Source organism: Rathayibacter iranicus NCPPB 2253 = VKM Ac-1602, from assembly GCF_003149025.1.
In the GTDB taxonomy this organism is placed as follows: domain Bacteria; phylum Actinomycetota; class Actinomycetes; order Actinomycetales; family Microbacteriaceae; genus Rathayibacter; species Rathayibacter iranicus.
Window position 1 is genome coordinate 225922 of sequence record NZ_QGDV01000002.1, and the last position, 57377, is coordinate 283298.

Genomic DNA, 57377 nt, shown 5'->3' on the forward strand with positions numbered 1-57377 from the left:
ACGTCGCCCCGCGCAAGGAGTTCATTGTGCGCGGTTCGGAGTCGCTCTCGCGGGATCGCATCGACGTCTGAGGTCGGTGGTGCGGGCGCTCACCGCGATTCACGTAGTCAGAGCGGGCGCACGTACTCACAGTGGCTCAAGGGCTCGCAGCGGTTCGAGGGCTCAGAACAGTTCAGATGCTGCTCCAATTGTCGCGATCGGTGCGGCGAGCGCGACGCCGGATCCATCGCGCTTCATCCCCGACTCGGGGAGCGACGCGACCGAGCCGTCGGCCTCGAGAGCGTGAGCCGGGCCGGGACCGACCCACGCGACTCCGAGGGCCGTCTCACCCCGGAGGAAACGCTGCGCGCGGACCCCGCCGGTCGCCCGCCCCTTGCTCGGGAACTCGGAGAAGGGCGTCACCTTCGCGCTGCCGGTGTCGGTGCCTGTCAGGGCCCAGCTGTCGACGGCAACGGTCGCAACGACGGCGTTTTCGCGGTCTTTCGCCGAGACCACTCCGAAGTGCACGACCCCGTCGGTCTCGCCGAGCTTCACTCCGGCCATGCCCGCCGCCGTGCGACCCTGCGGCCGGACGGCGGCGGCGCTGAATCGGAGGAGCTGCGCCTCACCGGTGACGAATACGAGTTCGTCATCGTCGGTCGACCCGGCCGCGCCGACCACGACATCCTTCGGCTTCAGTGCGATCAGCTCGATGTCGGGCCGGTTGGGGAGTTCGCCGGGAGCGACGCGTTTGACGACGCCCTGCAGGGTCCCGAGAGCGATGGGCCGAGGGTCATCGAGGGCGACGAGCGACAGCACGCGCTCGTCCTTCATCAGATGCGGGAGGTACTCGGTCATTCGCACTCCCGCCGCCAGCTGCACCGAGGAGGAGGGCACAGCCGGAACGTCGACGGGGGAAAATCGCAGGAGGCGCCCGGCAGTCGTCACCGCACCGATCTCCGTGCGCGTCGTCGTATCGAGCACGCTGAGTATGGCGTCGTGCTTCGAGCGGCGTGTGGCGCGCTCAGGGTGGGGAGCGGCCTCCGGGTCGCGGTCGACGCGCACCATCCGACCGGTGGTGCTGAGCAGGAGGCGGCAGGGGACGTCGGCGATCTCGAGCACGGCGGCGGCTTTGCGCCCCGTTGTGGCGATCGAGGGGCGCGCCTCTGTCAGCAGCGTGCGACGAGGAGTGCCGAGGCGCTGAGCGACCTCGTCGAGCTCGTCTGACACGAGTTCGTCAATCCGCGCGCGGTTGGCGAGGAGCGCCTCCAGCTCGGCGATCTCGGCCAGCAGGGTGTCGCGTTCAGCCTCGAGCTCGATGCGCGAGAACTTCGTCAGGCGGCGCAATTGCAGCTCGAGGATGTAGTCGGCCTGCAGCGTGCTGAGTTCGAAGACCTCGATGAGCCGGGCACGCGCGGCGGACGTGTCGTCGCTGGCGCGAATGAGTTGGATGACCTCGTCGATGTCGAGGATCGCGATGAGTAGGCCCTCGACGAGGTGCAGGCGCTCCTGACGCTTGCGCAGTCGGTAGCGGGAGCGGCGGGTGACGACCTGCACCCGGTGGCCGATGTAGACCTGCAGGAGTTCCTTCAGACCGAGCGTGCGGGGACCACCGTCGACCAGCGCGACGTTGTTGATCGCGAAGGCGTCTTCGAGCGGCGTGTACCGGTAAAGCTGCTCCAGCACCGCCTCCGGGCTGAAACCGGTCTTGATGCCGATGACCAGCCGGAGGCCGTTGTCGCGATCCGTGAGGTCGGTAACGTCCGAGATCCCGCTGAGCTTCTTGTTCTGCACACCGTCCTTGATCTTGTCGATCACCTTTTCGGCGCCGACGAGGTAGGGCAGCTCTGTCACGACGAGGCCCGATTTGCGGGCCGTCATGCTCTCCACGGAGACACGCGCACGGGTCTTGAAGCTGCCCCGGCCGGTCGCGTAAGCATCGCGAACCCCGGCGAGGCCGACGATCGTGCCGCCGCTGGGGAAGTCAGGGCCGGGCACGAACGACATCAGGTCATCGAGGGAGGCGTCGGGATGCGCGATGAGATGCCGCGCTGCTCCGATGACCTCTACCAGATTGTGCGGCGCCATATTGGTCGCCATGCCCACGGCGATGCCGCTCGCGCCGTTGACGAGAAGGTTGGGGAAGGCCGACGGCAGCACCTCGGGCTGGTCGTGGGAATTGTCGTAGTTCGGCACGAAGTCGACGACGTCTTCGCCGAGGTGCTCAGTCATCGCCGTCGCGGCCGGAGCGAGGCGCGCCTCCGTGTAACGGGCCGCGGCGGGGCCGTCGTCGAGGGAGCCGAAGTTGCCGTGCCCATCGACGAGCGCCACCCGCATCGTGAACGGCTGCGCCAGGCGCACGAGGGAGTCGTAGATCGAGGCGTCGCCGTGCGGGTGCAGCTTGCCCATCACCTCGCCGACCACTCTTGCCGACTTCACATGGCCGTGATCGGGGCGGAGGCCCATCTCGCTCATCATGTAGAGGATGCGGCGCTGAACCGGCTTCAGGCCGTCGCGGGCATCGGGCAGCGCTCGGGAGTAGATCACCGAGTACGCGTACTCGAGGAACGAACCCTCCATCTCGGCCGAGACGTCGACGTCCTCGATCCGCTCGGTCAGCGAAGATCCGGAGGAAGGGGCTGCTGCGTTCATGACTCACTTCGGTGGCGGACGCGGGACGGCGGGGTGAGCGCCTCCTGAACGGATGACTCCCGACAGGGAGCCACGGGTGAGAGCGGGACGAGGCACCGGCGGAGGCGGCGTCGCGCCGGTCCAGGCGCGTAGTCCTGCCCGTCGGTTCCGCAGCGTCGGCCCGGCGGGGACGGCGGCGCTGTGCGAAACTGGGCGCAATGACCCTCATGATACCGGTCGCCCCCGCCGGGCGGCGGTGCCTCGCCGATGTCCTGCCGGGAGCCCTCGACGCGATCCTCGGTCGCCCCGGACTCCTGGGTTCCCGGCACGTCGAGCGGATTCTGCTGGTCCTTGTCGACGGCCTCGGGGCAGCGAACCTTCGACAGCGCTCCGGGCACTCGCGGGTACTCGCGCCCGCGCTGAATCGCGCCACCACGCTGGTCTCCGGATTCCCGACCACCACGGCATCCGCCCTCGCCAGCCTCACCACCGGGCTGCGGCCGGGGGAGCATGGGATGGTGGGCTACCGCGTGCTCGACCGCGCCTCAGACCGCCTGGTCAACCAGCTCTCGGGCTGGGACGAGCGCATGGTTCCGGAGCAGTGGCAGCCACACCCGACTGTGTTTGAGCGAGCCGTCGCCGAGGGCATCCGCACCGGCGTCATCGGCCACCCGCGCTACGCCCACTCGGGTCTCACCCGGGCCATCCTCCGCGGAGCCGAGTACCACTCCGCCGGCACCGTCACCGAACGCTTCGCCGCGGCGCGAACGCTGCTCGATCGGGGTGGCCGGCAACTCGTCTACCTCTACGTCCCCGAACTCGACCAGGTCGCGCACGCACGCGGCTGGGAATCACCGGAGTGGACCGCGGCGCTCGAGCAGCTCGACGGCGAGCTCGCCACCGCCACCCGCCTTCTCGGCAGCCGGGAGGGGCTCGTGGTCACGGCCGACCATGGGGTGATCGACGTGCCTGCCTCTTCGCACGTCCTTCTCGAGCGTCCCCTCCTCGATGGCGTCCGCCATCTCGGCGGGGAGCCGCGCTGCCTCCAGCTGCACCTCGAGCCGGGCGTCGATGCCGACGAGGTTGCGGGACGCTGGGCCGAGGCCGAGGGCGAGCGGGCCTGGATCGGCACGCGGTCAGATATGGCGGCGAGCGGCTGGTTTGGCGAGGTCGGACCAGCGGCGGCCGCGCGGATGGGCGATGTGTTCGTCGCCGCTCGCAAGGCGATCGCCTACTACTCGGCGAGCGACTCCTCCGGTCGTTCGATGATCGGCCAGCACGGCTCGCTCACCCCCGAGGAGACCCACGTCCCACTGCTCGGCTTTGGGGCGCTCGCGACGAGCTGAGCGGCGGCCGTCCCGCGAACGACGACCACCTCAGTCGTCGCTCCGCGCTCCGAAGACGATCTCGTCCCAGCTCGGCATCGACACTCGACCTCGTCGGACACTCCCTCGCGCCGCCGACGGCTGCTCGGGCACCGGTGGGGTCGCACGCGGCAGCTCCGGCGCCTTCTCGGCAACGGACGCCTCGGCGCCGTGCTCAGGCTCCTCGCGGACACGCAGCGAGGAGGCGTGATCGCGCTCACCACGGCGGCGGCGCAGGGCATCGAGCAGATCGGCGGTGTCGTTCAGGTTCCGTTCGCGTTGCTCCGTGGTGCTCGTGACGGGGCGGGGGAGCGTCGAGATCGGGCGAGGGGTCTCGGCCAGAGCCGGCTGCGGCTCAGTGTCCGAGGGGCGGACCGCGGCGGGGCGCGCATGCGGCATCGCGGCCGGGCGACCCGCAGTGGGGTGGTCGGCCCGCGTCGAACGCGCCCGTGACTGCGGGGCGCTGGAGTCGGGATCGAAGCGGGTAGCCAATTCGTCGACCGCGGCGGGGACGACAGCGCGCAGGCGCGGGATCAGCGTCGGCCGGATCTCGCCCTGCTGCGAGAGAGTGACCGCCTCGGCGGTCAGTGGCGAGAGGAGTGCCTTGCGCGGGTCGAACCGCCAGCGGGCGTCATGGTCGATCTCGTCCGAGCGGAAAAGGAGCTTCACGATCCACCCCTCCTCCTCCTTCCAGCTCGACCACTGCTCGCCCTCGGCGCCGAGGGCGACGAGACGTTCGCGAATGACGTCCCCGAAAGGGGTCCCCTCTTCGAGGGGGTCGGGATCGGCGCTCGTATACACGCGCACCGCAAGCGCGGAAGCGACGACGTGCTCGCGTTCGGCGGTTACCGGACCTTCGAAACGAAGGACATAGTCGAGATCGGCGCCCGTGAGGTCGGCGACCTCGACTGCCGAGAGCCCCGAGCGAATGTGGGCCTGGATCTCGCGCGGCGACACGCGCTTCTCCCGCGGCGGGAGAGAGTGGACGCGCGGCCGCAGCTGGCTTTGCAGCGTCTCGTCGATGCGAACGGAGAATCGGTCGCCGCCCTCCGACACGAGGACGAGAGATCCGCCCTCGACGCCGATCACCTTCAGTTCCATCATCGTGGGAGACCTCCTTTTGGACGCGGACGGGCCAAGGATGCCACGCGCCGCGGCGATCGGCCGGGAATACCGCGGGCGGGTCGAAAGTTGGTGGGGAGGAAGAGCGGTGGACGGTGTCAAGAGCCGCGCGACGTGGTTTGCGAATCGATCCATCGTGATGCACACTGACCCCGCCGATGTGTTGAACAGCTAAATAAGAAGTGGATGGGAATGGCTACGGACTACGACGCCCCCCGCAAGACCGATGACGACTCCGAGTCGATCGAGGCCCTAAAGGAGCGAGTCCCCGACAAGATGTCCGGAGTCGTGGACGTCGATGACGCCGACAACCCGGGCGGATTCGAATTGCCCGGCGCCGATCTGTCCGACCTCGATCTGGACGTCGTGGTCCTTCCGCCCCAGGCGGACGAATTCACGTGCGTGAGCTGCTTCCTCGTGAAGCACCGCTCGCAGATCGACCACGAGGAGAAGCTCGGACCGATTTGCCTGGAGTGCGCCGCCTAGGCGCCTGGCAGACCTGAAGGACGACCGCTCCGTCGCCGTGATCCCTGGATCGCGGCGACGATGTCGTTGGGGCGCCGACTCGAGAGCAGCCAGTACGGCGTCGGGTCTTCCGGGTCCTCGATCGGCACCCGCACCACGTCCTTTATCCAGCCGCGGATGACCAGGTAGGCCCGCGCGTCGAGCCGGGGGCCGCGCTCGGCGAACGCCTGCTGGCCGGCGTGAGCGCTGGGCTCGCCCACCAGGTCGAGCGGGATGTGAGCGCGACCGGCGCGCAGCTCTCCCTCCGCCACCTCGATCGTGGGCGAGAGCGCGAGCAGCGCGAGCACACAGCCGGAGTAGAGCACGGCTGCCACGATCACCCCGACCGTGAAGTCGATCGGCGCGAAAACCAGGATGCTGGCGGGAATGACGAGGGCGGTGGCAACGAACAGCCACGGCGCGGGCCACAGCCTCTCTCGGTAGGACGGCATGACCCTATTGCACCAGACGATTGGTCTACCCTCGTCACGTGCTTGCAACCGTCGATGTCCCGATCCGCGCGGATCGGCTGCCCACCTATGCTCGACCGGCCGATGCCGGAGCCGACCTGCACTCGACGGAAGACGTCGAACTCGCGCCGGGTGAACGGGCGAGCGTCGGCACCGGTGTCGCGATCGCACTACCCGAGGGGCACGCCGGCCTCGTGGTCCCGCGCAGTGGGCTGGCCTTCATGCATGGCGTCACCATCGTCAACTCCCCGGGAACGATCGACGCGGGCTATCGCGGCGAGATCCGGGTCGCGCTGCTGAACACCGACAGTCGCGAGAGCTACCGGGTCTCGGTGGGTGACAGGATCGCGCAGCTCGTGATCGTCCCCGTCGTCCAGGCGCGCTTCACAGCCGTCGACGAGCTTCCCGAATCGGTCCGCGGCACGGGCGGCTTCGGATCCACCGGGTACGCCGCCGGCGCCCGGGGTCCCAGAACCCACGAGGAGAGCGCATGAGCGACATCCAGCCCACAGCCGACGAGGCACTCGAGCCGGTCCAGCAGGACTTCGAGAAGTCGGCTCCGCACGACCGCGCCGAGGCGGGCCCCCTCGACGAGCGCGAGGCGAACCCGGTTCGCCCCTACATCGACCTCGGCGGGGTGAAGGTGCTCCCTCGCGAGGGGATGCACATCCGTCTCGAGGTCGAGGAGGGCACGAAACGCGTCATCGCCGTTGGCCTGGACTACGCAGGCTCGACGCTGCAGGTGCAGCCCTTCTCGGCGCCGCGATCATCCGGGCTCTGGCACGAGATCCGCGCGCAGATCGGAGAGCAGATCGGTCGCCAGGGCGGTGCAATTGCGGAACGCGACGGCGTGTTCGGCCCCGAGCTGGTGGCCGAGCTGCCCGTCGCCGGCGGTCAGACGCGGGTCGCGCGCTTCGTCGGTGTCGACGGTCCCCGCTGGTTCCTCCGCGGAGTAATCGCGGGGGCGGGCGCCACCGACGAGCAGGCCGCCGCCGCTGTCGAGGAACTCTTCCGCAGCATCGTCGTGGTGCGAGGAAGCGGCCCGATGCCTCCGCGCGACCTCATCCCACTCAAGGTGCCCACCGGCGGCCAGACCCAGCAAAGCGCGAGCTGACCCGCATGGAGGCGGGACGATCCGAGCGCGAGGAGCCCAGTGAGCCGGCGCGCCCCGAGGTGAGCGAGGCGATCGCCGACGCGGCCCGCCGCTCCGGACTCGGGGTTGTTGCGACGGGCGAGCCCTTCGACGGCCGCGCGCTGTTGCGCACGATGGGCGGGGTGCGTGGGATCCTCGAGGCCGTCGTTCCGGGCATCGCCTTCGTTCTCCTGTACACGATCACGTCGAATCTCGTGCTCTCGCTCGCCGCATCGGTCGGGCTCGCACTGGCGTTCACCGTCGCACGCGTGCTCGGCCGCACCCCGGTCATCCAGGCTGTCGGCGGTCTACTCGGAGTGGTGGTCTCAGCGGCGCTCGCGCTGTTCACCGGACGCGCTGTCGACAACTTCGTGCCTGGCCTGATCACGAACCTCGCCTACGGACTGGTGTTCCTGATCTCGGCCCTCGTGCGTTGGCCGCTGATCGGCATCGCCGCTGGTTACCTGATGGGAGACGGGACCGTCTGGCGCGACGACCGACGCAAGCGCCGCCTCTTTGCCGCACTGACCTTCGCCTGGGCGGGACTGTTCCTCCTGCGCTTGGCAGTGCAATACCCGCTGTTCCTTGCCGAGGACACGACGGCGCTCGGTACCTGGAAGCTCGTCCTCGGTCTTCCTCTGTACGCACCGCTGTTGGTGCTCACCGTTCTCGCGGTACGGGCGGAGTACCGGGGAGCCGCAGAGCGCAAGGATGCGGGTAACCCCTCCGAACAGGCGTAGAATTGTCTCGACGTCGAGATAAATAGCACTCGCCTCCCCGCACCGTTGCGGAGGGGATGACCGGGAGCGACGACGTTGTCGAGTTAGGTCCTCCTTGGTGGCAGGTCGCTGTGCGCGGTCGTCAAGATGAGGGCGGAGAGCGGCGCCGCCCGACGGCGGATGCTGCAGTCAGCGAAGGAGAGGGCGACGTGTCCGCGGTAGACAGCTTTGGATCCAAAGACACCCTGACGGTCGGCTCGACCGACTACGAGGTGTTCCGCATCGACCGGGTTCCTGGTCACGAGAAGCTTCCGTTCAGCCTCAAGGTGCTGCTCGAAAACCTTCTCCGCACGGAGGACGGCGCCAACATCACGGCCGACCACATCCGCGCGCTTGGCGAATGGGTCCCGGAGTCGGAGCCAGACACCGAAATCCAGTTCACCCCAGCCCGCGTCGTGATGCAGGACTTCACCGGCGTGCCCTGCATCGTCGATCTCGCGACCATGCGCGAGGCCGTGGCGGCCTTGGGCGGCGACGCGAACCGGATCAATCCGCTCGCCCCTGCCGAAATGGTCATCGACCACTCCGTCATCGCCGACATCTTCGGCACCGAGGACGCCCTCGAGCGCAACGTCGAGCTCGAGTACGAGCGCAACGGCGAGCGCTACCAGTTCCTCCGCTGGGGCCAGACCGCCTTCGATGACTTCAAGGTCGTCCCGCCAGGAACCGGCATCGTCCACCAGGTCAATATCGAGTACCTGGCCCGCGTCACGATGACCCGCGAGGTCGGCGGAGTGTTGCGCGCCTATCCCGATACCTGCGTCGGCACCGACTCGCACACCACCATGGTCAACGGTCTCGGAGTGCTGGGCTGGGGTGTCGGCGGCATCGAGGCCGAGGCAGCGATGCTCGGCCAGCCCGTCTCGATGCTCATTCCCAAGGTCGTCGGTTTCAAGCTGACCGGCTCGATCCCGACCGGCGTGACCGCAACCGACGTCGTCCTCACCATCACCCAGATGCTGCGCAAGCACGGCGTCGTCGGCAAGTTCGTCGAGTTCTACGGAGCCGGCGTCGCCGAGGTCCCGCTGGCGAACCGCGCGACCATCGGCAATATGAGTCCCGAGTTCGGCTCGACCGCCGCGATGTTCCCGATTGACGACGTCACCCTCGACTACCTGCGTCTCACCGGCCGTCGCGACGAGCAGATCGCCCTCGTCGAGCAGTACTCCAAGTTGCAGAAGCTCTGGCACGACCCCGTGGTCGAGCCCGTGTTCAGCGAGTACCTCGAGCTCGATCTCAGCACTGTCGTCCCCTCGATCGCGGGTCCGAAGCGCCCGCAGGACCGGATCGAGTTATCGTCGGCCAAGACTCAGTTCGAGGCCGACCTCACGAACTACGCGGACGTCTCCCACGACATCGTCGACCTCACCCTGACGGAGTCGTTCCCGGCCTCCGATCCGGGAGAACTCCAGCCGCAGGACGAGCACAGCAGTCACGAGCACATCCACCGCTCGCACGCACCCGCCAGCGCCTCCAAGCCGACCGTTGTCGAGCTGGGCGAGAAGGGCGAACGCTTCACGATCGACCACGGCGCCGTCGCCATCGCCGCGATCACCTCCTGCACCAACACGTCGAACCCCTCGGTCATGCTCGCGGCCGGCCTGCTGGCCCGCAACGCGGCGCAGAAGGGGCTCAAGGCCAAGCCGTGGGTCAAGACCACGTTGGCTCCCGGCTCGAAGGTCGTCACCGACTACTACGAAAAGGCTGGCCTCACGAAGTCGCTCGAGGCCCTCGGTTTCTACACCGTCGGCTACGGCTGCACCACCTGCATCGGGAACTCCGGCCCGCTGCTCGAGGAGATCTCGGCCGCGGTGCAGGACAATGACCTCGCCGTGACCGCGGTGCTCTCGGGCAACCGCAATTTCGAGGGCCGCATCAACCCCGACGTGAAGATGAACTACCTGGCGAGCCCGCCGCTCGTGATCGCCTACGCGCTCGCCGGCTCGATGAACTTCGACTTCGAGGTCGACGCGCTCGGCACCGACTCCGACGGCAACGACGTGTTCCTCAAGGACATCTGGCCCGACGCGGCCGAGGTGCAGGCGACGATCGACTCCTCGATCGACAAGTCGATGTTCGACACCCAGTACGCGGGCGTGTTCGACGGTGACGAGCGCTGGCGCGCGCTACAGACCCCCGAGGGTTCGATCTTCGAGTGGGACGAGTCGTCGACCTACGTGCGCAAGCCTCCGTACTTCGACGGCATGACGATGGAGACGACCCCGGTCACCGATATCGCCGGCGCGCGCGTCCTCGCCAAGCTGGGCGACTCCGTCACCACCGACCACATCAGCCCCGCCGGCTCGATCAAGGCCGATAGCCCCGCCGGCCGCTACCTCGACGCGCACGGCATCGACCGCAAGGACTACAACTCCTACGGCTCGCGCCGCGGCAACCACGAAGTGATGATCCGCGGCACCTTCGCGAACATCCGCTTGCGCAACCAACTGCTCGACGGGGTGGAGGGCGGCTACACCCGCGACTTCACCAAGTCCGACGCGCCGCAGTCGTTCATCTACGACGCCTCCGAGAACTATCAGGCCGACGGCACCCCGCTCGTCATCCTGGGCGGCAAGGAGTACGGCTCCGGCTCGTCGCGCGACTGGGCCGCTAAGGGGACGAGTCTTCTGGGTGTCAAGGCGGTCATCGTCGAGAGCTTCGAGCGGATCCACCGCTCCAACCTCATCGGCATGGGCGTCGTCCCGCTGCAATTCCCGGCGGGGGAGACCTGGCAGTCACTCGGACTCGACGGCACCGAGTCGATCAGCATCTCGGGTATCGAGAAGTTGAACGCGGGCGTCACCCCCAAGACCGTGCATGTCGTCGCCGAGCCGACCGAGCACTCCGCAGCGGGTAAGCACACCGTCGAGTTCGACGCGGTCGTCCGTATCGACACCCCCGGCGAGGCGGACTACTACCGCAACGGCGGCATTCTGCAGTACGTCCTGCGCTCGCTCGTCTAATCAGCCGCAGAACGTGTGCGCCTCCCCTTCAGGGGGAGGCGCACACGCATTCCCGGCGGGCCCGTGCGTAGACTCGGGAGACGTCCTCACCCTCGACTCCTCTCCCGGAAGGCGGCGCGCATGGCTGTTCTCGAGACCATCGGCGGTCCTCGCGATCTTGATCGCCTGACCCGTTCCGAGCTCGAGACCTTGGCGCAGGAGATCCGCGACTTCCTCGTGCTCGAGGTGTCCAAGACAGGCGGTCACCTCGGTCCAAACCTCGGCGTGGTCGAGATGACCATCGCGATCCACCGGGTCTTCGACTCGCCACACGACGCGATCATCTTCGATACCGGGCACCAGTCGTACGTGCACAAGCTTCTGACGGGGCGGCAAGACTTCTCGCGCTTGCGTCAGCGCGGCGGCCTCGCGGGCTACCCGCAGCGGTCGGAGTCGCCGCACGACATCGTCGAGAGTTCGCACGCCTCGAGTTCGCTCTCGTGGGCCGACGGCATCTCCCGCGCGTTCACGATGACCGGTCAAAAGGACCGCCACGTCGTGGCCGTCGTTGGCGACGGAGCGCTCACCGGGGGAATGACCTGGGAGGCGTTGAATAACATCAGCGACGACAACTCCCGGGGGCTCGTCATCGTGGTCAACGACAATGGTCGCTCCTACGCCCCGACCATCGGCGGCATGGCGCGGTTCCTCAACGGAGTGCGGACCCGGCCCGGCTATCGCACGATGCACCGGGGCTCCCGCGCTGTCTCGGAGCGGCTCGGCGGACCGGCCGCCGCTGTCTACCGGGGTGTGCGCGGCGGGCTGCACGGCTTCCTCAGCCGCTTCATCAACAACGAGGCGCTGTACTCCAACCTCGACATCAAGTACCTCGGGCCGATCGACGGCCACGACCTCACGGCGATGGAGGAGGCGCTCCAGCAGGCCAAGGACTACGGCCAGCCGGTCATCGTGCATGCAATCACGCAGAAGGGCAAGGGTTTTGGTCCTGCCGTGGACGACCTCGCCGACCAGTTCCACGCCGTCGGGCAGATCGACCACGAGACCGGCGAGCCGCTCGCGGCTCCCGGCGCCCGCTCCTGGACGTCGGTCTTCGCGGAGGAGATCGTCACGCTCGCCGACGAAGACCCGAGCATCGTCGGCATCACTGCGGCGATGCTCCGCCCGGTCGGCCTCGATCGCCTCGCGGAGAAGTATCCCGAGCGGGTCTTCGACGTCGGCATCGCCGAACAGCACGCCGTGACCTCGGCCGCGGGTTTGGCTTTTGGTGGGCTCCACCCCGTGGTGGCGCTCTATGCGACCTTTGTGAACCGTGCCTTCGACCAGGTTCTGATGGATGTCGCGCTCCACCGCGCGGGAGTCACCTTCGTGCTGGACCGCGCGGGAGTGACGGGACCGGACGGACCGAGCCACCATGGCATGTGGGACCTCGCGATCCTCCAGGTCGTACCCAACATCCGCCTAGCCGCCCCCCGTGACTCTCTTCGGCTGCGCGAAGAGCTGCGCGAGGCCGTGGGCGTGACCGACGCGCCGACGGTGCTTCGCTTCTCGAAGGGCGACGTCGGTGACGAGATCGAAGCCATCGAACGTCTGAGCGACGGGGTCGACGTTCTTGCTCGCGGCGAGCGGCAGGACGTGCTGCTCGTCACCGTGGGACCGATGGCGGCAACGGGGCTCGACGTCGCGCGGCGCTTGAGCGCGCAGGGCATCGGAGCCACGGTCGTCGATCCGCGCTGGGTCGTTCCGGTACCGACGAGCATCATCGAACTCGCTCGCGAGCACCGCATCGTCGTCTCGATCGAGGACGGCGTGCGTGTCGGTGGGATCGGCACTCGGATCCGTCAGGATCTGCGCGAGGCCGGCGTGGACACAGCGGTGACCGAACTCGGCCTCCCTGACCAGTTCCTCGACCACGCGAAGCGCGATGAAATCCTTGAGGACGTGGGGCTCACTCCGCAGCACATCGCCCGCGACGTGGTGGCGCAGGTGCTCGGCAGCAAAATCCCCGTTGCCCGCCCGCTGCCGGACGAGGTTGCGGCGCGGGACGACGCCCGCAGCGACTGACTCCGGCCGGACGCTCGGCACGCCGAGGTTCGATGTGCAGGGGACGGTGCGATCTGCAGGACTTTTTTCCGAAATCCGGGTGCTGCCGCGAGGTTGGACCGAGGACGGAAGAATCCCCTGCAGATCGCACGTGCCCCTGCACATCGCACGGCGCGGGGGCGCGCCGGTGGATCTCCGACGCCCCGCCGGTCAGTCGACGCCGCGAATCGCGGGGTGGTGGAAGGTATCGCTGAAGGCGCGCTCACTCGCGCCGACACGGTCGAGGTAGGGAGTCAGCCCGCCCATCTGGAACGGGTAGCCCGCGCCCAGGATGAGACAGAGGTCGATGTCCTCGGCGGCGTGCACGACGTCGTCGTCCAGCATCCGCTTCACCTCATCGGCGAGACCGGTCTCGACGCGCAGCCGCAGCTGCTCCGCTGTCATCGGCTCGGTACCGCCCGCGACGATCGCGACCGCGCGCTTGTCGACACCCTTCACGCGGCCTTTCGCGTCTCGCTCAAACACGTGGCCGAGTTCGGCGAGGCGGTGCAGGTTGGGACTCTTGAAGAAGCGGTCCGGGAACGCGGCGTGGTGCGTGTCGAGCACGTGCGCACCGACCTTGAGGCCGACCAGCTCGAGCAGTTCGAACGGGGTCATCGGCAGACCGAACGGGGCGAGCGAACGCTCGACCACCTCGAAAGGCGTGCCCGTGTCGACGGCGTGCATCGCCTCTCCAAGCACTTTCGCGAGAACACGGTTGACGACGAAGCCGGGAGTATCGCGCGTAATTACCGCGTTTTTCTTGAGTGACGCGGCGGTCACCATCGCAGTCGAGAGAGTCTCGTCGTCGGTATGTGGTGTCCGAACGACCTCGATCAGCGGCATCACCGCGACCGGGTTGAAGAAGTGGAAGCCAACCAGGCGCTCTGGGTGCTGCAACCGCTCGCCGATCCGCTCGACCGAGAGGGACGAGGTGTTGGTGGCGAGTACCGCGGTCGGCGAGACGTAACGCTCGATGTCGGCAAAGACGTCCTGTTTGACGGACAGCTCCTCAAAGACCGCCTCAATGACCCAGTCGGCATCGGCGAAGTCGGAGCGGTCGGTCGTGCCGGTGATGAGTGCGCGGAGGCGGTTGGCGTCATCGGGAGACACGCGACCCTTCGCTAGAAGCGTGTCAATCTCGCTCCGGATGCCCGCCACGCCCTTGTCGACCCGTTCCTGATCGAGGTCGGTGATGACCACCGGGACCTGAAGGCGGCGCAGGAAAAGCAGAGCGAACTGCGAAGCCATCAACCCCGCTCCGATCACGCCGACCTTGGTGACCGGCTTCGCGAGCGCCTTGTCGGGCGCGCCCGCTGGACGCTTGGCCCGCTTCTGCACCAGGTCGAAGGCGTAGATGCTCGCGCGGAACTGGTCTCCCGAGATGAGGTCAGCCAACGCCTCGTCCTCGGCGGCGAACCCCTCCTCGCGGGTCGTGTTCTTCGCCGCTTTGAGCAGGTCCAGCGCGCGATACGGCGAGGCCGCAACGGTGCCGATCCGCGACTCCAGCTGCTTGCGGGCGATCGAGATCGCGGCGTCCCACTTGACCAGGCGCTCCAGCTTGCCAGGCACATGTGACCGCTCCACCGTGACAGTGCCGCCGAGCACGCCGTCGGCCCAGCGGAGCGAGTCCTCAAGGAAGTTCGCAGGCGCGAAGATCGCGTCGGCGATACCGAGGTCGAACACCTCCTGGCCCTTGAGCGTGCGGTTGTTCTTCAGTGGGTTCTCGACGACGACCTTGAGCGCGTTTTCGATCCCGATCAGATTCGGCAGGAGCCACGCGCCGCCCCAGCCGGGGATGATCCCGAGGAACACCTCGGGCAGCCCGAGCGCGGGAATGGACGAATCGACGGTGCGGTAATCGGCATTCAGGCCGATCTCGGTACCACCGCCGAGCGCGAGTCCATTGATGAAGGCGAAGGACGGGACGCCCAGTTCGGCGAGCATCCCGAGTGTGCGGTGGCCCAGACGCGCCAGTTGACGGCCGAGCTCACGGCTCGGGATGTGTCCGACCTTGCTGAGGTCGGCGCCCGCAGCCAGGATGAACGGCTTGCCGGTGACACCGACCGCATGAATGGCACCGCGCGAGGCCCGCTCCTTCTGCGCGATCAACATGTCGGCCAGCTCGAAGAGCGAGGCCGGACCGAACGTGTTGGGCCGCGTGTGGTCGCGGTCGTTGTCGAGCGTGATCAGGGCGAGCGTGCGACCGCTGGGCAGTGGCACGTCTCGGAGGTAGGAGTGGGTGACGACCTCGCCCTCGGCGAGGTCCACGAAGTTCTCGAATCCGTCGAGCATGGGTTAGCGTCCCTTCCGTCGTCCGCGCTTGCCGTCGAAGTGCGGGTTCTCCCAGATCACTGTGCCGCCCTGGCCGAGCCCGACGCAGAGCGCGGTCAGGCCGTACTGCACATCGGGGTGCGCCTCGAACTGACGGGCGAGCTGGATCATCAGCCGCACTCCGGAGGATGCGAGCGGGTGGCCGATCGCAATCGCTCCGCCGTACTCATTGACCCGGGGGTCGTCGTCGTCCAGGCCGAAGTGGTCGAGGAAGGAGAGCACCTGCACGGCGAACGCCTCGTTCAGTTCGAAGAGCCCGATGTCCTTGATGCCCAGGCCCGCCTTGCGCAGCGCTTTCTCGGTGGAAGGGACGGGTCCGATTCCCATGATCTCGGGCTCCACCCCGGCGTACGCAAAGCTCACCATCCGCATCTTCGTACTTAGTCCGAGCTCCTTCGCCGCCTCGGCGCTGGCGAGGAGCGAGACGGTTGCCCCGTCGTTGAGTCCGGAGGAGTTGCCCGCGGTGACGCGGCCGTGGGGTCGGAACGGAGTGCGCAATCCCGCGAGGCCCGCAAGCGTCGTCTCGGGGCGCGGCGCCTCGTCCGTGGTCGCGAGGCCCCAGCCGGAGGCACTTCGTGTGGCGACCGGCACGAGGTCGGGCTGGATGTCGCCCGCGGCGTATGCGGCGGCGAGCTTCTGCTGGCTGCGCAGGGCGTAACGGTCGGAGCGCTCCTTGGTCAGGTGCGGAAAGCGGTCGTGGATCCGCTCGGCAGTGCGGCCCATGTTGAGAGCGTCTTCGCCGACCAGGCGCTCTGAGAGAAAGCGCGGGTTGGGGTCAGCGCCGAAGCCCATCGGATGGCGGCCCATGTGCTCGACTCCGCCCGCGAGGACGACGTCGTACGCGCCGAACGCGATGCCACCGGCCGTGGTGGTGACCGAGGTCATCGCTCCGGCGCACATCCGATCGATGGCAAAGCCCGGCACCGATTTCGGCAGACCGGCGAGGATCGCGGCGGTTCGTCCAAGGGTGAGGCCCTGGTCGCCCTGCTGGGTGGTCGCGGCGATGGCCACCTCGTCCACCCGCTCCTTCGGCAGAGCGCCGTTGCGCTCGAGTAGCCCGATCATCGCCTTGACGACGAGGTCGTCGGCTCTGGTTTGCCAGTACATACCCTTCTCGCCGGCACGCCCGAACGGAGTACGGACTCCGTCGACGAATACGACTTCGGATCTCTCGGCCACAATGCCTCCCAGGAACTCACGGTCGCCGTCGATCGTAGGAAACCGCACCGCGTAGCCGGAATCCTTTGCCGCTTCCTACGAAGGGCTTTCGGTGCCCTCGGCCGGCGCTTGGGCGGCTTCGACAAATGCGGTCGCAATCGAGCCGGACGTCGCTTCGATCTGCCAGGGTCTGGCTCCGGCGCGGGCAAGCTCCTCGGCGACCGTCGTCGCGTCGAGCGGCTCGGGCGGGTTCCACGCCAGGCGGCGCAGTAGCTCCGGCGTCAGCAGATTCTCCACGGGCATCGTCAGAAGTTCAGCAATCTCGGTCACGACGGCGCGACCGGCCTTGAGCCGGGCGTCAGCAGCCGGGTTGCGGTCGCCCCACGCGCGCGGCGGGGGGAGGGTGTCGACGGCGGGCCGAGTGGGGTTGGGCAGCTCCTCCGTCGCGACACCCCGTTCGATCGCTGCCCACCAGCGCTCTACCTCGCCGCGACTGGCTCGACCGGTAAAGTCGCGCCGACCCGAGAGTTGCCCCACGCTGGTGGGGATATTGCGAGCGACGGCGATGATCGAGGCATCCGGGATGAGTCGGCCGGGCGCGATGTCACGCTCGCGGGCAAAGGCGTCGCGAGCCAGCCAGAGTTCTCGCGCCACGGCGAGGGGCCGCTGGCCGCGGAGGGAATGCACTCCGGCGAGGCGTCGCCAGGGATCGGGCGGGATGACCTTCGGCGCGCGAGCCAGGGTCGCCTCGAACTCCTCGCGCACGATCCGGGTCTTCCGGGCCGCGACAAGCAGCTCCTCCATCCGATCACGCAGGTCGATCAGGAGTTCGACGTCCTTCGCGGCATAGACGAGCCAGCTCTGGGGGAGCGGCCGGGTGGACCAGTCGGCCGCCGAGTGTTCTTTCGCGAGGTGGACGCCCAGCAGATCTTCGACGACGGCGCCGAGACCCACCCGAGGCAGGCCCAGGAGCCGCGCCGCGAGCTCGGTGTCGAAGATGCGGACGGGATCGAGGCCGACCTCGCGCAGGCACGCAAGGTCCTGACTCGCGGCGTGTAGAACCCACTCCTCCTCGCCGATGACCGCCTGAAGCGCATCCATCCGGCCGATGGCGGGCGGGTCAAGGAGGAACGCGCCGGCACCACGCCGATAGACCTGGATCAGGTACGCGCGCTGCGAGTAGGTGAAGCCGGAAGCGCGCTCGGCGTCGACAGCAACCGGACCCTCGCCGGCGGCGAGGGCGTCGACCGCGGCGAGGAACTCGTCGGGTGTGGAGAGGACTCGGTAATCAGTCACGATTGTTCCGTCGAAGGGCGAGCGAGGTCACACCGTCGCCCGATACGGGCGGGAGACCCGCGAGCATGCACAACAGCTCCCCCCACCCTTCCACGTGTGCGGCAAGCTGCGCATCCTCTGGACTCCACGATGCACGGATCTCGATCTGCGCGCCGTCGCCCTGGGTGGCCAACTCGCCGAACCCGGTCGAGAGCACCTTCGTCGCGGTGCCGGAGGCGGCGGAGTATCGGGCGCCGCGCACCTCGAGCGCGTCGATCAGCCACGACCAGGCCACCTCGGCGAGGAAGGGATCCGTGCCGATCTCAACCTCGAGTGGAGCCTGGGCGAAGCAGACCACTCGGAAAGGGCCGCCCCACTGCTCGGGCTCCTCAGGGTCATACAGCAGGATGAAGCGGCCGGTGCCCAGTTCGGAGTCGCGGCCGTGGGCGTGCGGAGAGACGTCACCGGAGAGGGCGAAGGCCCAGGGAGCGAGTCCGGCGGGCGAAGCGATCTCGGACACGGTGAGTTCCTCGCGCGTCACGGCCGTGCGGATCGACTGCGTCGCGATCCGGAACTCCTCGGGTAGCTGGGACGACGCTGGGAATTCGGGCACGTCCGCAGACTAGGGTTTTGGCGCGCTTGTGGGCCGGAGGCACGCCGCGCAGCGCGCCGACCGCCAGCGTCCGAGAGTTCACGCGCGGCGGACATCAGTGCACACGGCTCCAGCGCGCGTAGGTAGAGCCGGAGTCGTCGACCGCGAGAAGCGCGAGGGCGAAGGCGTCGTCGATGACGGCGTCTCCGGTCGCGATCGGAAGCCCCGGCAGAACGACGCGAGGCGACGTCGTCAGGCAGAACTCATCGACGCGGCCGGAGGCAAGGAACTGGCCGGCGAGCGACGCGCCTCCCTCGCACACCACTCGATGCAGGCCGAGGTCGGCGAGAGCGCGCAGGACGGCGTCGACCGCGAGGCGGCCATCGGCGGAGGGGACCGCGACGACCTCGACTCCCACGGGCAGACCGGCGACCGCGCCGAGCGACTCCGGGACGAGGAGGAGGACCCGAGATCCTTCCTGCAGCTCGAGCCGGTGCCCAGCCAGGTTGCCCGACGCCGAGACAACAGCCAACGGCACCCGTCTGGGCACCCGATAGCCCTCGGCACGCACACTTGCCGCGCCTACAAGCACGACGTCCGCGTGCTCGCGGATCACGCCCAGGATCGTCCGGTCGACCCGGTTCGTGAGAGTCTCGCTCGTTCCGTCCGACCCGGTGCTCGATCCGGTGATGCTCGCGATCATGTTCAGCCGCACCCGTACGCCGTCGCTCGGGCGGTAGGCCTCGACGATCGCAGCACGGGCGCCCTCCTCGCCCACCCGGATCGGCGGGCCCGCCGGGACGAGCGGTTGCAGGATCATGTGGCGAGCAGGGCACGCACCTGCCGTTTGGTGCGGCCGAGAAGCGCGGTCATGCCGCGCAGGCGCAGCGGTGACACCGCCTCCGAGAGCCCGATGGTCTGCGGGAAATCGTCCGGTACGGCGAGCACCTGCTCGGGCGTGAGACCGTCGAGGCCCTGCGCGAGGATCGACGCGAAGCCGCGAGTCGTCGGCGCCTCGCGTGGGGCCGTCGCGTGCAGGTGAACCGCTCCGTCCTCGATATCGACGACGATGAACACCGGCGCCTGACACTCCTCGACTCGCTCGAAGAGGTCGGGATGATCGCGGTAGCGTTCGGGGAGTTCGGGGAGGTCATTCGAGAATTCGAGGAGGAGCTGGAGGCGCTCCGGCTTCTCGAGAGCGAGGAACTCGTCGCGGATGTCGCGGAGCGCATCGGAGAGCGCGGGCGTCGGGTCAGTCATCGAATCCAGTGTCTCATCGAGGAGTTGGTTTTCGGTGTCGCGCAGAAGGCCGAGGAGCCGGATCGCCCGCTGACAGACGACCGGGCCCCTCGCCCTCGGCGCTGCGTTCAGCGGGCGGCTGGGGCCTCTCCCGGTTCGGCGCCCTGGACGATCGGGACGCGCACGGCGCTGCCCCACTCGGTCCACGAACCGTCGTAGTTGCGCACACCTTCGAAGCCGAGCAGATGGGTCAGCACGAACCAGGTGTGGGCCGACCGCTCGCCGATGCGACAGTAGGCGATCACCGAGTCGCCGTCCTTCAAGCCCGCGCCCTCACGGTAGATGCCGTTCAGCTCATCGAGCGGACGGAAGGTGCCGTCGTCGGCCGCGGCCTTGCCCCAGGGCACGTTCTGGGCACTGGGGATGTGGCCGGCGCGGAGCGCGCCCTCCTCCGGGTAGGCCGGCGCGCTCGTGCGCTGGCCGGTGAACTCCTCGGGCGAGCGGACGTCGATCAACGGGTTGCCGAAGTGCGCAAGCACGTCGTCCTTGAAGGCGCGGATCTCGGCATCGCTGCGGTCGACAACCGGGTACTCGACGGTCGAGGGGGAGGAGGCGTCTGTCGTCGTGGGGCGCCCGTCGGCGATCCACTTATCGCGCCCGCCATCGAGGAGGCGAACGTCCTCGTGGCCGAAGAGGGTGAACACCCACAGGGCGTAGGCGGCCCACCAGTTGTTCTTGTCGCCATAGATCACGACGGTGGTGTCGCGGGCGATCCCCTTGCCCCCGACCAGCGCCGCGAACCCTGCGCCGTCGATGTAGTCGCGCTGCACGGGGTCGTTGAGGTCGGTGTGCCAGTCGATCTTGACGGAGCCGGGGATGTGACCGGTCTCGTAGAGCAGGACGTCCTCGTCGGACTCCACGACGACGAGACCGGGGGTGCCGAGACGGTGCTCGAGCCAGTCGGCGCTGACGAGTCGTTCTGGGTGCGCGTAGGAGGCGAACTTCGGCGACGGATCGGTTTCGACGGGCAAGAGAGAACCTCCAGGATGATGCGCGGAGCGCGGACGTGATTCCACGGCGGGCTACGCTGGAGCCCGCCCTCCTGCGACAGTACGCGTCCGCGGACGACGCCGCACGGAGGGCGCCGTAAGAGTTCGACGCCGAATCGGGTGAAGAACGAACCGGATCGACACCACACCGCGGCGGATCCGCACCCTTCGCCCTGATGCGAAGCGGACGCTGCCACTGAGCGCGCGGAGCCTCCAGCCAGCGCAGGATGCGAGACGCGAGTGAGCCCCGACGACGTCCGATCGACGAGCAGCCTGACCGTGCGGTCGCCGCAGATCAGTGGGCACGAGATCGCGTCGACGCTCGTGCCGCCACGCCAGTTCGAGGGCGCGACCTTCGAGAGCTACCGTCCTGATCCGGAGTATCCCTCCCAGGCCGAGGCAGTCGAGGTCCTGCGCGCCTTCGCTGCGGGCGGCAACTCGAAGGGCGGAGGCGGCTTCCTCGGCTTCGGACGCAGGAAAGCGCCGACCAGTAAACCCGGCGTGTACCTCGACGGAGGTTTCGGAGTCGGCAAGACGCACCTGCTCGCCGCCATCTGGCACGCCGTTCCAGGGCGCACCTACTTCGGCACCTTCATCGAGTACACGGCGCTCGTCGGTGCGCTCGGCTATGCGGCGACCGTCTCGTTGCTGAAAGGGTCCGCTCTGCTCTGTATTGACGAGTTCGAGCTGGACGATCCGGGCGACACGATGCTGATGACCCGCTTGCTCGGCGAGCTTGTCGCCTCCGGGACCCGCATTGCTGCCACCTCGAATACCCCGCCGAACGCCCTGGGCGAGGGTCGATTCGCCGCCGCCGACTTCCTTCGCGAGATCCAGTCGATGGCCGCGCACTTCGAAACGATGCGGATCGACGGCACCGACTACCGCCGCCGCGACATCGAGGGCCACGCCCTGGTGCGCACCGACGACGAGATCGACGCGCTCGTGGCCGCCGCCCCGTCCGGCTCCGTGATCACCGACGACTCCTTCGCCGCGGCCGTCGGCCATCTGGGTACCGTGCACCCCTCCCGCTACATCAAGGTGATCGACGGAGTGGACGCCATCGTGCTCCGCGGCGTCGAAGCGCTCACCGACCAGACCGATGCGCTGCGCTTGGTTGCCTTCATCGACCGGGTTTACGACGCGCAGATCCCCGTGCTCGCCTCAGGAACGCCACTGGACGACGTCTTCGGCGGCGACATGCTCAGCGGCGGTTACCGCAAGAAGTACCTCCGCTCAATGTCTCGTCTGATCGCGCTAACGTCGATGCCGCCCCGCGCCTAGGCGCGCCGCACTTCCACCCGAGGAGTCCGGGCCGTGCCGATCGACAACGCCCTGTAACGCGCTGTTTACCTGCGGGGCTCGTCCGTAACCTCCGCGAAACGTGCTGCCGCACGCGTTGAAACGTCCCGCCGCCAGACTGTCGGCTACCCGAGGTGACCCGACACCCACGTGTCTCGCACACGTACACCGACTTCGCATCCTCGCTCCGGGCTTTTCTCTGCACACTCACGAGAGGTTCACTTATGGATCAAGGCAATACCGCGTTCCTGCTCATCGCAGCCGCGCTGGTCCTGCTCATGACCCCCGGACTCGCCTTCTTTTATGGCGGTCTGGTCCGTGCGAAGAGCGTCATCAGCATGATGATGCTCAGCTTTGGAGCAATGGGACTCATCGGCGTCCTCTGGGTGCTCTACGGTTACGCGATCGCGTTCGGCAACGGTCCCGATGGAGCCGCCGGCTCCGACACCTTCGTCGGTATCGACGGCGTGCTAGGCATCGACACCGCTCAGATCGGCCTGCAGGGGGTGTACAACGACGCGCTCGGCGAGCAGTCGTCGGCCTATCCGACCCTCGCCTTCGCCGCCTTCCAGGCGACCTTCGCGATCATCACCGTCGCGCTGATCTCCGGCGCCATAGCCGACCGCGCCAAGTTTGGGGCCTGGCTGGTCTTTGCCGGAGTCTGGGCGACGGTCGTCTACTTCCCCGTCGCCTCCTGGGTCTTCAACTTCACCCTCGGTGATGATGGGACCGTCGTCGACGGTGGCTGGATCGCCTACGGTGTCGGTGCAATCGACTTCGCCGGCGGCACCGCCGTGCACATCAACGCGGGTGCCGCCGCTCTCGCCCTCGCCCTGGTGCTGGGCAAGCGCGTGAACTTCACCAAGGGCGCACACCAGCCGCACAATCCGCCGTTCGTCCTGCTCGGCGCAGGCCTGCTCTGGTTCGGCTGGTTCGGCTTCAACGCGGGGTCCGAACTCGCGGCAGACGGAATCGCGGCGATCGCGTTCCTGAACACCATCGCCGCGCCCGCTGCCGCGATCCTCGGCTGGCTTGTCGTCGAAAAGATCAGGGATGGCAAGCCCACGTCGATCGGAGCAGCGTCGGGCGCCGTGGCCGGCCTCGTCGCCATCACCCCGGCCTGCGCCAGCCTGTCGCCGTTCTGGGCCATCGTGCTCGGAGTCATCACCGGTGCGGTTTGCGCCCTTGCGATCGACCTCAAGTACCGCCTCGGCTATGACGACTCGCTCGATGTCGTCGGCGTGCACCTGGTGGGCGGTCTGATCGGAACGCTGTACATCGGCTTCTTTGGCACCGACGTTGGCCTGTTCCTCACCGGCGACGCCAGCCAGCTCGGCAAGCAGGCCCTCGCGGCCTTCACTGTCCTGATCTACTCCTTCGTGATGACCCTCCTGATCGGCTGGATCATCCAAAAGACCATGGGCTTCCGCGTGAAGAACGAAGACGAAATCGCGGGCATCGATACCGCGATCCACGGCGAGGCGGGCTACGTCCTGGCGGACTAATCCCTCTTGAGACTGCCCCCAGCGGGGTGTCGGCTCCCCGGAGTCGGCACCCCGCTGTCGTTCACGCGCCGTTCGCGCGGGGCGGACCGCATCCCGGCTAGGGTTCCGTGGTGCCCTCCTCACGCTCGGTCGTGTCCCTGCTCCTCCGACTCCTCGGGCGTACGAGCGCTCCCCGTCCCGACGCTGGCCCGCTCCCGCAGCGGCCATACCTGTCGACGACCGCACCAACGCCCGGCGCCAGCGGCGTGGGCCGCACGGTCGAGGTGGATCCGTCGAGACTGCGCGGCGTGCGCCTCACCTACGGCCCCACTCCCGACGGAGATCCCGACCCGGGCGAGGTCGTCTGGACCTGGGTTCCCTTCGAGGAAGACGACGGCCGCGGCAAGGACCGGCCGGTCCTGGTGCTCGCCGTCGAGAAAACGGGTTCGGTGCTCGCGGTGCGCCTGAGTTCGAAGGAACATGCGGACTACCTCGCGGTGGGCGCCGGCGCCTGGGATCCGGACGGACGCCCGAGCTGGGTCGACCCCGAGCGCGTCTTCCGTGTGCACCCCGCGGGGATGCGGCGAGAAGGTGCCGCCCTCGAGCGCTCACGATACGACGCCGTGGCGCGGGTGCTCACCGCCCGCTACGGCTGGCGCTGACGCAGATCCGGGGATCAGGCTGGGCTGATCCGCACGAAGTCCGCGTACTTCGCCGCACGACCGTCGCCTGATGAGGTGCCGGTGAGCCGACGGCGTAGCCAGGGCGCCACGTGCTGGCGGTAGTACTGCGCGGATCCACCGCGCGCTCGAATCGGCTGCCGCAGTATCGTCGCCGAGCAGGCCGGGGGAGTGAGCCCAAGCGAGCGGAGGACGCGGCCCGCAACGCGCTCATGCCCGTGGGGACCAAGATGCAATCGGTCCTCGGACCAGAGCGACGGATCCGCAAAGGCCGGGTCGTGCCAGTTGTCGGCGAGGACGACATCGCTCCGCTGCCCTATCCGGCGCACAACGGCGTCGGCCAGCGCGTTCCCCCTTCGTCGGATGAGGCGTCCCAGCGGTAACCGCGGCGACGGGTCGGCGCCGGCGAGTGCGATCAGCGTCACTCCCTCCTCGTTGCAGCGTTCGAGGACGCGAAGGTAGGCGTCGGCGATCCGCTCGATGTCGGCGCGCGGGCGGAGCATGTCGTTGCCTCCGCCGTTGAAGGAGAGGTGGGTCGGGCCGAGTGCAAGGGCGGGCTCGAGCTGTTCTGCGAGAATGGCGGCGATCAGGCGGCCGCGGATCGCGAGATTCGCGTACTCGATCTGCTCGCCAGTAGCGTCGGCCCAGCCCTGCGCGGCGAGATCGGCCCAACCGCGAGGCGTGCCGTCGGGAAACTCGTCGCCCACTCCCTCGGTGAAGGAGTCGCCGATCGCGACGTAGCGGACGGTCGTCATCGGTGAGATCCCCAGGAGCGCATCGAGGCACTGTACCGCTCCGGAGCAACGGTCATGTACGGCGCGGGAACAGGTGAACGGGCGCGAGCGTCTCCCCGGAGTTCCCGCGCGTCGGGACCGTGACGGGCGAAGGCTCGTGCGGGGCGCGACGCGGCGAGGCCCGGAACCATGCGGCGAGGGCAGGCGTGCGGTGATAGCGCCGGTGGTCGCGATCAAGCTCGGCGATGCTGCGGTAACCGGAGACACGGGCGATCTGATCGAGGCCACCGAGCGCGACCGGAGTGCTCGCCATCATCACGGCGGCGAGTTCGAGCCGCCGCAGCGCCAAGTGCTCGTCAAGGCTGAGACCGTAGAAGCGGCGGAACCGTATCCGGAGCAGGAGGACGCTGACCCGCAACTCGGCGGCAAGACCCAGCAGCGTGAATCGGCGGTCGGTGTAGCGCTCGTTGACGAGGGCCGCGGCGGCAATGGCGAGCACGTCGAGACGACGTCCGCGGCGGCGGGCAATGGCGGGGCGGAGGGGTGATACGGGGGCGCAGTGAAGAAGGGGCATAGGGAGGAGACCGGGTTGGGGCTCCATGATGACGCGGTGGCGCGAGATCCGTTTGCGGTGGCGGAGTTTCGGGACGGGAGGGGCCAACGTCGGGAGCGTCGTGCGCGGGCCGCGCCGACGCATTCGGATCGAACCGACTCCGAAGCCCACTCCATCTTGCGAGAAGGCTTCGCTCTCCGCCCCGTCTTTCGCGACAAGAGGGCGAGGGAATATCCGAACGATTCCTTTCCTCCTGAGTGACACTCGCGCCATTCAAGGATTACACTCCTTGGAAAGGCGTGGGAATACAGAAGTTCGAGCAGTAGAGCTGGATATCTGCACGCTTTCCCCTCTCTATTCGATAGGTGTCCCCACTATGGTCACAATCGGAAAGGTTCTGCGACGATGGATACCCACAAGAATGCCTTCTCCGTTCTCTCCCGACGTGCGATTCTCGCCGCCTCCGTCGCCGGCGCGGGAACTCTCGCCTTCGCGACTCCCGCATTAGCAGCGGGTGATCTGCGTGCGGTGCCGAAGCTTCCGGGAGAGGTCTCTCGCCTAGCGACCGCGACGTCGCGCACGGGAAAACGGCGCTACGAAGTCATTGACGTGGTTGTCGTGGGAGACCGGGCGCGGCTCTTCGTCCCGCACACGACTCCGCCCTCGAGAAACACCGGAACGACAATGCTGTGGTACTACCACGCGCGCAACGGCAGCCACACGGCGCTCTCCAGCGCCTTTGCCTACTCCGCCGACCTCGCCGTCGACCGTGGAATCGTCAGCATCTGCCCGACGTACGGCGGCAGCATCTGGACGAGCAAACGGGCGCTCGAGATCCAGGCCGCCGTGGCCGCCTGGGCGTCGTCGGTCTGGCGCATCGACGCGAGTCTGCTGCGCTCGGATTCCGGCGGAGGGCCGCTGCTCACCTGGGCCTACGGCACACGAATGCTGCCGAACATCCTCGGCGCCTACCTCAGCAACAGCTCATACGACCTCGAGGAGCGGGCGATGAGCGAACCGGACAAGGTCCTCCCGCACTACGCCGACCTCGCGGCGGTGGCAGCCGCGAACCCGGCTCGCCTGCCCCCGTCGGTGTGGCGGGGCGCGCGCCTGCGCATCACGGGATCCTCCGACGACGTGGTCGTCCCGTTCGCGAAGCACGGCATGGCCCTGCGCGCCGCCGCGCTTCCGGTCGCGAAGGAGGCGACCATCCGCATCCACGCGGGCGAGGGCACAGGGGGCCACACCGTTCCAAGTTTCACCAACAAGGAGATGCTCGAGACCTTCCAGCGCTGGCTCGCGGAGGGGCCGGTGCCGGGACCCGAGACACCGCCGACGCCGCTATCCGGCGCGGGAACCTACGAGAACGGGTCCGACACGATCGTGACGACCGGCATCTGGTCGACCCTGCACGCCTCGGCCGACAGCGGTGGGAGCATCGCACAGTCCAGCTCCGTCGGCGCCTCCGCGACCCTGACCTTCACCGGTACCAGCGTCAGCTGGATCAGCCGCTTGACCAGCTCCTCGGGCGTCAACGACGTTCAGCTCGACGGCGTCACGGTCGCCACCATCGACGGCTACAGCGCCACGGCCCGCTCCCGCCAGACCGTCTGGAGCAGCGGCCGGCTCCCCGCGGGGCCGCACACCGTCACGATCAGCCGCGGCGGCTCCCGGCACCCCGCCTCCACCGGATCGACCCTCATCCTCGACGCTTTCGTCGTCGGCGAGGTGACGTCACCGCCCGCCACAGCCGTACCAACCCCGATCGCCGAATGGTCCTTCACCGAGAGCAGGGCGCCGTTCGCATCGGCCATTGCAGGAGCCCCAGCACTGCGGCAGGGGACCGGCTCCGCGGCCCGCCGCGTCACGACTCCTTTCGGCGCGGGCATCGACCTCAACGGCAGTACCGATTATCTGACCGTACCGAGGACCGAGCTCGGCCCGCTCAATCTGGGCGCCTCGACCGGCGCCGTCACGGTCGCCGCCTGGGTGCTCACCTCCGATTCGAACAGCGCCTGCCTCGCCGGTGTCTGGGAGGAGTCGACAGTCGGGGCGTTGCGCTCCTACGCCCTGTTCAACAATCTCCCCCAGTACGGCGGGTGGGAGCGGGTGTGCATGCACGTCTCGAAACGTGGGGGACCGACGCCGGGCTACCCGTTCTCGCGTGACTACTCCGTCGAGCCGCGGCGCCTGAGTCGGGGCGTGTGGCAACTGCACGTTGGCACCTATGACGGAGCGGTGGCTGTGTCTTATCTTGACGGGACTGCCACGGCTTATCCGAGCTACACCGATGCGCTCGGGGCCACCTATGCCAAAAATCCCTACGTCTATCCAGACGGACTGAATGCTGCTCCTGGCGACTTCGTGGTCGGCGCGAACGGTCGTGACGGCGTGATGATTAACCAATACAGGGGGACTCTCGCGAGGGTGCGGGTCTGGGATCGCGCTCTGACCGCCGAACAGGTGAGGGAGCTGTACACCCTCGAAAAGGTGACCCTCTCGTGACCCTTTCGTGGATCGCGAGGTGCCTGAGAATGCTGCTGACCGACGGAGCGGAGAGCATTCTCGGGCACCTCAGGGGACAGGAGCGGAAAGAGGCGCGCAGAAGATGCGCCGCGCTCCGAGGCGCGAAGAGCTCGCCCGGCGGGTCGCGGAGTACCGCCCTACACTCGGACAATGCGACACGGAATCGTCATCCTCCCCCAGGACCCGTGGGTTAAGGCCCGACGCAGGTGGCAGTCGGCCGAGGGGCTGGGCTTCGACCACGCCTGGACCTACGACCACCTCTCCTGGCGTTCCCTCGCGGGGGAGCGGTGGCACGCGACCGTGCCCACCCTCACCGCAGCGGCACTGGTCACGACGACCCTGCGACTGGGCACCTTCGTCGCGTCGCCCAACTTCCGCCATCCCGTCCCCTTCGCGAAGGAGGTTGCGACTCTCGATGAGATATCCGCTGGGCGCGTGATTCTGGGCCTGGGTTCGGGCGGCACCGGCTTCGACTCCACGGTGCTCGGGCAGCGCGACTACACGCCGCGGGAGCGCCACGAACGCTTTTCCGAGTTCGTGACGGCTCTCGACGTACTGCTGCGCCACGAGGAGCCCGAATCCGGTGGCATCGACCTCGATGGCGACTGGTTCACCGCGCGCGGCGCCCGGATGGTGGGGGAGCCGGCTCAGCGGCCGCGCGTCCCCTTTGTCCTCGCCGCGAACGGACCAAAGGGACTGGCTCTCGTCGCTGAGCGTGCTCAGGGCTGGGTCACCACCGGCCCCACAGGAACGATGGGGGAGGAGTGGTGGAACGGCCTTGCCACGCTAGCCCGCCGCCTCGATCAAGCACTCGAGGTTGCCGGTCGCGACCCGCGCGACATCGAGCGCCATCTCTCCCTCGATTCCGGCGGCGAGTACTCCCTCGACAGCGTCGCTCGCTTCGAGGACATGGCCGGCCGTGCCGACCAGCTCGGCTTCACCGACGTCGTCTCACACTGGCCCCGCCGCGAGGGCATCTACGCGGGCGACGACGACGTCCTCTATGAGGTCGCCTCCCACTTCTGAACTCTCCACAACAGAATCGGAGACAGATGCCCAGTTGGCCGCACAATCGCCGTCCTTCGCTAAATTCGCCGACGCCTGGCAGGCACCGGCGAAGATCGTCTACTCCACCCGCATGTCGGCGCCCACGACCGCGCGCACGAGTATCCAACGCACGGTGAATCGCGCCGAAATGGAGGCCATGAAGTCCGCTGCCGGGGGTGATCTCCTGATCGGTGGCGCGGATCTCGCCGCCCAAGCCATCCAGGCCAGTGTGGTCGACGAGATACAGCTCTACCTTCTGCCGCTCACTGTCGGCGGAGGAAAACCGGGTCTGCCGACGACAACGCGCCTCGACCTCGAACTTCTCGAGCAATGTCAGTTCGGAAACGGCGTCGTCTTTCTCCGCTACGCGGTCCGCACACCGTTGCGGTCTTCCCTTTCCTCGACTCGCTGACGTCCGAGGCCTACAGTGGCTGCGACGTCGGTGCACACGTGACGAAAGTCCGATGCCGTCAAGCACCCTCTTCCGGCGAAAGGAAGACATGTCCTCGACCGCTTCACCGTCCGCGACCGCGAGTGTGAACACGACGAACCTCCGCACCTTCTGCCACATTCTCGTGAACACCGCGGTCGCGAATGTGACAACGAGTTTCCTGTGGTTCGCGTTGACGTTCTGGGTCTACCTCGAAACGCGGTCGGTACTCGCGACCGGCGTGATCGGCGGCGCGTACATGCTGCTCGTCGCGATCCTCGCGATGGCCTTCGGCACCATTGTGGACCGGCACCGCAAATACCAGGTGATGGTGTTCGCAGGCGCGGTCACCCTGGGCTCCTTCGGAGTCGCAGGAGGACTGTATCTCGCGCTTCCGGAGACGGCGCTACTCAATGTCGGCGGTCCCTGGTTTTGGGCGTTCTCCGGCATAATCCTGTTCGGCGCGGTCATCGAGAATATGCGCAATATCGCACTCTCCACGACGGTGACGCTGCTGGTTCCTGTGGCACGCCATGCCCAGGCAAACGGCCTGGTCGGCACCGTACAAGGGCTCGCGTTTGTGGTCACGAGTGTGTTCAGTGGACTGTCGATCGGCTTTCTCGGCATGGGGTGGACAATCCTGATCGCGATCAGCGCATCGGCCGCCGCCCTCCTGCACCTGGTCGTCCTGCGCATCCCTGAGGACAAGCCCGCATCGACAGGCGAGCGGACCCCGCTCATTGATCTGCGCGGCAGCATCACCGCGGTGCGGGCGGCGACTGGCCTGTTCGCGCTCATCATCTTCTCCACGTTCAACAATCTGATCGGCGGCGTCTACCTGGCGCTGATGGATCCATACGGGCTCGAACTGTTCCCGGTGGAACTGTGGGGGATTGTGCTCGGCGTCACCGCTACAGGCTTCATCGTCGGCGGGCTGCTGGTCGCCAGATACGGCCTCGGGACGAACCCGATCCGGACGATGCTGCTGCTCGTGATGGCGATGGGTCTCATCGGTGCAGTATTTACTCTGCGCGATTGGTGGTGGCTCTATGCCGGCGGCATCTGGATATATATGGCGCTGATCCCCGCGGTTGAGGCGGCCGAGCAGACGGTCATTCAGAAGGTCGTCCCGTTCGAGACCCAGGGACGAGTGTTCGGCTTCGCCGCAGCGTTCGAGTCAGCGGCGGCCCCGGTCACCGCATTCCTCATCGCTCCGATCGCCGAATTCGCTCTCATCCCGTACATGGAGTCGTCAGCCGGCCAGGCAGCCTACGGATGGCTGCTCGGCGACGGGGTCGGGCGCGGAATCGCCCTCGTGTTCCTCCTCGGCGGAATCGTCATGACGGTCGCAGCCGGAGCAGCGCTGTTCACGCGATCATTCCGAGTGATCTCAGCGGAGTACCTGCGAGGGCAGCCGTCGACGAACTCGAACTGACATAATGTGCATTATCGGATAACCGCCCAACCTGCCCAGGAGTCGTCACCCCACCGCGGTTGAACAGCATGACGGGGCGACGAGCACTCAGGCGAAGTCGGAAATGTCTCCGACCAGACGAGTGTTCTCGGCCGGGATCGGTTCGACCGCCGCCAGAGCGACCTCGGCCGCGAACTCCTGCACATTGTAGAGCTTTCCGGCCGATTCACGACGTGAACTGATTGCGCCTGGATTCGCGCGCTCGAGCAGCGTTGCCGTGATGGTGCCCTCGATCATGTCGCCCGAGACGACGACGAACTCGATTCCACGCTCGGCCAATTCGCCGATCCGCTCGCGCAGGGCATCTTCACCGGCGCGCTTAGAACGGGCGACCGGCTCGTACTCGGGCATGGTCGGCGTCGAACGGATGAAGTGGGCCTGATGACTCGTCACGAAGACGACGCGCGAGCCCTCGCGGAGCAGCGGCAGCGCCGCGTCCAGCGTCGCAACCTGGGAATCGCGGTTGAGGGCCATCGCGTAATCCGCTCCCCTATTGCTCTCCATGCCACCCGAGGCATTCAGAACGAGCACGTCGAGTCCGCCGTACTCCTGCTCAATGCGGGAGAACATCTCAGACCGAGACGCCGTCTCCGTGAGGTCAGCGCCGACGGCGATCGCGGTTCCGCCCGCCTCGATGATCTGGGCAACGAGCTTGTCGGCCCGCGGTGCCTTCGAGCGGTAATTGACGACAACGCGGGCACCGGCCTCGGCAAAGTAGCGGACCGTGTCGGCGCCGATACCTCGGGATGATCCGGTGACGAGGACACGCTTGCCATTGAGCGAGCCGGGAGCGAGGGGGTTGGACACGAGGAATCTCCTCCAGGATACCGGCGCTGAGCCGGATCGGGCACGGTGTCGGGCCGCAGCCCGACGGGAGAGTCTAGCAACCGCCCCGTGCCGCCCGCGTCGTCCGGCGTCCCGCCTTGGTCCTCCCAGCCCTCATTCGGGGGGCTTTGTTACCGTGGAAGCGCTCGGCGAAGCAAAGGAGCACTCAGCATGGACACTCTCACCCACTACGCGTGGGTCGTTTGGCTCGCGCTCATTCTGATCTTCGTCATCGTCGAGGTATTTACGCTCGAGTTCACATTCCTGATGCTCGCCGTGGGCAGTGTCGGTGGCCTTGTGAGTGGCGTCCTCGGTGCACCGTTCTGGATCCAGGTACCGGTCGCCGCGGTCGCCGCGGTCCTGCTGCTGTTCACGGTCCGACCATCACTGCTTCGCCTCCTGAAGCGTGGTGGCGATCCCACGCCAAGCGGAGCGGATGCGCTCCTCGGTCTCACCGGCAGCGTCGTGCTCGCCGGCCCCGGACCTGGTCAGGTGAAGCTTGCCAATGGCGAGACGTGGACCGTCCGTCTCTCCCCACTCGTCGAGAACCGCATTCTCAGCGTCGGCGAGAGAGTCGTCGTCACCGCCATCGAGGGCGCGACCGCGGTCGTCGTCCCCGCCGAAAGGAGCACCACGTGACACCGTCCGCACTCGTGCCGCTGATCATCGTCGCGATTATCGTCGTCCTCGTCTTAGTCGTTCTCTTCCGGGCGATCCGCATCATTCCGCAGGCGACAGCCGGAGTCGTTGAGCGCCTCGGGAAGTACCACAAGACACTCCTGCCCGGCCTGAACTTGGTCGTGCCGTTCGTCGACCGCGTTCGCCCCTTGATCGATTTGCGCGAGCAGGTCGTCTCCTTTCCGCCCCAGCCCGTCATCACCGAAGACAATCTGGTCGTCTCGATCGACACTGTCGTCTACTTCCAAGTAACGGATGCTCGCGCTGCGACCTATGAAATCGCGAACTACCTCGGGGCCGTCGAACAGTTGACCACGACGACCCTCCGCAACGTCGTCGGCGGCCTGAACCTCGAAGAAGCGCTGACGTCGCGCGACAACATCAATGGTCAGCTGCGCATCGTGCTCGATGAGGCCACTGGCAAGTGGGGCATCCGTGTCGGACGCGTCGAGCTCAAGGCGATCGACCCGCCGCTGTCCATCCAAGATTCGATGGAGAAGCAGATGCGCGCCGAACGCGATCGTCGCGCCGTGATCCTCACCGCGGAGGGGACCAAGCAGTCGCAGATCCTGAATGCGGAGGGACAACGCCAGGCAGCGATCCTCGCCGCGGAGGGACAGGCAAAGGCTGCGGTCCTGCGTGCCGAGGGTGAGGCGAAGGCCATCACCACGGTCTTCCAGGCGATCCATGAGGGTCGACCTGATAGTGAACTCCTGGCCTACCAGTATCTTCAGACACTCCCGAAAATCGCCGAGGGCAGCGCGAACAAGCTGTGGCTGATCCCGAGCGAGCTGACAGAGGCACTCAAGGGCATCGGCGGCGCTCTCGGCCAGCGGAGCCAGGGCGCACCGAGCGTCCGTCCGCAGGATTCCGCGCCCACTCCCCCGGCGCCGCACATCTGATGCTCGCCATTCTGCGGCGCGTGCATGCGTTCGGCTGCGAAATCCTCCACTGAATCGCGATATTCGCTACCGAGTCATGATTGTTCCGGAGCGGGTGGCGGCGTTTTTCGACCAGGTAGCGACGGCCGCAGGACAGGCCGAGGAAACGTCGCGTAGGCCGCCGCAGTCGCGGCTCGGCGCGACTGAGAAAAGTCTTCCTCGGACCGCCGAAAAGTGCCCCCGACCTGAGGATTCTCTGGCAAACGCCAGGACAGGAAGACCACCTTCAGGTACGACGTTGACACTGGGGAAGCACGGCGAGAGGAGACCACAATGGCAGATCGAAGCTTGCGAGGAATGCGGCTCGGATCACAGAGCCTGCAGAGCGAAGAAGGCGTCGTCTTCTCCCCGCGATCGACCTACGAATACCACTGCCCCGACTGCGGCCACGACACCGACATGGTGTTCTCGGCCGACGCGGAAGCACCGGAGACCTGGGAGTGCCGCTCCTGCGGTCACGAGGCCACTCTGATGGTGGATTCGAAGCCGGTCGTGGTGGATAAAGGAGAACAGAAAGCGCCCCGAACCCACTGGGACATGCTGCTCGAGCGCCGGACGCGCGCCGAATTGGAGGAGCTGCTCGAAGAGCGACTCGCCTATCTTCGCGCCCGTCGCGGCGAGCACAAGATTGGCGCCTAGCGCCGCTCTCCAGGTCGTCGCTGACAGGTGACGATGAGAAGGCCTCCGGGAAGATGCGAGTCGAAGGACTCCTATCGACTCAGGGGGCCTTCGTCATTTCCACTCCCCTCTCCTCTGCGAGCGGGGCAGCCTCGTACTCGTTGCAGGGATCTCCGATTCCCGCCTCGGTCAGCGGGGATGACGTTGCGGCTCGCGAGTCCTGAGGACGAACGAGATCGCTCCGACAAGACCGGCCGCAAAGAAGTACCAGCCTAGGTTTCGCGCCCACTCCAGCGCCGGGGTCATGGTGGAGGCAAGGGGAACGTCGTCCACCATGGCGCCGGGCTCAAACCAGGTCAGGGAGTCGATTGTCGAACCGTCCGGCCCGATGATCGCACTGGTCCCGACGGTCGAGATGTTGACGACGCTGCGTCCGGTTTCGATGGCCTTGAGACGCGCAATCGCTAGCTGCTGAACACTCTCGTCTGTCCGACCGAAGTCGGCGTTGTTGGTCTGCCCGAGGATGACCTGCGCTCCCTCGTCGACCATCGCGTTCGTCAGGGAATCGTCCGAGATATCGAAGCAGATTGCGATACCGGCAAGCACGCCGTTCACGTCGAAGACGTTCGGCCGCGTCCCCATCGAGTAGTCGCGGCTGACGAGGTCGACGAGGTCCGGAGCGAACATGCGCCAGAAGGCCCGATCCGGCATGTACTCGGCGAAGGGCACGGGGTGCACCTTGTCGTAGACCTGGGTCGCCCCCTCCCCTGCCTTCCAGAGCAACGAGCTGTTGTAAAAGACATCGTCGGAGGGGTTCGTGATTGTGCCGACGATGAATGGCACGTTCATGCTGCGGCTGAGGTAATCGAGCACAGCGGCCGACTGGGCGTTCTTCGTGGGGTCGATGTCAACGCCGTTCTCGGGCCACACCACCATGTCGACGGACTGATTGAGGATCGGTAGGGTCGCCGAGGTGTGGTCCTCGAGAATCTGGCCCCGATAGCTCTGCGAAAACAACCCGGCGTCGGAGTCGCCCTGCACAGCTGCGATGCGCGTCGTTCCCTCCGTCGGCGCCGGCCAGGCCGGGAACACCAGCGCGGCAACGGCAAAGCCGGCGACCGCGCTCACCCGGGCGGAGGCGGGCACCGAGACATCGCGCACGGCCTGCGCCAGCACGGCAGCCAGGAATGCGACCACGAAGCCGAGGCCGGCGAAACCGATCCAGGCCGCGAGGCCCGCGAGCGGACTCAGCGATTGTGAGATCGCCAGCCGGCCCCAGGCGAAGCCGCCATAGGGCCAGACGTTCGTGATCGTCTCGCGCCCGATCCACAGTGCAGCAAGCAGGGCGGGGATGCCGACCATTCGGCCGAGCGGGCCTGTCCAGACCCGGTGGCCCCGCGTGGAGACAACGGCCATGAGTCCCGCCGAGAGCGAGAAAAAGATCGCCTGGAGACCCGCGAGAGCCGCCCACGGAACGGGGCCGAGATAGAGGGTCAGCCACGAAATGTGCATAGCCCAGAAGACACCGCCGCCGACCAAGCCGACGAGGGCGCCACTCCACAAACCACGCCCGGCGAGGGCGAACAGGATCGTCGCGGCGCCGACAATCGCGAGCGGCCAAACGTCGGAGTCAGGGAAACCGCGGTCGAGCATGGCACCACCGAACGCGGCGAGGGGCAGCGCAACCCACAACGGAACTGTCCGCCCGCTGGATGGAGGAGGGAGCGGCCTCATGCGACCGTCGAGTACGCGACGATGCCACGGCGCACCAGATCGAGCGCCGTCCTGGCGGCCCGACCGACCTTGCCCTCGGCGACCACCGAGAGCTGGTCGAGCAGGTCGATGGTCTGCTTGGCCCAGCGCACGAAGTCACCGGCAGCCATGTCGGACTCGCGCAGCACAGTATCGAGCGGCATACCCTTCGCCCACATGTTCATCGCGAGCGCGAGACTGGTCGAGATCGGGTTGCTGCCCGGCAGCCGGTGCTCGCGCTCCACGTCGTCGAGGCGGGCCCAGAGCAGCTGCGTCTTCTCGAGCGCCTCGGGGAATGTTCCGCGAGGGAGGAATTGCTCGCCGAGCGTCCCCTCTTCACGGCGCGGCTCGAAGACGAGGCAGCAGGCCATTGCGGCGAGGCCTGCCGGGTCGAGTTCCGTCCAGGCCTGCTTGCGGAGGCACTCGGCAACCAGCAGGTCACGCTCGCCGTAGATCCGGCGCAGGGTCCGCCCGTTCGGCGTCAGCGAGAACTCGCCGACGTCATCGCGCCGGAAGTACCCCAGCTCGATCAGTACGTCGGTGATGCGGTCGAAGAGGCGGGCGACCGCTCCAGTGCGCGAGCGGATCTGACGCTCGATCTCGTCGGTCTCGCGTCGCAGCTTCCACCAGCGCTCAGCCCAGCGAGCGTGCTCCTCCCGATCGGAGCACGCGTGGCACGGGTGCGCCTTCATCCGTCGACGGAGACTCGTCAGCTGTGCCTGGCGCTTCTCGCGCTCGGAGTGCGAGGCCGATTCGCCCCGCACCGCTCCCCGGCGCTCAAGGTCGCCGATTTCTCGTCTAATCGCGGCGTACTGTTCGAAGTCGCCGAGGTGGCACTGCAGAGCGGTGACGTAGCCCTCAAGCGACTCCTCCTGCTGCCGGACCCTGCGCGCGAGATCGACAACGGAGCGGTCGGCCTGGAACTGCGCGAAGGACGACTCGAGGATCTCGCGCGTGTGCGCGCGGCCGAACTGCTCGATCAGGTTCGCCGCCATGTTGTAGCTGGGCCGGAAGCTCGAATTCAACGGGTAGGTACGACGGGACGCGAGTGAGGCGACGGCCTGCGGGTCCATCCCTCCGCGCCACTGGATCACGGAGTGGCCCTCGACGTCGATACCGCGCCGCCCTGCCCGGCCGGTCAGCTGCGTGTACTCCCCCGGCGTGATCGGCACGCGGGCCTCGCCGTTGAACTTCTCGAGCTTCTCGAGCACGACGGTACGGGCCGGCATGTTGATGCCCAGCGCGAGAGTCTCAGTGGCGAAGACCACGCGAACCAGCCGACGGAGGAACAACTCCTCGACCACTTCCTTGAACGCGGGAAGCATGCCCGCGTGGTGGGCGGCGACGCCTCGTTGAAGGCCATCGAGCCACTCCCAGTAGCCAAGGACGGCAAGGTCCTCGTCGCGGATCGTCCGGCAGCGTTCCTCGACGATGGCGCGGATTTCATCACGCTCGTGTCGTTCCGTCAGCCGTACGCCCGAACGGAGTACCTGGCGGACGGCCTGATCGCAGCCCGCGCGGCTGAAGACGAAGAAGATGGCCGGGAGAAGGTTCTTTCCTCGAAGGATGTCGACGACGTCCGAACGCAGAACGAGGTCCTCTGTCCGCGCCTCGGGGTAGCGTCCACGCCCGCCGCGACCACCAGCACGGCCGCCGCGCGCGCCGCGCTCGACGCGGGAGCCCCCCTGCGCCATTCGGGCGAGCTCGGGATTCACGCGGTTTGTGGCGGCGCGACCGGACGAATCGAAGAGGTCGACCAGCTTGCCGCCGACGAGCACATGTTGATCGAGTGGGACGGGCCGCTCCTCCGAGACGACCACCTCGGTCTCGCCGCGTACCGTCTGGAGCCAGTCACCGAACTCCTCGGCGTTTGACACCGTCGCACTCAGCGAGACCAGCCGCACCCGTTGCGGAAGGTGAATGATGACCTCCTCCCACACGGCGCCACGGAAGCGGTCGGCGAGGTAGTGCACCTCATCCATCACCACATAGGCGAGATCGCGCAGTAGATCGGAGTCGGCGTAGAGCATGTTGCGCAATACCTCGGTCGTCATCACGACGACCCGGGCCCGAGCGTTGACGTTCGAGTCGCCCGTAAGTAGCCCGACCTCGGATGCTCCGTAGGCCCCTACGAACTCCTGGAACTTCTGGTTGCTGAGCGCCTTCATCGGCGTCGTGTAAAAGACCTTCGCCGTCGGATCCTGCAGTGCCAGGTGAATCGCGTACTCGGCAACGGCCGTCTTTCCTGCGCCCGTCGGGGCTGCAACGAGGACACTGCGGCCGTCATCGAGAGCGCTGCACGCCTCGTACTGGAAGGGATCAAGGTCGAATGCGAGAGTCGAGCGAAACGCCTCTACCCTCGCATGGCCCTGACGGGTGCGGAACGCTGCGAAGCGTTCCGCGGGCGACAGATCGGTCACGCGGGCAGGTCGGAGGGGCTGCCGTCGAACACCAGCTGACGCTTGGCGACACGCCGATCATGCAGGATTGCGATCCCGCAGGCGAGGAAGAACAGGAAGATGATCGGGATCGCCAGCAGGAACATCGAGATCGGGTCGGCAGCCGGAGTGGCCACCGCTGTAAATAGCACGATAGCCATAATCGCGAGGCGCCAGGACTTGAGGATCAGCATCCCGGACAGGACGCCGAGGAAGTTGAGCAGCACCAAGAAAACCGGCAGCACGAAGGCGATGCCGACGACCAGGACGAGCTTGAGCACGAACTCGTAGTAGATCTTGGCGTCGAGGAAGCTCGCCGCATCACTCCCCGTAAAACTCGTCAGCAGCTCGACGATGTGCGGGAAGACGAACCAACCGGCCGCGCAGCCCGCAAAAAACAGCGGAATCGCCGTCAGAATGAATCCGAGGCCGTACTTCATCTCTTTGCGAGTGAGCCCGGGCACGAGGAATGCCCAAATCTGGTAAAGCCAGACAGGACTGGCGAGTACGAGGCCGACGGTCAGCGCGATTTGCAGGCGCAGGTCAAAGGCACCGGCGATCGTCGGAAAGTTGAGGATCGCATCCTTACCCTGGCTGGCGGCGACCTCGGAAATAGGTGCTTTCAATGACTCGAAGACCCACTCCGAGACGAACCAGCCAGCGATACACGCGATAACAATCGCGATCGCCGACTTAAAAAGCCTGTTGCGAAGTTCGATCAGATGAGACCCGAGCGACATGCGCCCATCGGGATTCTTCGACCGCTTCGTCCGTGGCTTCTTTGATGCCACAGACGTCATTACTTGAGCGGGGACTCAGGCGGCGTGGTCGAACCGGTGCCGGAAGTCGAACCGGTGCCGGTGGTCGTCCCCGTTGTGCCAGGAACGGTGCCGGTCGTACCGTCGGCCGACGCAGGGCGCTCGGTGCCGTCCTCGTCCTTCATGGTCTTGACCTCGCTCTTGAAGATCCGCATCGACTGCCCGACACTGCGGGCAAGCTGCGGGAGCTTGGGCGCACCGAACAGGAGGAGGATCACGGCGAGGATGATGAGGAGGTGCCACCCCTGGAGGCCAGCGAACATTGCAGACTCACTTCGTTTGTCGGTTGCGGTGTACCAGGAGCTTACCCCGTTCGACCCTTGCTGACCGGCGACCATCGATCCTGTCGCGCCGGGAGTCGCGCCGGACTTCATGAATTCGCCGGACTACGTCGCGATCGACGAACAGAGACGATGCCGACCGCGGCGGTGCAGGGTCGGTGCTCCCCGGACTCAGCGCTTCCAGCATCTCGGTCACCTCAGAAATCTGTCCGAGCAGGGCCGTTCCCCTACGCCAGTAGGAGACCGCGAAGAGGACGAGCATGGCGACCGCACCGAGCACCAGACCCAGCCAGATCACGATCCACGACCACCACGTCATGACTGCTCCTCATCGTCCGCGACCAGTGCGGCTCGTGCCCACTCGGCCACCGCGGCCCGCGCCTCCGTGGGTGCAACGACAGTCACCAAACCGGGGAGGGAGGCGACCAGCCGGGTAAGACCCTGCAGGTGCGCGACTCGAAGGCGCACGAGGACACCACGATCCTCCTCCCCCGCGGTCGACTCGGGAAACTCGGCGTCAGCCGCGTAGTCGCCCAGCAAAACGACGGCGCTCGGCGCCACTCGCAGTTCGACGACGAGGTCGGTTGCCGAGGCCTCGAACAACCTCTCCGACAGCGTGACCTCGTGACGTCGACGCACGATCGGACTCCCGGTGTCCCGGAGCGAGCGCATCCGGTCGACCCGGAACGTCCGCACCCCCTCGCGAAGGTGGTCCCAGCCGCGCAGATACCAGTCGCGGTCCACGGACTCGAGGACGAAGGGGTCAACGAGGCGTGATTCCGTCTCGCCTCGCGCGCTGCGGTAGTCAAAGGCAACCTGTGTCGCCGAAGCCATGGCGGTACGCAGGAGGGCCACCGAGCTATCCGCTCCGATACCGCGGGAGACAGCGACCGCGCTCGGGGCGCTGGACGCGCCCCGCGACAGCTTGCCCATCAGCGAAACAATTCGGTCGTTGCCCTGGTTCTCGGGCAGGGCTGCGAGGTACTGCATTCCGGCGATCAGGGCCGCCGCCTCCCGCGCCGAGAACCGAGGCGATTCGTCGATCGCGACCTGCTGAGTCAGGACGATGTGATCGTTTTCCTCGAAATCGTCCCAGCTGATGTCGAAGAGGTCGTTCGCCTGGTACTGCGCGGTCTCGCCCGGGATGCCGGAGACGGCAATGAGGCGGACAGCGCGCCGCACCTCCTCCTCCGGAATCTCGAAGTGCTCGGCGACCTCGCTCACTGAGACGCGCCCGCGGTCGAGGAGGTAGGGGACGAGCGAGAGCAGCACGGCGAGGCGGTCGCGGGCCTGCAGCGAGCGCGGCCTAGCCACTGACGCCACCTCCGTGATCGGCGAGGATGCGACGGAGCCGGTCGCGCACGCGACGGCGCAACTCGGCCGGCTCGACGACACGCACTTCCGGCCCGTAGCCGGCGAGCTCGTCGGCAAGCACGTCGGCGTCGGTGTAGTGCAGACGGAGAGTGTCCTGACCCTCGCCCGTGGCCTCCGCGCGTCCGCCGAGGCGCAGCGCGGCGTCGGAATCGGCAGCGACCCTCAGCAGCGCGCTGGTGCGTTCGAGGATCTCGTCGAGCTGAGCGAGCGCGATCACAGCGTGGTCACCGTCGATGGCCGGGGCTGCCCGCCCGGTCGCCGCAACTGGTCCGACAATGCGCGAGAGGAGGAATGTCCGGGTACCCTCGGCCGCCTCGTCCCAGCCGTGCAGGTGCCAGCGGCCCTGGTGATTGACGAGTGCGCGCGGCTGGACGGTCCGAACGCGCGGCTCCTCGCCTCCGGGCTTGAGATAGGGGAAGCGCACGACCTGTCCGCGATCGAGAGCGGCGTTCAGCGGCTCGAACGACGCCTCCCGGACTCGTATCGACGGGCTGATCCCGATGACCGGGTCGATGGACTCGACCCCCATCGAGCGGAGCTTGATCAGCGCGCGTCGAGACTCCGCAGAGAGCGTGCCCTCTCGCCAGACCGCCCCAGCGAGGCGGAGCAGCGCGAGCTCCTCCGGATCGAACGTGAGGTCGGCGGGGAGGTCGTAGCTCCGCTTCGCGATGCGGTAGCGCACGGTCTGCGTGTTGCCGGGATCGCCAGGGGCATCCACGGTCTCGATCGGGATGCCAAGCTCGCGCAGGTCGTCCTTGTCGCGCTCGAATTGGCGCTCTAGCGAGGCCCGGTCTTCCCGGCCCGACCGCTGACGGTAGCCCTGGACCGTCGAGAGGACATCGGTCTTAGTCAGCCCGTGCTCGGCCGCGACGAGAGCGAGCACGAGATTAAATAGACGCTCCTCAGCCGGGACGCGGCGTGAGGACGGGGCGTCGGCAGGCACGCACTCCAGTCTAGGGCCGCGCCGGGTCAGGCCTTTCCGAGGATGTCGGCGACGAAGACGAGGGTCGCGCCGCCCGGGATCCCGCCCTGGGGTGAGCCCTGGTCGCCGTAGCCCTGGTCCGGCGGGATGACCGCGATGACCTGGGAGCCGACAGGCTGACCGATCAGCGCCTTCGCGAATCCGGGGATGACGCCGCCCCGGGTGGTGGATCCGTCAGCAGCGGTGAAGACAGTGGGGGCGCCCTTCTCCCAACTGGAATCGAACACCTTCCCATCACTCCACTTCCAGCCGGTGTATGCCACGACGACCTGATCGCCCTCCGCAATCACTTCGCCATCGCCCTTCTTGAGCTGGGCGATGCGCAAATCGGTCGGAGCATCGCCGGAGGGCTTCGCGAGCCCGGGTCGACCGTCGTCGCCGAGCGTGACGGTGGGGACGCCATCGGGCGTTGGTTGCGCTGCGCCATCCGCGCGAGCGAGCGAAGCTGAGCGCACATCGGCCACGACCACGAGGGTGTCGTCCGGCGAGATGCCGAGCTGTGCCGAGGAGCTACCAAAGCCGTCCTCCGGTGCGATGGCGATCGCCACCCGTGAGCCGACCTGTGTACAGAGCAGGCCCTCGTTGAGACCGACCAGGCCAGCACCACCGACACCGAATCGCGCAGGGCTCGATCCGTCATAGGGCGAGGTCTCGAGGACGGTGCCGTCAGCACCGTTGACAAGCGTGTAGTCGATCGTGACCAGCTGGCCCTTCTCGAGCGGGGTGCCCGAGCCCTGGATCAGCGTGCTCACCTGGGTGCCCTTCGCCTTGAGCGGAGTGGGGACCGACACGTCCGGCTTGACACCGAAGTCGCCGACCGCGCCGATTGCCGACGAGGAGTCCCCGGAGGAGAAAGGAGCCTTGCAATCGGCCGGCGAGGTGGACGCGGAGCATCCGGTGAGGGCGGCGACGATGCCGATGCTGGCGATGAGCGCCGTAGTCCTGCGCACGAGTCCTCGATTCGACGGGAGTGGAGTGGTGACGCCCGGGGGCGGACGGCCCTGAGGCCGGGAACAGCTTAGAGGATGCCCTTGGCGTCGTCGCGAGCGGCAGCCTCGTCCTCGCCGAAGCCCCTGGCGCGCGAGAGCTCGGCACTGGCTGCCGACTCGCGCACCCGCTTACGCAGGCTTTTGGGGCTGACGGCACGCTCGCCGAGGGCACCGGGCGTCCACGCTTCGACGTCCTCGTCGCTGAAATCGGTCTTGGAGGGACGACGCTTCAGCTCGGGGAGAACGGTGTCCGGAGCCAGGCGGCGGGCGGTAATGAGGAAGCCGGTGTGGCCGATCATCCGGTGATCGGGGCGTACAGCGAGGCCCTCGACGTGCCAGCCGCGCACCATCGTCTCGTTCGAGGCGGGGTTGGTGAACAGGCCGGAGGCGCGGATTGCCTCCGCCACCCGAGAGAGCTGCGTCACAGTGGCGACATAGCAGAGCAGAACTCCCCCGGGCGTGAGTGCTTCGGCGGCGGCGTCGAGGCACTCCCACGGCGCGAGCATGTCGAGGACGACGCGGTCGGCCCTGCCTGCCGGGACGGCATCGGGAAGTGCCTCCACGAGATCGCCGACGGTAACGGTCCAATTGTCGGGGGTGTAGCCGAGGAAGGTCTCGACGTTCGCTCGCGCCACTTCGGCGAACTCCTCCCTCCGCTCGAACGACGAGAGCCGGCCGGCGGGGCCGACGGCCCGCAGCAGCCACAGCGAAAGGGCACCGGAGCCGACACCCGCTTCGACCACCCGAGCACCCGGGAACACGTCGGCCAGGGCCAGGATCTGCGCCGCGTCCTTCGGATAGACAATCGCCGCACCGCGCGGCATCGACATCACGAAGTCGGCGAGGAGAGGGCGCAACGCCAGGTGTTCAACGCCCACCGTGTTGGTGACCACGGAACCATCGGGCAGGCCGATCACGGTGTCGTGCTCGATGCCTCCTCGATGAGTGTGGAAGACACTGCCGGGGACGAGTGTGATGGTGTTCATCCGCCCCTTTGGACCCGTGAGCTGGACGCGGTCGCCTGCGCGGAAAGGGCCAGAATGCTGCAGGGCCTCGCCACTCATGGGCGGGCCTGTGTTCCGATCGTGACCCGGCCGGTCTGGCGATGTTCGGCGGATACCGAGGCGAGATCCGCGACGGTGCGGCCGACGAGGGTGGGCCAGAGGGCGTAGGGAGCCGCAGGATCGAGTTCGAGCTGGTGCGGAACTCCGATGACCGCGGCACCGGAGGCGACAGCCGCGCCCAAGCCGGCATAGGAATCCTCGATCGCGACGCAGGCAGCGATCTCGACACCGAGCATGCTCGCGGCGAGGAGGTACGCCTCCGGATCAGGCTTGCCGCGCTCGACCATGTCGCCACTGACGACCGTGGCGAATGCGGGGACCGGCAGGCGCGCGATGACCGCCGCGGCCATCCGTCCCATCGACATGGTGACAAGGGCCTGGGGCACGGCGGCGTCGCGCGCGGCCTCCAGGAGTTCGACAGCACCGGGACGCCACGGGATGTCGTCGGCGAGGCGCGCAATGACCTCGTCGGTCATCCTGTCGATAATCGCATCGACGGGCAGGTCGACGCCCTTGCCCTGCAGGATGCGGGCAGCGTTCGGCAGACTCGCGCCCACGAGGCCCATCGCGTCCTCGTGCGTCCACACGCCGTCGAAAGTGGCGACGAGCGCACGCTCGGACGCCATCCAATAGGGCTCGGTGTCGACCAGCGTGCCGTCCATGTCCCACAGGACGGCAGCCGGGAGCGCGGCGGAGGGCGTCTCTCGACGCTGGTCGATGGTCAGCGGCCGGGCGGGGGTCTCGGAGGTCACGAGCGACCATGGTACCGGCAGGCCTCCGAGAAGCCGGGCGCTGCGAATGCGATGCGAGCCCTGAGAGAACCGCGTCCGCAATCCTGCCGACCGGACAGGTGCTGCCATGGCGGGTCCTATCCTGGACAGACGGGGCAGGCGCACTGTGCTCTCTCCGGACATCGAACCGAACGCGGAGACACTGCCTATGAACGTGATCACGGGGAACGTCCTGGTCGTGGCCTTCGAGGGCTGGAACGACGCTGGTGACGCCGCGAGCGGAGCCCTGCGCCTGGTCAAGGACGCCGGGGAGTTCGTGCCCCTCTTCGCGGTCGACGCCGAGCAGTACTACGACTTCCAGTACACGCGTCCGATGCTCTCGATCGGCGAGGACGGCCGACGCAGCCTGTCGTGGCCAGGCACGCAGATCTTCGGACCGGCCGAGACCTCGGTCGACGCCGAGAGCGCGCTCTACCTGATGATCGGCACCGAACCCTCGCGGAGCTGGAAGAGCTTCGCGGCTGAGGTCGTGGACGCCATGCTCGCCATCGACATTTCAGCGGTGGTGTTCCTCGGCGCGATGCTCGCCGATGTGCCGCACACTCGTCCGATCTCGATCTTTGCCTCCAGCGAGAACGCGGAGCTACGCAGCACCTTCGAACTTGAGCGGTCGAGCTACGAGGGGCCCGTCGGCATCCTCAGCGTGATCGGTGAAGCGGCGCAAAAGGTGGGCATCCCGGCTGTCTCGATCTGGGCCTCCGTGCCGCACTACGTGCACAATGCACCCTCGCCCAAGGCGATGCTGGCGCTGCTCGAAAAGCTCGAGGAGGTCGTCGGCCTCGCGATTCCCCGCGGCGACCTGGTCGAGGAGGCCGAGGAATGGGAGCGCGGGATCGACGCGCTCGCCTCCGACGACGAGGAGATGGCGGCGTACATCGCGCAGCTCGAGCAGGCGCGCGACACGGTGGACTCGCCTGAAGCGAGTGGCGAGGCCATCGCGCAGGAGTTCGAGCGTTACCTCCGCCGTCGGGGCGACGGCCGTTCGGGCGACGAGCCCTGGCGCCCGTGACCCTGGCACCCCCTTCGTGAGGGAGCGCTGGAACGTCGAGGGCGCCATCTATTAGGCTCCCTCGACGTATGAGGGTTCCCTCACGGGCAGCTCAGGCTGGACGGACGCCGAGCAGAGCATCCAGAGCATCGCGGAGGAGCGCGGGGACGTCCACACCCTCGACCAGCGCTGCGTCCACCACCGACAACGCCGCCGGAGTATTCAGATCGTCGGCAAGCACCTCGCGGAGCTGAGCCAGAACCTCGAGAGCGGAGCGTGGTCCCACGGCTGTGAGCGCCGCCTCCCAGCGGGCCAGGCGTGCCTCGGCAATCGGCAGGTCCTCGGGCAGCCACTCCCAGTCTGACCGGTAGTGGTGGGCGAGCAATGCGAGGCGGATCGCCCGCGGGTCGACCCCCTCGCCGCGGAGCCGCGAGACCAGCACCAGATTGCCCAACGACTTGCTCATCTTTTCACCCTGGTAGGCCACCATCCCAGCGTGCGCGTAGGCGCGGGCAAGCGGTCGCCCCGAGAGCGAGGAGGCGTGGGCGGCGCTGAACTCGTGGTGCGGAAATACCAAGTCGCTGCCTCCGCCCTGAAGCGTGAACTCCACTCCCAGGCAGTCGAGCGCGATCACCGAGCATTCGATGTGCCAGCCCGGTCGGCCACGACCGACCTCGGCGTCCCAGGCCGGCTCGCCAGCGCGCTCAGCACGCCAGAGCAGTGGATCGAGAGGATCCCGCTTGCCTGCCCGCTCCGGATCCCCTCCACGCTCGGCGAAGAAACGGGACATCGACTCCAGACCGAGACCGCTCTCGCTGCCGAGGTGCCAAACCGGGCTCTCCCCTGCGGCGATGTCGTAGTAGAGGTCGCTCGCTCCATCAACTGCGGCATCGGAAGCGGGGACGCGATAGGCGACTCCCTCCCGCTCGAGCCGGGCCACCGCCTCCGCGATCGGCGCCACCGTCTCGGTGACCCCCACGTAGTACTTCGGCGGCAGGATGCGCAGGGCCGCCATGTCGCCACGGAACAGCTCCACCTGCTCCTCCGCCAGATCGCGCCAGTCGACGCGCATTGCGGTGGCACGTTCGAGGAGCGGGTCGTCCACGTCGGTGACGTTCTGCGCGTACTCGAGGGCGTACCCCGCATCGAGCCAGACGCGCTGCACGATGTCGAATGCGAGATAGGTGGCGGCGTGGCCGAGGTGGGTCGCGTCGTAGGGCGTGATGCCGCAGACGTACAGGCTCGCGACTCCGCTCGGTGCGTCGAGTTCGATGGGAGCCGCGGTCGCAGTGTCGTGCAGACGCGGGGCGCGCCCTCGGCCAGGTAGCGCCGGAATCTCGGCGGCGATCCAGGCGCGCATTTAGGCGGCGATGAGGCCCGTGCCGAGCGCGACCATCAGGACGACCCCGAGCACGATGCGGTAAATGACGAACGGGAGGAAGCTGCGACGCGAGATGTAGCTCATGAAGAACGCGATAACGACGAATCCGACGACGAACGCCACAATCGTGGCGACCAGAGTCTCGAGTCCACCGACCTGGACCTGGTTGGGAAGAATCTCCGGGTCGCTAATGCTCTTATACAGCTGGTAGAGGCCGCTACCGAATACCGCCGGAATTGCGAGGAGGAAGGAGTAGCGAGCCGCAGCCTTGCGCTCGTAGCCGAGGAAAAGGCCGGCGGTGATGGTGCCTCCCGAGCGCGAGACGCCCGGGATGAGGGCCAGCGCCTGTGCGCCTCCGAAGATCAGGCCGTCGCGCATGCCTAGGTCGCGCAAGCGGCGCTTCTTCGCTCCGACCGCATCGGCGACACCCAGCAAAATGCCGAAGACGATGAGAGTGGTAGCCACGACCCAGAGCGAGCGCAGAGTCGTCTCGATCGCATCCTGGAACACGAGACCGAGCACGATGATCGGGAGGCTGCCGAGGATGATCAGCCAGCCCATGCGTGCGTTCGGATCAGAGCGCGGGACGCGGCCGACGAGCGATCGGGCCCAGCTCGACACAATCCGCACGATGTCGCGCCAAAAATAGATAATGACCGCGGTCTCAGTCCCCAGTTGGGTGATCGCAGTGAACGCGGCTCCCGTGTCACGCCCGCCCAGACCGGGCAGCAATTCGCTGACGATTCGAAGGTGGGCGCTGGAGGAAATGGGGAGGAATTCGGTCAGACCCTGAACGAGTCCCAGGATCAGCGCGTCGATCAGGCCCATGCGTCACTTTCGAGGAGGGCTGGGGCGTCGTCGGCCAGCAGGCGGTCGGTGTCGGTCGGCACTGACCATCCGATCGCCGCACCCTCAGGAGCGGCCTCGTTGTCGTGGCAGCCTCAGGATCGCAGCAGCAGATCGGTCAGGACCTTCCTGCCAAAGACTAGTGCGTCGAGTGGGACGCGCTCGTCGACTCCGTGGAACAGCGCCGGGAAGTCCAACGACGGCGGTAATTGGAGTGGCGCGAAACCGTATCCGGTGATCCCCAGGGTCGAGAGGGCTTTATTGTCGGTGCCCCCCGAGAGAAGGTACGGGAGGACCTCGGCGTCCGGGTCGAAGCGCCGCAGCGAGGCAGCCATGCTCTCGACGAGTGGGCCAGCGAAGGGGACCTCCAGACCGATGTCGCGGTGCTGCACCAGGATCTCGACATGCTCGCCCGCGAGAACTCTCAAGCGCTCCAGCACGGCGTCCTCCTCTCCGGGAAGCACGCGGACGTCGATGGTCGCCTCGGCAGTCCCTGGGATGACGTTCGCTTTGTAGCCGGCCGAGAGCATCGACGGATTCGCCGTCGTCTGCAGCGTCGCTGCGACGAAGCGGGAGGCGGTACCGGTCGCGAGGGCAAGCTCCTCCGGAGTACTGCGCTGCGGGTCGTAGCCGAGCAGGCGCGCCACTTCACTCAGCAGCGCCCGCGTTGTGTCGGTCAGCCGGGTGGGCCACGTCTCACTGCCAATGCGGGCAATGGCCTCCGCGAGGCGAGTGACAGCGTTTTCCGGATTGATCTGCGACCCGTGGCCAGCAGTGCCGTGGGCGCGCAGTGTCAGCCACATCAGGGCCTTCTCACCCGTCTGCACGAGATAGGCCCGTTTCCCCGCGAGTTCGACCGAGTAACCACCGACCTCGCTGATCGCCTCGGTCGCGCCGGCGAAAAGCTCGGGCCGGGTGCGGACGACGTGGGCGGAGCCGCGCACGCCACCCGCCTCCTCGTCGGCGAAGAAGGCCACGACGAGGTCGCGGGAGGGACGGCGGCCCTCGCGGAGGATGTCACCGAGGGACGCGAGGATCATCGCATCCATGTTCTTCATGTCGACTGCGCCGCGGCCCCAGAGCATGCCGTCTTTGACGACGCCGCCGAACGGATCGACGCTCCACGCGTCTGCGATGGCCGGCACTACGTCGAGGTGCCCGTGCACGACGAGGGCCCCACGCTCGCGGTCCTCCCCCGCAACCCGAGCGACCACGCTCGTACGCCCCGGGTCGGAGTCGATCAGCTCGGGCTCGAGGCCGAGATCACGCAGCTTCGCGGCGACGTATTCGGCGGCCTCCCGCTCCGGCTCGGCCTTGCCGTCGCCGTAGTTGCTGGTGTCGAAGCGGATCAGATCTCGCGCGATCACGGTGGTCTCGTCGAGGCTGGCGTCGGTCGGATCTGCGCTGTCTGACATACGAGCAACGGTACCCGGGCCGGTCCGTCGCCGGGCCGGAATGCGTCGGCGGGCGCGGTTCTCGGCCGGTCATCGCGATGGCGGGGAAGCCTGCGGAACCGTGCTAAAGTCTTCTTCGGCCGCGGAAACGCAGGTCAGAAGCGACACTTGTCCGGGTGGCGGAAATGGCAGACGCGCTAGCTTGAGGTGCTAGTGCCCGTATAGGGCGTGGGGGTTCAAGTCCCCCCTCGGACACACGATCAGATCCCCTCGTCTCTCCTTATTGGAGAGGCGGGGGGATTCGTGCTTTCCGGGTTGTTGCGGGGGCCGGCAGGGACAATCTGGGGACGGTTCGCTGCCTGGCAACGTTCTGCGTCAGCGCTGCCCAGCCTCTTCCGCTCCTCTCCTGCTGCTCAAGTTCACGGGCAACGGTGGCCGCTCCGACGAGCAATTGCCTTGTCGACCTGCCCGTCACTCGTGCTGTCAGCTTCTGTGTCCCTGAGGGTTATCGCCAGCCCAACGCCGGGGCGACATGACGCGCGACCGTCTCAAGAAGTGTTGTGCAATAAGCAACGCCCAACTGGTTGGGGACCGTCAGCAGCAGCGTGTCCGCCTCCTGCACCGCGACATCGGCGGCGAGTTCCGCCGCGATCGCATCCGGCTCGCCCGTGTAGCTGCGGCCGAAGCGGGCACGGACACCCTCGAGGGAGGCGACCTGGTCTTGCTCGTCGCGACCGCCGAAGTAGAAGCGGTCGAGGTCGCTCGTGATGGGGAGGACGCTGCGCGAGACGGAGACGCGGGGCGTGCGCTCCCAGCCTGCCTCCGCCCAGGCCGAGCGATACTCGCGAATCTGGCGCGCCTGGAGTTCGTCGAAGGGGATGCCCTCCTCCTCGAGAAGCAGGGTCGACGACTGCAGGTTCATACCCTGCTGCGCTGCCCAGCGCGCAGTCTCGAAACTGCCCGCGCCCCACCAGATGCGATTCTCGAGACCGGGCGAGCGCGGCTCAATCGCGAGCGGAATCGACTGGCGGGTCATCGCAGGGTCGGACTGCGCGACGGGAGCGCCGACGAGAGCCTCCCGAAACAATTGCACCTTATGCCGGGCAAGATCGGTATCGGTCATGCCCTCGGGCGGGACAAAGCCGAACGCCTCAGAACCGCGCAGCGCGGTCTCGGGTGACCCTCGGCTCACCCCGAGTTCGAGTCTGCCGCCCGAGATCAGATCGGTCGCGGCCGCCTCCTCCGCCATATAAAGCGGGTTTTCGTAGCGCATGTCGATGACGCCGGTGCCGATCTCGATGCGACGGGTTCGGGCGGCGATGGCCGCGAGCAGTGGGAAGGGCGAGGCCAGCTGCGGCGCGAAGTGGTGCACACGCACGTAGGCGCCGTCGAGCCCGATCTCCTCGGCAGCCTCGGCGAGTTCGATCGTCTGCAGGAGGACGTCGGCGGCGGTATGCGTCATTGACCCCTGCACCGACTGGTAGTGGCCGAAGGAGAGGAAGCCGATGCGCGAAACCATGCCTTCTGCAGCGCCATAGCGGTAGCGGATATTCCGCGTCGTGGCGCGGGATGACCGCTGATCCGCGTCACGGCGCACGAGAACTGCTCAATACTCGTATGGTGTGTGCAACGCGAGCACCCTGCTCGCCGGGAGCGGAGGAAGACGTCATGCCGGAGGCGATCGTTACGGTTCCGGGGGTGCCGCGACTCTGCGGCACCCCCGGCTCGATCTCAGAGCACTTCGAAGTCAGCCGAGACCGAGGCCGTGACCTCGATGTCCTCTGGCTTGAGGGCGAGCGGCTCCTCCGACGCGCTGAACGCCGCGGCGCGGCTCATCATCGCCGAGCCGCCTTCGATGCGCGTGTGCGGGCGCAGTCCTGGCTCGAAGAGCGTCAACACGCGCACATCCGAGAATCCGAGGGCGGCGGCGTAGGCCTCCGCCCTCTCCCGAGCATCGCGCACCGCGGCGACGCGAACATCACGTTCGATGCTCGTGCGTCGGACGGCGGTGACGTCCCAGTCGACACCAGAGACCTGGATCCCCGGCACCTCCGAGATCGATCCGACCCAGCGACCGAGCGCCGCGAAATCGCGGTACTTCACTCGCACGCCGGCAGCAGCCACGTGAAACAGCTGCGTGACATCGGAGTCCTTGAGGTACCGGCGGACCGTCGAAACGGAGATCTGATCGGACGACCACCACGTCGCGACTCCCGAAGCCTGCTCGGCCGCTGCCTCCCGTCGCACCCTCGCGTGCAGCGAGGTGACCTTGGCGAGCGATTCGGTTCGCGAGAGAGACTCGCGGCGGATCTCGAGTCGAACCGTTCCCCGCTCGGCAGGGTGGAAGTGCTGGGCGATGCCCGCGACGGTGATGGTGACCATGCCACCATCGTGCCGCACCGATCCGCATCAGACCCGAGCGGTGATTATGCAGCGGATGCGCTCAACTAGAGCACGCTCTGTCGCGAGATTACTGACGATCTGGGCACGGTGCGCGCCGCAGGCGCCCGGAATCGGCGCACCGGTTACCGGATCGAGTCCGCCGCGGAGCAAGCGCTCCCCCTGAGCAATCGATGCCTCGAGCAGCGCGAGCCGACGGGCGAGCCGTTCGGACTCGAAGCTCTCGACCGAGCTGTGGTTCTCGGAGGGGCGGTCAGCGGTGAAAGTGGGAACGCTCATCATCTTCCATTCCGTTGGGGCACCCATAAGTGGCGCCTTCACAAGAGAGACTTCTGAGCGCGTCGATCATGACGCGGCGGCGCGAAACTCGTCACAAAGTGGCGCGCCACCTCACTGGCAGAAGTCTCGGACCGGAGTGGATGTCAGCGAGATCGCGCGGAAGACGGTGACGTCGTGGCGGGAGATCGCGACATCAGGGGCGGAAGACCACAAGGTCCGCGTTCTCGACGATGGCGAGAGTGCGCACGAGACGGGTGTATCGCTCGACCAGCTCATCCTCTCCCGCACCCTGACCCAGCAGCGCGGAGATACTCTCGGCGGGGAAGAGCGAGACGATCTCCATCGCGACGGCGCGGGCGTGCTCCGACGACAGCGCGCGGGCGTACTCGAGTGCGCGGGTCAATTGCGGGCGTTCCTCCGCCTCGTGAGCGGAAGCGGCGGGGAGGGCGGCCGCGTGACCGAGCACCGCCACGAAGACGCGAGCAATCTCGTTGACCCTCAGTGCCCTGACCAGAGTCAGCAGGCGGGAGGAGACGCGCGAGATGCCACGGGCGAGGAGTTCGCCGCCGAGCGCACGCACTTCGACCACGTCTCCTCCGCCAAAATCGCCCGAGACGCGCTTGATACCGGAGGCGAACAGGCTCGAACCGGCGGCGATGCTCCGCTCAGCCTCAAGATTGATCTCGACCCGGCCGCGGCTGGTCGCGACCCCTGAGATCCAGCGTTGCTCCACAGGCGGATGCGCGTGCACGGCGCGAACGAGGGTGCCGGGGCCCGGACCGCTCAAAGCGCTGAGGACGACCTCGGGAGTCCGCGCTCCGGCGATCCTGGTCGAGACGCCGTTGTGCGCGGCGAGTTCGGCAGCTCGCAGTTTCGAGCGGATTCCACCGCGGCCCGTACCGCCCTTCTGCACACCGATCCGGCGCAGCTCCCTGATTTCAAGCTCCTCCAGGTGCACTCCCTCGGCGATGCTGCCCGCGAAAACGCCCGGCACGTCGGTGAGTAGCAAAAGCAGATCAGCGCCGAGGAGCATCGCGAGACCGCCTGCGACGGCGTCATTGTCCGAGCCGGCGGAGTCGATCGTGTCGTTGCCGTTGACCACCGGAACGACGCCGGCGTCCAAAGCGTTCCGGATTGCCTCCGCCACATGTGACATCTGCCGGGGCGAGGCGAGATCAGACTCACCGATCAGGATCTGCGCGACCAGTGCGCCTGAGAGTTCGGCAACGGAGCGGTAAAAGCCCATGAGGACCGTCTGGCCGACGGCCGCAGCCAGGCGCGGGCTGATCGGCTCCTGCTGGGTGCGAGCGAAGAGGGCATGACCGGAGGAGACGGCACCGGAGGAGACGAGCACGACGTCCCAGCCCAATGCGCGGGCGGCGAAGGCGCTCTCCAGCGCGCTCGCGAGGAGCACGGGGTCAGGGCCGGACTGCTTCGTCACCGAGCTAGAGCCCATTTTGACCACAAGAGTTCGCCTGCGCGGGGCGAGCGGAGCGCCAAGAACGTCACGGGCGGCAGAGTCGGACAGGGCGTCGGGCATGGCTCTCATGGTAGAGGCGCGGGCGGAGACGGCTTGGCGCTGTGACGCGGGGCAGCGGGTATGTCGGAGGCGGCTGCCAGACTGCCGGAACGGGTCTCGGCCGTCGCCTCCGCGCTTCGCAGAGACTCCTCCACAGGTCGCTCATCACTCGTTCTTCCACCGGTTTACCCGGCCCGCCGACGATGTCGGTGGCGATTGACATACTCGAACACATGTTCGAACATGGGCAGATGAGCCCCCCTTCCCCCCTTCTCTCTGCGGAGACGGCCGAGGCCGCGGATCCCCTTCTGCAACAGCTCGCGTCGGTGAAGGAGCTGCAATCGCGGATCCGCGACATGCAGGCGACCACCCTCGAGACGAAGAGCCTCGCCACTCTGCCTGCGTTCGCCTCGGTACTCCCCGGTGGCTCGCTCAAGCAGGGCGCTGCCTACTCGGTCGAGGGCTCGATGAGCCTCGCGATGGGGCTGCTCGCCGGCCCCTCGTCTGAGGGCTCGTGGTGCGGTGTCGTCGGGGTTCCTGAATTCGGAGCCGAAGCGGCGGAAAGCATGGGCATCGACCTCGAGCGGCTAGTGCTGGTGCCCGAGCCCGCCAAGCACTGGCTCACCGTCACGGCCGCATTGGTCGACGTCCTGACCGTCGTGCTCACCCGCCCGCCCGCCTCCGTTTCTTCCGCTGATATCTCCCGGCTGGGGGCGCGGCTGCGGCAGCGGGGAGCGGCACTCGTGGTCCTCGGAGAGTGGCCGCAGGCCGAAGCTCGACTGAGTATCCGCAGCAGCCGCTGGGAGGGGCTCGGAGCCGGTCACGGCTACCTCCGCTCACGCGAGGCGATGGTCGATGTCGTCGGTCGCGCCGGCACACGAGTCCGCACAGTGCGGATGAACATGCCGGGCACTGAGCAGGCCTTCGGCACTCTGCGTGAGCACGCCCGATTGCACGAGCGGGCGGTGTGAGATGGCGAGCGCACCCGAGCTGCGTCGGACGATTCTCGTCTGGTGCCCCGACTGGCCCCTCCTCGCCGCTGCCGCCGATGCGGGGATGGGCGCCGAGCAACCCCTGGCCCTCAGCGAGAGGAGTCTCGTCTTCGCCTCCTCCCCCGCCGCCCGAGTCGAGGGAGTGCGCCGGGGGATGCGGATCCGCGAAGCTCAGTCCCGCTGTACCGGTCTCGCCGTGCTGCCGTACGATTCGGTGCTCGATCACCGGGCGTTCGAGCCGCTGATGCAGGCGCTCGAGGAGATCACGCCGGGGGTGCAGCTGATCCGCCCCGGTCTCTGCGCCATTCGCGCCAGGGGGCCTCAGCGGTATTACGGCGGCGAGGAAGCCGCCGCCGAGGCGATCCTGCAAAAGCTCGCCGACCTGGGTCTCCCCGGAGCGCGGGTTGGGATCGCCGATGGGCTCTTCGCGGCCGAACTCGCCGCTAAGCACTCCGGCCGGGCCGTCGCGATCGTGCCCGCAGGAGCGGCGGCTAAGTTCCTCGCTCCGCTTCCTCTCGACGCGCTCGAAACCGAGGCCATCGCGGCCCCAGCCCGGGTGCCGACGCGCGGAGACGACCTCGTGGCCCTCTTGCGCAAGCTCGGCGTGCGCACGCTCGGAGCCTTCGCCGCCCTCCCCCGCGAAGATGTCGCCATCCGGTTCGGGTCGGACGGCGCCCGCGCGCACCTCCTCGCGGCGGGCGCTGAAACGGCGACGGTGGTGCCACGGCTACCACCCGAACGCCTCGACCGCGCGATGGAATTCGAGCCTCCGCTAGATCGCATCGACCAGGCGGCGTTCGCCTTTCGTGTCCCCGCCGAGGAGTTCGTCGCCGGGCTCACCCGGGCGCAGCTGGTCGCGACCGCGATCCGCATCGAGGTGGTCAGCGAGCGAGGAGAGGTCTCGTCGCGAAGCTGGCTGCACCCGCGCTGGTTTACCCCGGGCGATGTGCTCGACCGCGTCCGCTGGCAGCTTCAGGGCAGCGGAGCGGTCGACACCGGACTCGGCGCTCCTCTCGCCCGCCTCCGCGTCGAGCCGGAAACCGTCGACGCAATCGGGCATCACGAGCAGGGCCTCTGGGGGACCGCTCCCGAGGAGCGAGTGCATCACGGGCTGAGCCGTGTACAGAGCATGCTCGGGCACGAGGCCGTCACGACCGCGTCGATCGGCGGCGGACGGGCGCTACGCGACCGTCAACATCTGATCCCCTGGGGCGACCGCGAGCCCGGCGACGCCCGGCCCCGTAATCTGCCGTGGCCCGGGTCCCTGCCGCCGCCGCTACCTCCGACCGTCTTCGCCGAACCCGCCGCCGTGCTGGTGCGAGGGCCGCGAGGCGAGCCGGTCTCGGTCGACGAGCGTGGCGCCCTTACCTCCGTGCCCGCCTACTTCGCATCCGGCACCTCACAGGCCCGGCTCGAGCCGGTGGCGGGATGGGCAGGACCCTGGCCGATCGACGAGCGGTGGTGGGATCCGCGCACGGCCGTCCGCTACGACCGCTTCCAGGTCGTCGACTCCTCAGGCATCGCCTGGCTGCTGGTCTGCCTCGACGGCGAATGGGCCGCCGAAGCCCGCTACGACTGAAACTGGGCAGCATCTTCCGCCCCGCATCCCCTCTTGCCCTGCATGAACGAGTGAATCCTTCACTCACGAGCACCGAAGGAGCCCCGATGGGCTGGAACAACCCGCCGATCCCCTGGTCGGAATTCGAACGCCGCCTCTCCAGCGGCCGACGCACCGACGGCACGATCGTCCGCGGTGACGGCGGTGACAGCCCCGCATGGTCACACAAACGACCGGCCTACTTGCCGGGCGATGACGTGCGCCCTCCCGCGCACAAGGTGCCCTACGCCGAACTGCACGCCCACTCCCACTTCAGCTTCCTCGACGGAGCTAGCAGGCCCGAGCAGTTGGTCGAAGAGGCAATCCGGCTCGGAATCGACACCCTCGCCCTCACCGACCACGACGGGCTCTACGGCATCGTCAGGATGGCCGAGGCCGCCCAGGGCCAGGGAGTGCGCACCGCGTTCGGCGCCGAACTCTCGCTCGGGCTTAGCGCGCCCCAGAACGGCGTCGCAGACCCGCAAGGCTCGCATCTGCTGGTTCTCGCTCGCCGCGAGGAGGGCTACCACCGCCTCGCCCGCGCCATCACCTCCGCTCAGCTCGCCGGCGCCGAAAAGGGCAAGCCGAGCTACGACCTGGACGAGCTCGCTCGCGCGGCCGACGGGCACTGGATCGTGCTCACCGGCTGTCGCAAGGGATCGGTACGGCAGGCGCTGGCCGCCTCGGGTGAAGCCGCCGCCCAACGCGAGGTCCGCGAACTCGTCCGGCTCTTCGGACCGGCCAACGTGCTCGTCGAGCTCTACGACCACGGCGATCCGCTTGCCTCACGACACAACGATCTGCTGGCCGGCATCGCCGAGCGCCTCCGGCTGTGCGTCGTCGCGACCGGTAACGTGCACTACGCCCGTCCCGAGGAACGCCCCCTCCAGACGGCACTCGCGGCGGTCAGAGCGCGGCGGAGTCTCGACGAGATGAACGGCTGGCTGCCCGCAGCCGGCGGCGCGCACCTGCGCTCAGGTGCCGAGATGGCCGAGCGCTTTGCCCGCTACCCGGGCTCGGTCGAGAACACCGTGCGTGTCGCCGACGAGATCGCCTTCGAACTAGGCCGCGTCCGTCCCCGCCTCCCTCGGCAGGAGGTGCCGGACGGGCACACCTCGATGAGCTGGCTGCGCGAACTCGTCCGCGAAGCCGTACCCGCAAAATACCCGCACGCCAATTCCGACGTCTTCGCTCGGCTCGACAAGGAACTCGCGGTCATCGAGGAGAAGGACTTCCCCGGCTACTTCCTGATCGTGCACGACATCGTGCACTACGCCAAGCGCAAGGGGATTCTCTGCCAGGGGCGCGGTTCCGCCGCGAACTCCGCGGTGTGCTACGTCCTCGGGATCACCGCGGTCGACTCGATCTTCTACGACCTGCCGTTTGAGCGATTCCTCTCCAGCATTCGAAATGAGGAGCCCGACATCGATGTCGACTTCGACTCCGAGCGGCGCGAGGAGGTGATCCAATACGTTTACCGCAAGTACGGGCGGCTCAACGCAGCTCAGGTAGCCAATGTGATCACCTATC

52 protein-coding genes and 1 tRNA gene (2 of these 53 only partly in view) are annotated in these 57377 nt (G+C 67.5%); 23 read left to right on the forward strand and 30 right to left on the reverse strand.

Features of this window, described 5'->3' with window-relative positions; genetic code table 11:
• Positions 1-71, forward strand: the final stretch of a protein-coding gene (locus B0H03_RS03575) for a DNA gyrase/topoisomerase IV subunit B (protein WP_104264786.1). Its footprint begins 2011 nt before the window's first position; the window shows 71 of its 2082 coding nt (coding positions 2012-2082); its start codon lies beyond the left edge, outside the window; the stop codon is at positions 69-71.
• A 91-nt stretch (positions 72-162) separates the two neighbouring features.
• On the opposite strand, the gene B0H03_RS03580 is transcribed toward B0H03_RS03575, so the two are convergent.
• Positions 163-2631 carry a DNA gyrase/topoisomerase IV subunit A gene (locus B0H03_RS03580; protein WP_104264787.1) on the reverse strand — a complete coding sequence of 823 codons (2469 nt, stop codon included), beginning with the start codon at positions 2629-2631 and terminating at the stop codon, positions 163-165.
• 197 nt (positions 2632-2828) lie between these two features.
• On the opposite strand from B0H03_RS03580, the gene B0H03_RS03585 reads away from it, so the two are divergent.
• Complete coding sequence (locus B0H03_RS03585) at positions 2829-3956, forward strand: alkaline phosphatase family protein (protein ID WP_237399494.1); 1128 nt, start codon at positions 2829-2831, stop codon at positions 3954-3956.
• Positions 3957-3986: 30 nt separating this feature from the next.
• Here the strand turns inward: B0H03_RS03585 and sepH are convergent, their stop codons facing one another.
• Positions 3987-5078: a septation protein SepH gene (gene sepH / locus B0H03_RS03590; protein WP_104264788.1), complete on the reverse strand. Its 1092-nt coding sequence runs from the start codon at positions 5076-5078 to the stop codon at positions 3987-3989.
• Between the two features lie 210 nt (positions 5079-5288).
• On the opposite strand from sepH, the gene B0H03_RS03595 reads away from it, so the two are divergent.
• On the forward strand, positions 5289-5582 hold the full coding sequence (locus B0H03_RS03595; RefSeq protein ID WP_055792269.1) for a DUF4193 domain-containing protein: 294 nt from the start codon (positions 5289-5291) through the stop codon (positions 5580-5582).
• On the opposite strand, the gene B0H03_RS03600 is transcribed toward B0H03_RS03595, so the two are convergent.
• Complete coding sequence (locus tag B0H03_RS03600) at positions 5579-6052, reverse strand: DUF3093 domain-containing protein (protein ID WP_104264789.1); 474 nt, start codon at positions 6050-6052, stop codon at positions 5579-5581. The genes B0H03_RS03595 and B0H03_RS03600 overlap by 4 nt on opposite strands.
• A 38-nt stretch (positions 6053-6090) precedes the next feature.
• On the opposite strand from B0H03_RS03600, the gene dut reads away from it, so the two are divergent.
• From dut to dxs, 5 genes are all read left to right on the forward strand, one after another.
• A complete protein-coding gene (gene dut / locus B0H03_RS03605; protein ID WP_104264790.1) occupies positions 6091-6564 on the forward strand; it encodes a dUTP diphosphatase in 474 nt (157 codons plus the stop codon).
• Positions 6561-7184 carry a DUF3710 domain-containing protein gene (locus tag B0H03_RS03610; RefSeq protein WP_104264791.1) on the forward strand — a complete coding sequence of 208 codons (624 nt, stop codon included), beginning with the start codon at positions 6561-6563 and terminating at the stop codon, positions 7182-7184. Before dut ends, B0H03_RS03610 begins: the two co-directional genes overlap by 4 nt.
• 5 nt (positions 7185-7189) lie before the next feature.
• Positions 7190-7942 carry a DUF3159 domain-containing protein gene (locus B0H03_RS03615; protein WP_104264792.1) on the forward strand — a complete coding sequence of 251 codons (753 nt, stop codon included), beginning with the start codon at positions 7190-7192 and terminating at the stop codon, positions 7940-7942.
• 188 nt (positions 7943-8130) lie between these two features.
• Positions 8131-10944, forward strand: coding sequence for an aconitate hydratase AcnA (gene acnA, locus B0H03_RS03620; protein ID WP_104264793.1), 2814 nt, complete (start codon positions 8131-8133; stop codon positions 10942-10944).
• Between the two features lie 120 nt (positions 10945-11064).
• Positions 11065-13005 (forward strand): 1-deoxy-D-xylulose-5-phosphate synthase, encoded by a 1941-nt coding sequence (gene dxs, locus B0H03_RS03625; protein WP_104264794.1) that lies wholly within the window; start codon positions 11065-11067, stop codon positions 13003-13005.
• A 189-nt stretch (positions 13006-13194) separates the two neighbouring features.
• On the opposite strand, the gene B0H03_RS03630 is transcribed toward dxs, so the two are convergent.
• From B0H03_RS03630 to B0H03_RS03660, 7 genes are all read right to left on the reverse strand, one after another.
• Positions 13195-15318 (reverse strand): 3-hydroxyacyl-CoA dehydrogenase NAD-binding domain-containing protein, encoded by a 2124-nt coding sequence (locus B0H03_RS03630; RefSeq protein WP_104264795.1) that lies wholly within the window; start codon positions 15316-15318, stop codon positions 13195-13197.
• A 3-nt stretch (positions 15319-15321) separates the two neighbouring features.
• Positions 15322-16536: a thiolase family protein gene (locus B0H03_RS03635; protein ID WP_104264796.1), complete on the reverse strand. Its 1215-nt coding sequence runs from the start codon at positions 16534-16536 to the stop codon at positions 15322-15324.
• A gap of 75 nt (positions 16537-16611) precedes the next feature.
• Positions 16612-17811 carry a ribonuclease D gene (locus tag B0H03_RS03640; RefSeq protein ID WP_104264797.1) on the reverse strand — a complete coding sequence of 400 codons (1200 nt, stop codon included), beginning with the start codon at positions 17809-17811 and terminating at the stop codon, positions 16612-16614.
• Positions 17804-18403, reverse strand: coding sequence for a DUF3000 domain-containing protein (locus B0H03_RS03645; protein ID WP_104264798.1), 600 nt, complete (start codon positions 18401-18403; stop codon positions 17804-17806). Before B0H03_RS03645 ends, B0H03_RS03640 begins: the two co-directional genes overlap by 8 nt.
• Positions 18404-18497: 94 nt before the next feature.
• Positions 18498-19202 carry a dihydrofolate reductase family protein gene (locus B0H03_RS03650; RefSeq protein WP_104264799.1) on the reverse strand — a complete coding sequence of 235 codons (705 nt, stop codon included), beginning with the start codon at positions 19200-19202 and terminating at the stop codon, positions 18498-18500.
• Entirely contained in the window at positions 19199-19642 is a 444-nt protein-coding gene (locus tag B0H03_RS03655) for a SufE family protein (RefSeq protein WP_104264800.1), read from the reverse strand. Before B0H03_RS03655 ends, B0H03_RS03650 begins: the two co-directional genes overlap by 4 nt.
• A gap of 107 nt (positions 19643-19749) precedes the next feature.
• Positions 19750-20652, reverse strand: coding sequence for a sulfurtransferase (locus B0H03_RS03660; protein WP_104264801.1), 903 nt, complete (start codon positions 20650-20652; stop codon positions 19750-19752).
• Between the two features lie 258 nt (positions 20653-20910).
• Here B0H03_RS03660 and zapE point away from each other — a divergent pair, with 258 nt between their 5' ends.
• The 3 genes from zapE (at position 20911) to B0H03_RS03675 (ending at position 24118) form a co-directional block, all read left to right on the forward strand.
• Positions 20911-21954: a cell division protein ZapE gene (gene zapE, locus B0H03_RS03665; RefSeq protein WP_104264802.1), complete on the forward strand. Its 1044-nt coding sequence runs from the start codon at positions 20911-20913 to the stop codon at positions 21952-21954.
• Positions 21955-22196: 242 nt separating this feature from the next.
• Positions 22197-23477 carry an ammonium transporter gene (locus B0H03_RS03670; RefSeq protein WP_104264803.1) on the forward strand — a complete coding sequence of 427 codons (1281 nt, stop codon included), beginning with the start codon at positions 22197-22199 and terminating at the stop codon, positions 23475-23477.
• 110 nt (positions 23478-23587) lie between these two features.
• On the forward strand, positions 23588-24118 hold the full coding sequence (locus tag B0H03_RS03675; protein WP_165827972.1) for a type II toxin-antitoxin system PemK/MazF family toxin: 531 nt from the start codon (positions 23588-23590) through the stop codon (positions 24116-24118).
• 14 nt (positions 24119-24132) lie between these two features.
• Here B0H03_RS03675 and B0H03_RS03680 read toward each other — a convergent pair whose 3' ends face one another.
• Positions 24133-24891, reverse strand: coding sequence for an SGNH/GDSL hydrolase family protein (locus B0H03_RS03680; protein ID WP_104264804.1), 759 nt, complete (start codon positions 24889-24891; stop codon positions 24133-24135).
• A gap of 52 nt (positions 24892-24943) precedes the next feature.
• Positions 24944-25369: a helix-turn-helix transcriptional regulator gene (locus tag B0H03_RS03685; protein WP_104264805.1), complete on the reverse strand. Its 426-nt coding sequence runs from the start codon at positions 25367-25369 to the stop codon at positions 24944-24946.
• Between the two features lie 459 nt (positions 25370-25828).
• Between B0H03_RS03685 and B0H03_RS03690 the strand changes: the two genes are divergently transcribed.
• From B0H03_RS03690 to B0H03_RS03705, 4 genes are all read left to right on the forward strand, one after another.
• The gene (locus B0H03_RS03690) at positions 25829-27928 is read left to right on the forward strand and encodes a LamG-like jellyroll fold domain-containing protein (RefSeq protein WP_104264809.1); all 2100 of its coding nucleotides are present in this window, start codon (positions 25829-25831) and stop codon (positions 27926-27928) included.
• A 171-nt stretch (positions 27929-28099) separates the two neighbouring features.
• Positions 28100-28975, forward strand: coding sequence for an LLM class flavin-dependent oxidoreductase (locus tag B0H03_RS03695; RefSeq protein WP_104264810.1), 876 nt, complete (start codon positions 28100-28102; stop codon positions 28973-28975).
• Between the two features lie 34 nt (positions 28976-29009).
• Positions 29010-29408, forward strand: a complete 399-nt coding sequence (locus B0H03_RS03700; protein ID WP_160487315.1) for a dihydrofolate reductase family protein — start codon at positions 29010-29012, stop codon at positions 29406-29408.
• A gap of 88 nt (positions 29409-29496) precedes the next feature.
• Positions 29497-30861 (forward strand): MFS transporter, encoded by a 1365-nt coding sequence (locus B0H03_RS03705; protein ID WP_104264812.1) that lies wholly within the window; start codon positions 29497-29499, stop codon positions 30859-30861.
• A gap of 87 nt (positions 30862-30948) precedes the next feature.
• Here B0H03_RS03705 and B0H03_RS03710 read toward each other — a convergent pair whose 3' ends face one another.
• Positions 30949-31707, reverse strand: coding sequence for an SDR family oxidoreductase (locus tag B0H03_RS03710; protein ID WP_104264813.1), 759 nt, complete (start codon positions 31705-31707; stop codon positions 30949-30951).
• Between the two features lie 189 nt (positions 31708-31896).
• Between B0H03_RS03710 and B0H03_RS03715 the strand changes: the two genes are divergently transcribed.
• The 3 genes from B0H03_RS03715 to B0H03_RS03725 all read left to right on the forward strand — a co-directional run bounded on the left by B0H03_RS03715 (position 31897) and on the right by B0H03_RS03725 (position 33983).
• Positions 31897-32364 (forward strand): NfeD family protein, encoded by a 468-nt coding sequence (locus B0H03_RS03715; protein ID WP_104264814.1) that lies wholly within the window; start codon positions 31897-31899, stop codon positions 32362-32364.
• Positions 32361-33305, forward strand: a complete 945-nt coding sequence (locus tag B0H03_RS03720) for an SPFH domain-containing protein (RefSeq protein ID WP_104264815.1) — start codon at positions 32361-32363, stop codon at positions 33303-33305. Before B0H03_RS03715 ends, B0H03_RS03720 begins: the two co-directional genes overlap by 4 nt.
• A gap of 312 nt (positions 33306-33617) precedes the next feature.
• A complete protein-coding gene (locus B0H03_RS03725) occupies positions 33618-33983 on the forward strand; it encodes an RNA polymerase-binding protein RbpA (protein WP_104264816.1) in 366 nt (121 codons plus the stop codon).
• Between the two features lie 168 nt (positions 33984-34151).
• Here the strand turns inward: B0H03_RS03725 and lnt are convergent, their stop codons facing one another.
• The 10 genes from lnt to B0H03_RS03775 form a co-directional block, all read right to left on the reverse strand.
• Positions 34152-35615, reverse strand: a complete 1464-nt coding sequence (lnt, locus tag B0H03_RS03730) for an apolipoprotein N-acyltransferase (RefSeq protein WP_160487316.1) — start codon at positions 35613-35615, stop codon at positions 34152-34154.
• Positions 35616-35692: 77 nt separating this feature from the next.
• Positions 35693-38134, reverse strand: coding sequence for a DEAD/DEAH box helicase (locus B0H03_RS03735; RefSeq protein WP_104264818.1), 2442 nt, complete (start codon positions 38132-38134; stop codon positions 35693-35695).
• A complete protein-coding gene (tatC, locus tag B0H03_RS03740) occupies positions 38131-38892 on the reverse strand; it encodes a twin-arginine translocase subunit TatC (protein ID WP_104264819.1) in 762 nt (253 codons plus the stop codon). Before tatC ends, B0H03_RS03735 begins: the two co-directional genes overlap by 4 nt.
• A gap of 59 nt (positions 38893-38951) precedes the next feature.
• Positions 38952-39233 carry a Sec-independent protein translocase subunit TatA gene (gene tatA / locus B0H03_RS03745; protein ID WP_104264820.1) on the reverse strand — a complete coding sequence of 94 codons (282 nt, stop codon included), beginning with the start codon at positions 39231-39233 and terminating at the stop codon, positions 38952-38954.
• A gap of 7 nt (positions 39234-39240) precedes the next feature.
• A complete protein-coding gene (locus B0H03_RS03750; protein WP_104264821.1) occupies positions 39241-39570 on the reverse strand; it encodes a hypothetical protein in 330 nt (109 codons plus the stop codon).
• Positions 39567-40565, reverse strand: coding sequence for a helix-turn-helix transcriptional regulator (locus B0H03_RS03755; RefSeq protein WP_241560385.1), 999 nt, complete (start codon positions 40563-40565; stop codon positions 39567-39569). Before B0H03_RS03755 ends, B0H03_RS03750 begins: the two co-directional genes overlap by 4 nt.
• Positions 40558-41568: a helix-turn-helix transcriptional regulator gene (locus tag B0H03_RS03760; protein ID WP_104264822.1), complete on the reverse strand. Its 1011-nt coding sequence runs from the start codon at positions 41566-41568 to the stop codon at positions 40558-40560. The genes B0H03_RS03755 and B0H03_RS03760 overlap by 8 nt, the downstream gene beginning before the upstream one ends.
• A 26-nt stretch (positions 41569-41594) precedes the next feature.
• Positions 41595-42557, reverse strand: coding sequence for an FKBP-type peptidyl-prolyl cis-trans isomerase (locus B0H03_RS03765; RefSeq protein WP_104264823.1), 963 nt, complete (start codon positions 42555-42557; stop codon positions 41595-41597).
• A gap of 68 nt (positions 42558-42625) precedes the next feature.
• Positions 42626-43660 carry a tRNA (adenine-N1)-methyltransferase gene (locus tag B0H03_RS03770; RefSeq protein ID WP_104264824.1) on the reverse strand — a complete coding sequence of 345 codons (1035 nt, stop codon included), beginning with the start codon at positions 43658-43660 and terminating at the stop codon, positions 42626-42628.
• Positions 43657-44379 carry an HAD family hydrolase gene (locus B0H03_RS03775; RefSeq protein WP_419956909.1) on the reverse strand — a complete coding sequence of 241 codons (723 nt, stop codon included), beginning with the start codon at positions 44377-44379 and terminating at the stop codon, positions 43657-43659. The genes B0H03_RS03770 and B0H03_RS03775 overlap by 4 nt, the downstream gene beginning before the upstream one ends.
• Before the next feature lie 220 nt (positions 44380-44599).
• Between B0H03_RS03775 and B0H03_RS03780 the strand changes: the two genes are divergently transcribed.
• Positions 44600-45460 carry a proteasome assembly chaperone family protein gene (locus tag B0H03_RS03780; RefSeq protein ID WP_104264825.1) on the forward strand — a complete coding sequence of 287 codons (861 nt, stop codon included), beginning with the start codon at positions 44600-44602 and terminating at the stop codon, positions 45458-45460.
• Positions 45461-45551: 91 nt separating this feature from the next.
• Here B0H03_RS03780 and mshC read toward each other — a convergent pair whose 3' ends face one another.
• From mshC to B0H03_RS03795, 3 genes are all read right to left on the reverse strand, one after another.
• The gene (gene mshC, locus B0H03_RS03785; RefSeq protein ID WP_104264826.1) at positions 45552-46799 is read right to left on the reverse strand and encodes a cysteine--1-D-myo-inosityl 2-amino-2-deoxy-alpha-D-glucopyranoside ligase; all 1248 of its coding nucleotides are present in this window, start codon (positions 46797-46799) and stop codon (positions 45552-45554) included.
• Positions 46800-47648, reverse strand: coding sequence for an undecaprenyl-diphosphate phosphatase (locus tag B0H03_RS03790; RefSeq protein ID WP_104264827.1), 849 nt, complete (start codon positions 47646-47648; stop codon positions 46800-46802).
• A 113-nt stretch (positions 47649-47761) separates the two neighbouring features.
• Positions 47762-49081, reverse strand: a complete 1320-nt coding sequence (locus B0H03_RS03795; RefSeq protein ID WP_104264828.1) for a M20/M25/M40 family metallo-hydrolase — start codon at positions 49079-49081, stop codon at positions 47762-47764.
• Positions 49082-49230: 149 nt separating this feature from the next.
• Between B0H03_RS03795 and B0H03_RS03800 the strand changes: the two genes are divergently transcribed.
• A tRNA-Leu gene (locus B0H03_RS03800) sits at positions 49231-49315 on the forward strand.
• Between the two features lie 250 nt (positions 49316-49565).
• On the opposite strand, the gene B0H03_RS03805 is transcribed toward B0H03_RS03800, so the two are convergent.
• The 4 genes from B0H03_RS03805 to proB all read right to left on the reverse strand — a co-directional run bounded on the left by B0H03_RS03805 (position 49566) and on the right by proB (position 53279).
• A complete protein-coding gene (locus tag B0H03_RS03805; RefSeq protein WP_104264829.1) occupies positions 49566-50579 on the reverse strand; it encodes an LLM class flavin-dependent oxidoreductase in 1014 nt (337 codons plus the stop codon).
• Between the two features lie 212 nt (positions 50580-50791).
• On the reverse strand, positions 50792-51442 hold the full coding sequence (locus B0H03_RS03810) for an SIMPL domain-containing protein (protein ID WP_104264830.1): 651 nt from the start codon (positions 51440-51442) through the stop codon (positions 50792-50794).
• 27 nt (positions 51443-51469) lie between these two features.
• On the reverse strand, positions 51470-51739 hold the full coding sequence (locus tag B0H03_RS03815; protein WP_127843904.1) for a hypothetical protein: 270 nt from the start codon (positions 51737-51739) through the stop codon (positions 51470-51472).
• A 193-nt stretch (positions 51740-51932) separates the two neighbouring features.
• The gene (gene proB, locus B0H03_RS03820; RefSeq protein ID WP_160487317.1) at positions 51933-53279 is read right to left on the reverse strand and encodes a glutamate 5-kinase; all 1347 of its coding nucleotides are present in this window, start codon (positions 53277-53279) and stop codon (positions 51933-51935) included.
• A gap of 230 nt (positions 53280-53509) precedes the next feature.
• Here proB and B0H03_RS03825 point away from each other — a divergent pair, with 230 nt between their 5' ends.
• The 3 genes from B0H03_RS03825 to B0H03_RS03835 all read left to right on the forward strand — a co-directional run.
• Positions 53510-54229, forward strand: coding sequence for a hypothetical protein (locus B0H03_RS03825; protein WP_127843903.1), 720 nt, complete (start codon positions 53510-53512; stop codon positions 54227-54229).
• Between the two features lies 1 nt (position 54230).
• Complete coding sequence (locus tag B0H03_RS03830) at positions 54231-55829, forward strand: DNA polymerase Y family protein (protein WP_104264834.1); 1599 nt, start codon at positions 54231-54233, stop codon at positions 55827-55829.
• 86 nt (positions 55830-55915) lie between these two features.
• A protein-coding gene (locus tag B0H03_RS03835) for an error-prone DNA polymerase (protein ID WP_104264835.1) crosses the window boundary here: on the forward strand, positions 55916-57377 show its 5' portion. Its footprint extends 1952 nt past the window's final position; the window shows 1462 of its 3414 coding nt (coding positions 1-1462); the start codon lies at positions 55916-55918; the stop codon falls past the right edge of the window.

Bases quoted from the DNA above. Each gene is read 5' to 3' on its own strand.
- tatA (WP_104264820.1), bottom strand. From the start codon at position 39,233: ATGTTCGCTGGCCTCCAGGGGTGGCACCTCCTCATCATCCTCGCCGTG.
- B0H03_RS03680 (WP_104264804.1), bottom strand. From the start codon at position 24,891: ATGACGACCGTCCGCTACGTCGCGATCGGCGACTCCTTCACCGAGGGA.
- B0H03_RS03670 (WP_104264803.1), top strand. From the start codon at position 22,197: ATGGATCAAGGCAATACCGCGTTCCTGCTCATCGCAGCCGCGCTGGTC.
- B0H03_RS03705 (WP_104264812.1), top strand. From the start codon at position 29,497: ATGTCCTCGACCGCTTCACCGTCCGCGACCGCGAGTGTGAACACGACG.
- mshC (WP_104264826.1), bottom strand. From the start codon at position 46,799: ATGCGCGCCTGGATCGCCGCCGAGATTCCGGCGCTACCTGGCCGAGGG.
- B0H03_RS03690 (WP_104264809.1), top strand. From the start codon at position 25,829: ATGGATACCCACAAGAATGCCTTCTCCGTTCTCTCCCGACGTGCGATT.
- dxs (WP_104264794.1), top strand. From the start codon at position 11,065: ATGGCTGTTCTCGAGACCATCGGCGGTCCTCGCGATCTTGATCGCCTG.
- B0H03_RS03580 (WP_104264787.1), bottom strand. From the start codon at position 2,631: ATGAACGCAGCAGCCCCTTCCTCCGGATCTTCGCTGACCGAGCGGATC.
- B0H03_RS03805 (WP_104264829.1), bottom strand. From the start codon at position 50,579: ATGGTTTCGCGCATCGGCTTCCTCTCCTTCGGCCACTACCAGTCGGTG.
- B0H03_RS03600 (WP_104264789.1), bottom strand. From the start codon at position 6,052: ATGCCGTCCTACCGAGAGAGGCTGTGGCCCGCGCCGTGGCTGTTCGTT.
- B0H03_RS03790 (WP_104264827.1), bottom strand. From the start codon at position 47,648: ATGGGCCTGATCGACGCGCTGATCCTGGGACTCGTTCAGGGTCTGACC.
- B0H03_RS03650 (WP_104264799.1), bottom strand. From the start codon at position 19,202: ATGATCCTGCAACCGCTCGTCCCGGCGGGCCCGCCGATCCGGGTGGGC.
- B0H03_RS03810 (WP_104264830.1), bottom strand. From the start codon at position 51,442: ATGGTCACCATCACCGTCGCGGGCATCGCCCAGCACTTCCACCCTGCC.
- B0H03_RS03725 (WP_104264816.1), top strand. From the start codon at position 33,618: ATGGCAGATCGAAGCTTGCGAGGAATGCGGCTCGGATCACAGAGCCTG.
- B0H03_RS03655 (WP_104264800.1), bottom strand. From the start codon at position 19,642: ATGACTGACCCGACGCCCGCGCTCTCCGATGCGCTCCGCGACATCCGC.
- B0H03_RS03610 (WP_104264791.1), top strand. From the start codon at position 6,561: ATGAGCGACATCCAGCCCACAGCCGACGAGGCACTCGAGCCGGTCCAG.
- B0H03_RS03595 (WP_055792269.1), top strand. From the start codon at position 5,289: ATGGCTACGGACTACGACGCCCCCCGCAAGACCGATGACGACTCCGAG.
- B0H03_RS03815 (WP_127843904.1), bottom strand. From the start codon at position 51,739: ATGAGCGTTCCCACTTTCACCGCTGACCGCCCCTCCGAGAACCACAGC.
- B0H03_RS03695 (WP_104264810.1), top strand. From the start codon at position 28,100: ATGCGACACGGAATCGTCATCCTCCCCCAGGACCCGTGGGTTAAGGCC.
- B0H03_RS03825 (WP_127843903.1), top strand. From the start codon at position 53,510: ATGAGCCCCCCTTCCCCCCTTCTCTCTGCGGAGACGGCCGAGGCCGCG.
- B0H03_RS03585 (WP_237399494.1), top strand. From the start codon at position 2,829: ATGACCCTCATGATACCGGTCGCCCCCGCCGGGCGGCGGTGCCTCGCC.
- B0H03_RS03830 (WP_104264834.1), top strand. From the start codon at position 54,231: ATGGCGAGCGCACCCGAGCTGCGTCGGACGATTCTCGTCTGGTGCCCC.
- tatC (WP_104264819.1), bottom strand. From the start codon at position 38,892: ATGTCGCTCGGGTCTCATCTGATCGAACTTCGCAACAGGCTTTTTAAG.
- B0H03_RS03795 (WP_104264828.1), bottom strand. From the start codon at position 49,081: ATGTCAGACAGCGCAGATCCGACCGACGCCAGCCTCGACGAGACCACC.
- B0H03_RS03770 (WP_104264824.1), bottom strand. From the start codon at position 43,660: ATGAGTGGCGAGGCCCTGCAGCATTCTGGCCCTTTCCGCGCAGGCGAC.
- B0H03_RS03715 (WP_104264814.1), top strand. From the start codon at position 31,897: ATGGACACTCTCACCCACTACGCGTGGGTCGTTTGGCTCGCGCTCATT.
- B0H03_RS03630 (WP_104264795.1), bottom strand. From the start codon at position 15,318: ATGCTCGACGGATTCGAGAACTTCGTGGACCTCGCCGAGGGCGAGGTC.
- B0H03_RS03780 (WP_104264825.1), top strand. From the start codon at position 44,600: ATGAACGTGATCACGGGGAACGTCCTGGTCGTGGCCTTCGAGGGCTGG.
- sepH (WP_104264788.1), bottom strand. From the start codon at position 5,078: ATGATGGAACTGAAGGTGATCGGCGTCGAGGGCGGATCTCTCGTCCTC.
- B0H03_RS03615 (WP_104264792.1), top strand. From the start codon at position 7,190: ATGGAGGCGGGACGATCCGAGCGCGAGGAGCCCAGTGAGCCGGCGCGC.
- lnt (WP_160487316.1), bottom strand. From the start codon at position 35,615: ATGCTCGACCGCGGTTTCCCTGACTCCGACGTTTGGCCGCTCGCGATT.
- proB (WP_160487317.1), bottom strand. From the start codon at position 53,279: ATGCCCGACGCCCTGTCCGACTCTGCCGCCCGTGACGTTCTTGGCGCT.
- B0H03_RS03750 (WP_104264821.1), bottom strand. From the start codon at position 39,570: ATGACGTGGTGGTCGTGGATCGTGATCTGGCTGGGTCTGGTGCTCGGT.